Origin of the sequence: Mycobacterium asiaticum (assembly GCF_001673315.1) — a bacterium.
Taxonomy (GTDB): domain Bacteria; phylum Actinomycetota; class Actinomycetes; order Mycobacteriales; family Mycobacteriaceae; genus Mycobacterium; species Mycobacterium asiaticum_B.
In genome coordinates, this window is sequence record NZ_LZLQ01000091.1 from 1 (window position 1) to 40,386 (window position 40,386).

The window sequence follows — 40,386 nt, forward strand, 5'->3', positions numbered from 1 at the left end:
AGCATGGGTACCATGACCGAGCCGTTAGGCGAGCCACTGAGTACCAGTCTGATTGAGCGCTACCTGTGTTCCCGGGGGCGGCGGTACTTCCGCGGCCGGCACGACGGTGAGTTCTTCTTCGTACTCGACACCAATCGCCGTCTGCACGTCCACCTCGAGATCCCGCTGCTGCAGCCAGACGTGTTCACCATCCACGTGTCGCCCGCATGCTTCTTCCCAGCAGACGACCATGCCCGCTTGTCGCGGTTCGCCGAGATGTGGAACGAACAAAGCGACGACGTCACCGCGATCGTGCATGGCTCGTCCGACCCGCGACGCATCGGCGTCGCCGCCGAACAGTCACGCTGGATCGAGGCGCGTATCACCTTTGCCGAATTCGCGACGTTCACCGACCGAGTCACCGCCGCGGCGAGCGAACTCTTCAACCAATTGACCGTTGCCGCGGACCTGCCGTCACCGCCGTTGCTTCGCGACGCCGGCTAGCGGCTAGTTCAAGCGTCCCGCCAAGACCTGGTCCGGCCGCGGTTCCCCGAGCCTGGCACGAATAGCGCCCCACGGGTCGGCGTATTGACCGGGGGTATTCCGGTAAGCGGCACGTCGCTTGAGTAACCGTCGGGCAAGCGGTGCGACCAACCCCATGGGATAACGTCGCCAACCCGCCGCGGCCCGCATCTCCGCAAGCATGTCGGGCCAGGTGTGGTGCTGGAACGACAGCACCTGTTGAGCATGGCCGGTGTCCATCCAGTCGGTGACGAACCAATCCTCGTCGCTTTCGGGATCTCCGGGGCGGCCACCGGGCAGGACGTCGACAAGACCCCGGGTGGCGGCCAGGGCGGCGCCGACCTCCCCCTGCCGAAGGCGGTGTGACTCGTCGCCGGCGACCAGGAAGGTCTCGCCCGCGACGTCGTTCGCGGAAGCGCTGGTGGCCGCGGCGAATGCGGCAGCAACGTCGCGCACGTCGACACTGTGCATGCGCCCGTCGGTGGGCAGGGCGCTTTCGAAGAACAATGCGTCAAAGGTGAAGGGCATGGCGCCCGGGTCGACACTCATCACCCCGCCCAACCGCAAGATCACCCACCCCAGAGCGGAACTCCGGACGTGGTATTCCGCCTCGGCCTTGTGCGCTCCGTACAGGTCAGAGGGCGCCACCGGAGTGTCCTCGGTAAGTAATCCGGGGTGGCGGTGCGGATTGCGGGCACCGTGTACGGCATTGCTCGAGGCTTGAATGAACCGTGGCGGACGAAGGCAGGATTCGGCGGCACGAAGGAGTGACTCCGTCGCGTCCACATTCACCCGACGCGCCAGTTCGGCCTGCCCGTAGATGACCGGCGGGATCACCGCCGCCAGGTGGATGATCACCGTCGGTGCTGTCTCCGCCACCAAGCTCGCGACCGCGTCCGCATCGGTCAGGTTCACCCAGCGCGCTTCGACGCCGGTAGGTAGTGCGCTGGCCGCCTTGCGCTGCGCCGCAGTGCCCAGATCGGTCGCTACGACGTAATGCCCGTCGGCCACCAGCCGACGTACGGTCTGTGATCCAACGAGCCCGAAACCCCCTGTAACCAATACTTTTTCACTCATCGATGTCTCCCTGCACTCGCTTCGTGTGCGGTATGCCACAGTTAGGATAATGACATTCTCTTATTTTGAGAGTAGCATATCCTCTACGGATGTAGAGAGGCCCGAATGGGTAATCCTCATCACAAGCGGGCACACAGACATCGGAGAAGCCATGAAAGCTGCAACCAGCAACAACTCGGAAGTCGCCAAATGGGACCCCGGGTTCACCAAGCAAGTAATCGACACCGTGGCGCCCACCATCAAGCTGTGGCACCGCGCCGAGGTCCGGAACCTGGACAAGATCCCGGCGGCCGGCGGCGCCCTGGTGGTGTCCAACCATTCCGGTGGCATGTTCACCCCGGACGTATTCATCTTCTCGCCGGCCTATTACGAGGCGTTCGGCTACGACCGACCGGTCTACACGCTCGGCCACGACGGTCTGTTCCTCGGGCCGCTCGACGGCTGGCTGCGGCGCCTCGGGGTGATCGAGGCGAGCCGGGAAAATGCCGCCGCGGCGTTGCACTCCGGCGCGCTTGTGTTGGTGTTTCCGGGCGGGGACTATGACTCCTACCGACCTACGCTTGGTGCGAACACCATCGACTTCAACGGACGCACTGGTTACGTTCGGACGGCCATCGAGGCCGGAGTTCCCATTGTTCCGACGGTGTCGATCGGCGCTCAGGAAACCCAGCTGTTCCTCACCCGCGGCAACTGGTTGGCCCGACGGCTGGGACTGAGCAAGGCGCGCATGGACATCCTGCCGATCAGTTTCGGTTTCCCGTTCGGCCTGAGCGTGCTGTTCCCGCCCAACCTGCCGCTACCGGCCAAGGTGGTGACCGAGGTACTCGAGCCGATCGACGTAATCGCCGAGTTCGGTGAGGATCCCGACATCGCCGAGGTAGACGCCCATGTCCGCGCGGTCATGCAGGAGGCGCTCGACCGCCTGGCCGCGCAGCGCCGACTGCCCATTCTGGGCTGAAAGCGGGTGCCGCATGAAAAGACTCAACGGCATGGACGCGATGCTGCTCTACAGCGAGACGCCGAATCTGCACACCCACACTTTGAAAGTGGCTGTCATGGACGCGTCCGGCCTCGACTTCGGGTTCGAGAACTTCCGGGCGCATCTGCGCCGCAAGCTGCGAGTGCTGGAACCGTTGCGCTACCGCCTCCTTGATGTCCCCGGCCGCCTCCATCACCCGATGTGGCTGGAAGGCTCCGATGTCGATCTGGACTACCACCTTCGACGGGTTCAGATCCCGGCACCGGGCGGTCGCCGAGAGCTGGACCAAGTCATCGGTGAGATTGCTTCCACGCCGCTGGATCGCAGCCGACCGCTGTGGGAGTTTCACTTCGCCGAGGGATTGGCCGGCAACCGGTTCGCCGTTATCGGCAAAGTGCACCACTCATTGGCTGACGGAGTCGCATCGGCGAACCTGTTGGCGCGTGCGATGGACCTGACCGATGCGACCGCGGGTGACGCCGCCCGCCCTACAACGACTTTCACTGGGCTGGTGCGAATTGCAGTGCGCGACCACATGCGGCAGCTCGCCGAACTGCCCCGACTCATCAAGGACGCCGCGGTGGGGATGGCCAGGGTGCATCGGCGCGCCGCGGAACGGGGGCGTCATCCTGACTTGGCCGCCCAATTCGACGCTCCCCCAACCTTCCTCAATCACCGGGTGTCCCCGGTGCGGCGGTTCGCTAGCGCCGCACTGTCTTTGGCCCAGGTCAAAGCGACCGCAGCCGAGTTGGACGTGACGATCAACGATCTCATCCTGGCGATAGCCGCTGGCGGGTTACGGACGTTGCTACTCGACTACGACGGGGTTGCCGATCGGCCGATCATCGCATCGGTGCCGACTGCCACGGACAAGTCCGACCGCGTCTCGGGCAACGAAATCAGCGGGCTGATGGTGTCGCTGCCGGTCCACATCGCCGATCCCGTGGAAAGGGTGCGACTGGTTGCGCTGGCCACCCGTATCGCCAAAGAAGACCACGAGATGATGGGCGCGCGCCTCTACGGCCGCCTGATGAACTATCTACCGGCTGCGCTCGCACCCGCGGCATTCCGCTGGTTGGGCCGGCAGTCGTCGAACCGGATGATGAATGTGGCGGTGTCCAGCGTGATGGGGCCGCGTAGCCGTGGCCACCTCGGCGGCGCGCCGGTCAGCGAAATCTATTCCACCGGCGTGCTCTCGCCGGGCGCACCGGTCAACATCACCGTGTGGAGTTACGCAGACCAGCTGGGCATCGCGGTACTCACCGATGACCAGACGTTCACGGATGCGCACGACGCGACCGACGCCCTCAGCGCGGCATTCGACGAATTACGAAGCACCGCAGCACAGTACGCGACGCTTTCGGCGTGAGCCAGCTGGGCTCAGGCGGTCAGCACCGCGTCCAGTGCCGAGTAGAACAGACCCAGCCCGTCGTCGGACGGGCCGGTCAACGGTTCGATGGCGTGTTCGGGATGGGGCATCAGCCCGACGACACGGCCGTTGGCCGAGCTGATACCGGCGATGTCGTGCAGCGAGCCGTTGATGTTGTCGTGGTAACGGAAAACCACGCGGCCGTCACCTTCCAGTTGCTCGATCACCTGCTTGGGGGCCACGTAGCGACCCTCGCCGGACTTCAGCGGTATCAACAGGTCGGCATCGGAGTCGAAGCGCGAAGTCCACGCCGTTGAGGTCGACGACACGCGCAACCAGACATCGCGGCAGATGAAGTGCAGCCCAGCGTTGCGGGTCAGTGCACCGGGCAGCAGACCGGCCTCGCAGAGCACCTGGAAGCCGTTACAGATACCCAGTACCGGCATGCCGCGGTTCGCGGCCGCGACCACTTCTCCCATCACCGGAGCAAACCTGGCGATCGCACCCGCGCGCAGATAATCGCCGTAGGAGAAGCCGCCCGGCACGACTACGGCGTCGACGCCCTTCAAGTCGCTGTCCGCATGCCACAGGCTGACCGCTTCGGCGCCGACCTGACGCGCCGCGCGGGCGGCATCCACATCGTCAAGAGTTCCGGGAAAGGTGATGACGCCGATGCGAGCGGTCACCGCGGCTCCCTGCTGATCGTCCAATCTTCGATGACGGTGTTCGCTAAGAGCGATTCCGCAATCTCGGCCAGCGCGGCGTCGTCGACGGAGTCGTCGACCTCCAATTCGAACCGCTTGCCTTGGCGGACGTCGGTTATTCCGGAATGTCCCAACCGTCCCAGGGCACCGACGATCGCCTGACCCTGCGGGTCGAGGATCTCGGCTTTGGGCATCACATGCACGACCACCCGGGCCACCGCACTCCTCCTCAAATTGGTCGACCCCGCCCGGCGACGCGAGCGCGGGCAACAGGTCGGCGCCAACTCTACCGGCGATCGACGGCCGTGGGAGTTAGCGGGACGAGTCGGCAACCAGGATCAGCCCGTCCCCACCGAGGGCGGCGATGCGACGGTGCGCCGGGCCGTCGGGATCGAGCGCGGCCTGGCTGAGCGGCGTCCAGGCGTTGAGCACCAGACGCGTGTCCGCTCGCGGGGACTCGGCGCGCGCCGCGCGTGCCGCATCGAAGAACTCGTCGATCCGGGGATTGTCGAGGTGCACGTTCAGCGCGTCGCAGCGCCGCCCGGCGACCCTGGCCAATGCGGTGCTGTTGACACCCAGCAACACCGGTGGCGGTGGCGACGGTAACGGGAAACCGGCCCATTTCGGGTCCCGATCCGGGCGCCACTGGGCATCACACAGGTCGAGCACGTCGATCAGGTGTTGGTGTCGCGTCCGCACCGAGGCACTGAGCGGGATGCCCACCAAGTCGTGTTCCCGGGACCATGGGCTGGCGGGCGACGCGCCCGCACCGAGTCCGAACACGAAGCGTCCGCCGCTGAGTTCTTGCAGCGAAGCGGCCGCGGCCACCGTCACCCCCGCGGGACGGTTGGCCGCGTTCACCACCAGGGTGCCGATACCGATCGTCGACGTGACCGCGGAGAGCGCGCCGGCCAGCGTGAAGCATTCCAGCATCCGGGTGCCCGAGAGCATCGCACCGGAAAGGTGGTCGAACACCCACGCCCTGTTGAAGCCGTCGCCCTCGGCTCGCAACACCTTGTCGCGTAGCTCCGGCCACGGGTGGGTGGCCGCGCTGAACAGCACGTCAACGCTGATCATGGCGTCTCATCACTCGAAAGATCTTGTGCCAGTGCGCTATCACGGGCATGAGGCGATGTATGCGTCGCACAGTGGCGCGGTCATGGCATCCAGCACGGCGGCGTCGGAAATCACCGGCCAGGCCACCTGCGGCGCTCCCGCCGACCACAGTGTGAGCTCGCTGATGGTACTGCTCGCAACGTGGGCCACCAGGTAGGTGTGCACGATGACCGGCCCGCTGATGACGGCGGCCATGCGGGTCGGTTCGTCGTCGGTGATCGAGGGCGACTGGGCGGGGGCACCCAGTTGACAGGCTCGTAGCGCGGCCACGGCGGCGGCGAACACCGACCCGGCCAGTGCGCCGCCACGGGCGGTGTCCCCACGCCAGTGCAGGATTTGGGCTTGGACCTGCCACTGCCCGTCCGGGCGCGCCACCACCGCACGGGCGGCCACCGAAAAATCGCGGCTGTCCTGCGAAAACGTGGGAGTGGCGCACACCTGCTCGAACTTGAACTGCGGCGTCGTTCCGGTCACTGCGCCGCTAGCACTAGAGAGGTCTGGCCACCGGTACACCCCGTTCAGCGGGACCGAGGTCCGCTGGATCCACGCGCTGTTGGGAATCTGGTCGCACACCGGGGGGCAGGTCTCCGGTTCCGCCCGCGCCGGGGTCGGTGCGATCAGCGCGATCGCGAAAGTACCGGCGACCATCATGGTCACCACAAACACCCGCAGCTGGACGGCCCCCATCAGGGCACAATCGTAGACATGCAATTGACGCATTTCGGGCATTCATGTCTCCTCGCCGAGTTCGGCGAGACCAAGATCCTCTTCGACCCCGGCAGCTTCGCCCACGGTTTCGAGGGGATCACCGGTCTGTCCGCGATCCTGGTGACCCATCAGCACCCAGACCACGTCGACGTATCCCGATTGCCGGCCCTGCTGGAGGGCAACCCGAAGGCTGCGCTGTACGCCGACGCAGAGACCACCGCCCAGCTGGGTGAACCGTGCCGGGTGGTGCATGTCGGCGACGAACTGTCTGTCGGGTCGGTGACCATCCGCGCCGTCGGCGGACGGCACGCCGTGATACACCCGGAAATCCCTGTGATAGAGAACATTTCGTATCTGGTTGGCGACGGTGAACACCAGGCCAGACTGATGCACCCCGGTGATGCGCTGTTCGTTCCCGACGAGCCGGTAGACGTGTTGGCCACGCCCGCTGCGGCCCCGTGGATGAAGATCTCCGAGGCAGTCGACTATCTGCGCGCGGTGGCTCCGGAGCGGGCGGTGCCCATCCACCAGGGGATCGTGGCTCCCGACGCGCGCGGCATCTATTACAGCCGGCTCAGCGAGATGACGACCGCCGACTTTCAGGTGCTGCCCGAGGAGGACGGGGTCACTTTCTAAACACGGCTCCCTCGCGAGCAGACGCAGAATCGTCCAATTCTGGATCCAAACGTGCGATTTTGCGTCTGCTCGGCTGCTTCATCTAGGTGATATCGGAGGCGGCGCCGCGGCCTGCGGCCCTGCCGGAGAAGATGCAGCCGCCGAGAAAGGTACCTTCCAAGGCCCGGTAACCATGCATGCCACCACCGCCGAAGCCGGCTACCTCCCCGGCCGCGTACAGGCCGGTGATCGGCGTCCCGTCGGCCTTGAGTACGCGTGAGTCCAGGTCGGTCTCGATGCCGCCCAACGTCTTTCGGGTCAGGATATGCAACTTGACCGCGATCAGCGGCCCCGCCTTCGGGTCCACCAGCCGATGCGGCGCCACCACGCGGCCCAGCCGGTCGCCTCGGTAGCGGCGGGCTGCTCGAATGGCAGTGATCTGACCGTCTTTGGTGAATTTGTTAGCGACCTCGCGATCCCGAGCCAGCACCGCCGCTGCGACGGTCTCGTAGTCCAGGGGTGCCACACCGGGAAGTCCGTTCATCGCGTCTACCAGCTCAGCCACGGAATTGCCGGTGACGAAATCCACCCCTCGGTCGACGAACGCTTGCACCGGTCCCGGCGGGCCCGAGCTGGCGCGCGCCCGAATCAGTTGACGCAGACTCTGCCCGGTCAGGTCAGGATTCTGCTCCTGGCCGGAAAGCGCGAACTCCTTCTCAATGATCTTGGCGTTCAACACGAACCAGGTGTAGTCATAGCCGGTGGTCACGATGTGTTCCAACGTCCCCAGGGTGTCGAACCCGGGATAGAGCGGAACGGGCAATCGGTTGCCGGCTCCGTCCAGCCACAGCGACGAGGGACCGGGGATGATCCGGATGCCGTGGCGCGGCCAGATCGGGTCGTAATTGGTGATGCCTTCGGTGTAATGCCACATCCGGTCCGGGTTGATCACTCGCGCGCCGACCTTCTGTGCGACACCGATCATCCGGCCATCGACATGGGCCGGCACGCCACTGAGCAATTGCTTCGGAGCGCGGCCCATCCGCCGCGGCCAGTTCTTGCGCACCAGATCGTGGTTGCCGCCGATGCCACCGCTGGTCACGATCACCGCGGAGGCGCGAAATTCGAACTTGCCGACACTCTTTCGCGACGAAGGCGCGCCCCGCGGCTCGTCGGATCGTTCCAGGACTGTGCCCCGTACGCCGGTCACGGCATCGCCCTCGACAATCAGCCTGTCGACCTGATGCCGATGCGCGAACCGCACGTTGGGCCGGTTGCGGAGTTGCCGGGCGAAGATCTCCACGAGGGCAGGTCCGGTCCCCCAGGTGACGTGGAACCGCGGCACCGAATTCCCGTGGCCCTGAGCGTCGTAACCGCCTCGTTCCGCCCAGCCGACAACCGGGAAGATCTTCAGGCCGCGGGCCCGCAACCAACTGCGTTTCTCATTGGCGGCGAAGTCGACATAAGCGTGCGCCCACTGCTCGGGCCAGTAGTCCTCCGGCCGATCGAACGCCGCCGTCCCGAGCCAATCTTGCAAGGCGAGTTCGTGGCTGTCGCGGACGCCTAACCGACGCTGCTCGGGGCTGTTCACGAAGAACAGTCCGCCGAACGACCAGAACGCTTGCCCGCCGACGTTGGCGCTGTTCTCCTGATCCACGATGAGCACGCGCAAACCCCGGTCCACCAGTTCGCAAGCTGCAACAAGACCCGACAGGCCGGCCCCAACAATGATGACGTCGTGGAATTTGTCGAGACCCGGACTCGCATCGCTCATGCCGGACCACGCTAGTGCCACCCCTGCGGTGACGATCCCCGGGCGTTAAGCGGCGTCGAGTATCGCTTTGCTGGACCGCCAGTTGTACACGGCGGGTGCACACTGCTGCAGCAATGCCAGGTCGACGGCGTCGAGCATGGCTTGCCGCGGCCCGGACTTGCGCAGATGACGGGCGGCCACCGCGATACGGACCACCCCGTGGCGGCGGGCGATGCGGTCGGCGGACATAACCACCATCCGGCACCACCAGGGCTCGGCCAGGAATCCTTCGCCGATGCCCAGTACCCGGGCCCGCACCGTGGTGTTGCGGACCAGATCGGTCACCCCGTAGGTATCGGCCAGGAGCCGAAAGCCGTTGCGGGGCAGCGTCTTGACCACCCCGGGTGAGACCAGCCAACCCGGCGCCGCGAAGAGGCGGGTACGCAGGCCCAGGTGCTCGAGTACCCGGTCGGCGGCCATCAGGCGCAGGTTTGCCTCGTGCGCGTGCAGGGTCGCGAATTCGCCCCGCCGCTTCTTCGTCGCCGCCTCGTCATAGCCGTGCAACACCAGCGCGTCGCCGCCGCGTCGCCGCTCGGTGAGCCAGTCGACGGTCTGCGGGTCGCGGTCGAGCCGGTAGCCGTTGCCCAGCCGCGGTGCCACCAGTAGCGAGACCGGGACCGAACGGGCATCCATCTGCGCGCAGAAATCATTTACCTCGGGCAGGGTGTGCTCACCGATACCGGAGACAGACACGATCAACTTTCCAGACACGTTTCCAGACACGTTTGTAGTTTGCCGATCGCAGATGTCTGGACGGTGACGGACACGCGGACGGCAGACGTCCAGCAGCGGTCCCAGTGTCACTGGCCAGAGGCTTGTGTAGATATGCTCAGCAACGCCATGGAGAAGGCATTTCCCGTTTCGACCAACGAAGCGTCACCCACCGCCGTTACCGAGCAGTCGAGCCCGCCTGACTATCCGGACAAGCTGGATGCCGCCACGTTGCGCATTGCCGGGGTGTGCATTCTCGCCTCGTTCATGATGGCGCTGGACACCACGGTGGTCAGTGTCGCGCAGCGAACCTTCATTGCCGAGTTCGAGTCGACGCAGGCGGTGGTGGGTTGGACGATGACCGGCTACACGCTTGCGCTGGCCACCGTCATCCCGATAGCGGGCTGGGCGGCAGACCGGTTTGGCACCAAACGGCTGTGGATGGGCTCGGTGGTGGCATTCATGGCCGGTTCGCTGTTGTGTGCTCTGGCGCCAAACATTCTGCTGTTGAACGTCTTTCGCGCCGTTCAAGGTATGTGCGGCGGCATGCTGATGCCGATGGGATTCATGATCCTGACCCGGGTGGCGGGCCCGAAGCGGCTGGGCCGCCTGATGTCCGTGCTGGGCATTCCGATGCTGCTCGGCCCGATCGGCGGACCAATCCTGGGTGGCTGGCTGATCAGCTCATTCAGCTGGCCGTGGATCTTCTTGATCAACCTGCCGTTCGGGCTGTGCGCATTCCTCCTCGCGCTGGCGATATTCCCCCGGGACCAACCCACCCCGTCGGAGACCTTCGATGCCGTCGGGGTGCTGCTGCTCTCACCAGGCCTGGCGATCTTTCTGTTCGGGGTGTCGTCGATACCGGGCGAGGGCACCCTGGCCGATCGCGACGTCGTGCTTCCGGTGATCATCGGCCTCGGATTCATCTCTGCGTTCGTGGTGCATGCCCTGCATCGGGCGGATCATCCGCTCATCGATCTGCGACTCTTTAAGAATCCGGTGGTCACGCACGCCAATGTGACCGCATTTCTGTTTGCGGTCGCATTCTTCGGTTCGGTGCTGCTGCTCCCGAGTTACCTGCAGCAGGTCTGGCACCAGACGCCGATGCAATCCGGGGTGCACCTGATTCCCCAAGGACTCGGCGCCATGCTGACCATGCCGTTTGCCGGTCGCTTCATGGACCGAAAGGGCCCCGGGAAGTGTGTGCTGTTTGGCATCACGCTCATCGCGCTGGGGTTGGGGATCTTCACCCTCGGGGTCGCCCGACAGTCCGGTTACCTACCGATGTTGCTGGTAGGCCTGGCCATCATGGGGATGGGCACCGGTTGCACGATGATGCCGCTCTCGGGAGCATCGGTTCAGACACTGGCTCCGCACGAGATTGCCAGGGGCTCGACGTTGATCAGTGTGAACCTGCAAGTCGGCGGCTCGATTGGGACTGCACTCATGTCGATGGTGCTGACCAGCCAGTTCAACCGGAGCGAGAACATCGTCGCCGCGAACCAACTGGCACGGCTCGATCAGGAAGCCGCCCGGCGCGGCGTGCCTCTGGACCCCTCGGCCGTACCGCAGCGGACGCGCGACCCTGGGTTTGCCGTCAATCTGCTACACGACCTGTCACACGCCTACACCCTGATTCTGGCGATCGCCGTCGTGGTGGTGGCTGCGACGCTCATTCCGGCGGCGTTCCTGCCGAAGACGCCGCCGGCTTAGTTCTCGAAGAGCATCGTCGCGATCCGCCGGACAGCGTCCATCGGGTCGGCCGACTGCACGTCGGCGTTCACCGCATCGTTGAGCCATAGGGTTGAAAAGCCATGTACCAGTGACCAAGCCGCCAAGGCCGCGCCCGACGGGTCCGCCTGTGCTCGCGGGTCATGCAACGTCGCCACCCCGCGGAACAGCTCGGTAGCTGCCGCCGCCTCGGCAGCGGCGAGGTCGGCGTCGGTCGCGTCGACCAACGATTTGTTGAACATCACCTGGTAGTGGCCGGGATTATCGAGAGCGAACCTTACGTAGGCCAGCGCCGCGTCGGAGAACTGCGGGCGTGCGTCCTGAAGAACCGCGGCCAACCGCCGAAAGCCCTGTGCTGCAAGCGCGGTGAAGAGGCCTCTCCGATCGGTGAAATGGTGCGCGGGCGCGGCGTGTGACACCCCTGCGTCCCGGGCCAGCTCACGAAGCGAGACCCGGTCCGCGCCGCGCTCAGCGACCAGCCGCGCGGCTTCGTTCAGGATCGCATCGCGCAAAGCGCCGTGGTGATAGCTGGGCCGACCCATGGCGCCACCCTACAACCCAAACTTGACACTGGCTAGATTCCGGCTTTAAAGTCACACGAGATCTTGTCACTGTCAAGTTTGTGGAGGACGCCATGGCTCCCCTGATCACCCTGATACTCGGTATCGGCCTTTCCCGGCTCGCCGGCCGGTGCGGCATCGACTACGTGAGCGACTGGCCGAGCGCGGTCGCCGTCGGATTGGCGGGCATGTTCGCTCTCACCGGGATAGCGCACTTCGCGCCGCCGCTACGGCGCGATCTGATCGCGATCGTTCCACCCCGGCTGCCCGCGCCGGATCTGCTGGTCACCCTCAGCGGGGTGCTGGAACTGATGGGCGCCGCGGCCCTGCTGTTCCCCAGCACCCGGGCCGCGGCGGCACTTTCTCTGCTGGTGCTGATGCTGGCGATGTTCCCGGCCAACGTCTACGCCGCGCGGATGCCCAATCCGCCGAAATCGATGACGACGCGATTGTCCACGCGCAGCGTCGAGGAAGCCATCTTCCTGGCCGCGGCCGCCGTGGTCGCCGTCGGTGCTTGACGACGGCTACGAACGAGGGCTACGAACAACCGGGGCGAGACTTGACCGCGCTAATCTTGCCCGGCGCCAGCGGTGTCCAGCAGCCATGAGTACTGGAAGGCGGTTTCCTTCCAGCGCTCGTAGCGGCCGCTGATCCCGCCGTGACCGGCGTTCATCTGGGTCTTCAGCAACACCGGATTACCGTCAGTGTTCGCGTGCCGCAACGCTGCAACCCACTTCGCCGGTTCGACGTAATAGACCCGAGCGTCGTTCAAAGACGTCATCGCCAAGATGGCCGGGTACTTCCGGTCAGCGACGTTCTCATACGGCGAATAAGACTTCATGTAAGCGTAGACATCACTGTCGCTCAACGGGTTTCCCCACTCGTCCCATTCGGTGACGGTCAATGGCAAGGTCGGGTCGAGGATGGTGGTCAACGGGTCGACGAACGGCACCTGTGCCAGTATTCCGGCGAACAGCTCCGGTGCCATGTTGGCCACCGCGCCCACCAGCAGGCCGCCGGCGCTGCCGCCGAGAGCGACCAGATGTTCTGGTCGGGTCAGCCCGGTGTCGATGAGATGCCTTGCGACCGCGATGAAGTCGGTGAAGGAGTTCTTCTTCTCCAACAGCTTGCCGTGCTCGTACCACAGACGGCCCATCTCGCCGCCACCGCGGACATGGGCGGTGACGAACACCATGCCACGGTCCAGCAGTGACAACCGCGCAATTGAGAACCGCGGATCTTCACAGATCTCATAGGCGCCGTATCCGTACACCAGCACCGGAGCGGGGAAGTCAATACCTGCCTTGTGCACGATCGAAATCGGCACCCGGGCACCGTCTTCCGCCTGCGCCCAATCGCGGCGCTCGACATAGTCCTCGCGCCGGTAGCCGCCGAGCACCGGCTGCTCTTTCAAGAGGGTGCGCTCCCCCGTCACCAGATCGAGGTCGTAGACCCGCACCGGAGTGACGAACGATCCCGCGCCCACCCGCAGTTTGACTGGGTCCCAGTTCGGGTTGGCACCCAGCCCCGCGGACATCAGCTCAGTGTCGAACGTGATTTCTTCCGGCTCGCCATACTCGCCATCAGAACTCAACGGCCACAATTGAATCCGCGGCAACGCCTCGCGTCGATAGCTGACTACCAGGTGATTGGCAAAGGCATCCACGCCGTCCAGCCGGACGTCGTCGCGAGGCGGGATAAGCACCCGCTGTTGCGTGGGCGTGCCGACCGGAGCTTCCACCAGCGTGAAGTTCACCGCTCCGTCGTTGTGCAGGATCAGGAATCGGTCCTGCCCGGCGTGCACCGCATGCTCCACCGAGTATTCGACACCTTCCCGGCGGGGCAGCACCACAGTGAACTCGGCGTCGGAGTCGGTGGCGTCAGCGTAACGGACTTCCGAAGTGATCGATGATCCCGCCCCGATCAGCACGTAGGCGTCGCTGCGGGTGCGTCCCACCCCGAGCCAGAAGCGTTCGTCCGGTTCGTGATACACCCGCTCGGACGATCCGCCCGAGCCCAGTCGATAACGCCAGACCGTATCCGGACGCCACGCTTCGTCCACGGTGATGTAATAGACGGTGCGGTTGTCGGCCGCCCAGGTCGCGCCCGCGCCAATGCCGGCGATCTCGTCTGGATACCGTTCTCCGGTGCGTAAGTCCTTGAATCGCAGTGTGTATCGCTCGTCACCCACTACATCGACGGAGTATGCCAACAGATTCGCGTCGAGACTGACGGCGGCGGCGCCCAACGCGAAGAAGTCGTGGCCTTCGGCTTCGACGTTCTCGTCGAGCAAAACCTGTTCACCGGGAATCTCGGTGTGTTCGGCGAAGCGAGGCGGGTTCCAGTCGCCGGGATCGGCAACCGGACAACGGCACATTACCCCGTACTGCTTCCCCTCGAAGGTACGGACGTAATACCACCAGTCGCCGCGCCGGGTCGGCACTGACAGGTCGGTCTCTTTCGTGCGAGCCTTGATTTCGTCGAAGATCTTCTGACGCAACGGTTCCAGATGCGCCGTCAGCTGGTCGGAGTAGTCGTTCTCGGCCTCAAGGTAGGCGATGACTTCGGGGTTGTCCTTCTGCCGCAACCACTCGTAGGGGTCGATGAACACGTCGCCATGGTGCTCCCGTCGGGTATCCACCCGCTTGGCCTCCGGCGGCACGAGGTTGTCGGTCATGCTCGCGGGCCGATCCAGTCGTCGAAACTCAGACCCGAGATCCACTCGTAGGCATCGATGTAACGCCCGCGCGTGGCATCAACGATGTCGTCGGGCAACGGCGGCGGCGATTGACTGCCGTGGCGGTCCCAGCCCGAAGCCGGGCTGGTGAGCCAGTTGCGCACGAACTGCTTGTCAAAGCTCGTCTGCACCACACCGGGCCGGTATTCGTCGGCCGGCCAATACCGCGAGGAGTCCGGCGTGAAGATCTCGTCAGCCAGCACCAGCTGCCCGTCGCGGTCGGTACCAAACTCAAACTTGGTGTCGGCGATGATGATTCCCTTCCTCAGGGCGTGGTCGGCGGCCTGCACATAGATCTGCAAGGTGTGCTCGCGCAACTGGTCGGCACGCTCTTCGCCGACCATCTCCGTCACCCGGTCGAACGAGATGTTCTCGTCGTGGTCGCCCAGTTCGGCTTTGGTGGCCGGGGTGAACAGCGGTGTCTCGAACTTGCTGGCTTCGACCAACCCAGGCGGCAACGCAATGCCGCAGACTTTTCCGGTCGCCTGATAGTCCAGCAGTCCCGACCCGGTCAAATACCCACGGGCCACGCATTCCACGGGAAGCATGTCCAGTTGCTGCACCACCAGCGCGCGACCAAGCACTTCCTCCGGGATACGGGGATCGTCGGGTGGTCCGGCCAGGTGGTTGGGAGCGTCCACGAGACCGAAGAAGAACACGCTCATCGCGGTCAGAATGCGGCCCTTATCCGGGATCGTGCTGTCCAGGATGTAGTCGTACGCCGAGATCCGGTCGCTGGCGACCAGCAGCAGGTGGCTGTCGTCGACGCGGTATATCTCGCGAACTTTGCCGCTGGCCACATGCTGGTAATCGGACAATGCGGGTCGCATCGCGTCAGCCTATCGGGCAAGCCAACACCATTTCGCTGCCAGCTGTGCTGGTATCGGTATATGACCCGGTTCTTGCCTTACTCGACCCGACCCGTCCGCCTGTTCGGCCAACTGATGAGCGACATCACCATCTCGCTGTGGACGGTGATCTGGGTGTTCGTCGGTCTGGCGGTGCACGACGCTATCGCGACAATTGCTGAGGCCGGACGGCAAGTGGAAGAAGGCTCGAAAGGGGTGGCGGGCAACTTGGCGTCGGCGGGGCGGAGCGCCGACAACATTCCGTTGCTGGGTGACGCGCTCAGCAAGCCGCTGACCGCAGCCAGCGACGCGGCGCTGGACATCGCCGGCGCCGGGCACAATCTAGACACCACGGCTAGCTGGCTGGCGTGGGTGCTGGCGCTGGCAGTCGCACTGCCGCCGATCCTTGCGGTGACCGTGCCCTGGTTGTACCTGCGGCTGCGGTTCTTCCGGCGCAAGCTGACCGTGACCGCGTTGGCCGGCACCGCGGCCGGCCAACAACTACTGGCGCTGCGGGCCCTGGCCAACCGGTCGCCGGCGAAACTCGCGGCCGTCAGCGCCGATCCGGTGGGCGGATGGCGCTACGAGGACCCCCACGTGATTCGGGCGCTGGCCGCCTTGGAACTGCGCGCGGCCGGCATCAGGCTGCGCGCGGCGGAAGCCTAGCTACGGGCGACGAATTCGCGTCGCAGCCACAACAACCCGGCAGCAGCTACCATCACCCAGGCTGTCGAGGCGATCCAGAAGAAGACCAGAGAAACCGTGCCCAGCACTGGCCGGCCGAGTTCGGCGGCGGTGGCCGCCGTCGCCACGGCGTACATGCCCAGCGGGAAGACCATGGCCCACCACACGCCGGCGAAGCGCAGCAGCGCAGGCCGACGCTGGATCCGTCGCAACCCGAAAAAAATCAGCAACGGTATCCAGCAGGTGGCCAACACCCAGGTCAGCACCGTCACGGTGCGCACCGTCGGAGCCAGCCACCCGGACGCCAAGGCGTGGATGTTGTCACCCGCGAGCGTGGCAATAGCCAAGCCGCCCATCAGAATCCACGCATCCGGTTCTATTCCGTCTTGGTCCTGCCGCTGGTGGACCGCCCGCCACAGGATCAGTCCGGTCATCAGCCCGTAGATACCCAAGCCGATCACCCACACCGGTACCGCGACCATGAACCAGCTGCGCGCAACGGTATGCCGCGACACCTCGGTGGCCACGATCGCCATACCGCAGGTGCCGACACTGCCCAGTTCCCATGCGCCGTGCGCGCGGTCCCGCAGCACCGTCCAACTGTTCGCCGCCATATTCCGTGCGGTGAGAATGGCCAGCAGCAGCCAGGAAACCAGCGCCGTCACACCCAGCGTCAGCACCACCCCATGGACATTCGCCAGTCGGCTGTCCAGCACCGCGCACGAGGCAACAAAGGTGAACAGCCGCAGGGTCACGTCGGGATCCCTGAGATCCCAGGCTGGTCTGGTCACCGCAACCAGCAGCACCAGCACCACGAGGCCCACGGTGGCCAGCACGCCGAGGGTTTCGCTCAGCCTGGTGTAGTGATGCCGCTGCGCGGCAACCGACAGGATTCCGGTCGTCATCACGACGGCGAAGACATCCGGCGACGGCGCGATACGGCCGAGCTGAACAGCCACTAACCCGCGTGGAGTTCCACGACCAGGTGCCGGATTCCGGTGTGGCGGTTGCTGCGTGTCCATTCCACAGGCTCCACCAGTCGCACAGTGCCGAACCGCGACAGCAGCTCCTCGTACAACACCCGCAGCTCCAGCCGGGCCAGGTTTGCGCCGAGGCAGTAGTGCACACCCTGACCGAAGCCCAAGTGCGGATTAGGCTTTCGAGTGATGTCGAAAGCGCCTGCGTGGTCGAACACATTCTCGTCGCGGTTGGCTGAACCTTCCCAGATCTGTACTTTCTGTCCTGCTTCGATTTTTAGTCCACCGAGCGTGACATCGCGGGTCGCCGTGCGCCGCTTGGACGGCGACGGCGAGGTCCACCGGATGATTTCCTCGACCGCCGTCGGCAGCATATCGAGATCGCTGCGCAGCGTACGCATTTGGTCAGGATGATCGGCGAGCGCCAGGAGTCCGCCTCCGACGGCATTGCGTGTGGTCTCCGCGCCGGCACTGAAGAGCAGGCTGAAGAACAGGTACACCTCGAGATCAGACAGTGCCGCCCCGTCGGCCTCGTCGAGCATTGCGTTGGCGACGACCGACAACATGTCGTCGGTCGGCTCGGCGCGTTTGGCCGCGATCAGTTCCTGCCCGTAGTTGTACATCCGCGACCCGGCCTCTTCGACGGACAACTGCGACAGCTGCGATAATGTGGCTTTGCGGGAACCGCCGAAATCGAACTGCGGCTCGATAGCCTCGAACAGCCAATGCCGTTCGGACTCAGGCACTCCCAGCAGAATGCAGATCATCTGCATAGGCAGTTCGGCGGCGACGTCGACCAGGAAGTCGAACGGCTCACCGGGCACCACGTCATCCAGTAGCCGGCGCGCCCGAGACCTCAGGTCGTCCTCGACACGACGGATCATCCGGGGCGTCAGACCGGAGCTCACCAACCGCCGGATCTGGGAATGTCGCGGATCATCCATCATGTTGAGCACCTGACCGGCGATGGCCAGGTCCTGCAGCAAGGTGCCACCGAAGGGTCGATCACCACCGGTCACTGACGAATACGTCACCGGATCACGAAGCACCTCAAGGGTTTCCGGATACGTCGCTACCGACCAGAACCCTTCGCCGTCGGGAGTGTTGTCGGTAGGTTCGTGCCAGAATACGGGCGCCTCACGCCGATGAACGGCGAACAGTTCATGCGGGAAGCCGTCGGCGAAATTGTCCAGGTCGGTGAAGTCGATCCCGGCCAAAGCGCCGGCGAGCGTCACAGAATCGCCCCCGGCGTGTATTTGGCCGCGGCTGGGTAGCGGCTCACCAACTCGTTCACCAGACCGGCGACCTCGTCGACCTGGTCGCCGGCCGCGCCGGTGAATGCTTTCTTGTCCGCCAGTGCGGCATCGAGGGCCGCCCGGTCCAGGGGCAGGCGCGGATCGGCGGCCAACCGCTCCAGCAGGTCCGGCTCGGCGCCGCGCTCCCGCATGGCCAGCGCCGTGGCCACCGCGTGCTCGCGGATCACGTGGTGCGCAGACTCGCGGCCCATCCCCGCGCGCACCGCCGCGATCAACACCTTGGTGGTGGCCAGGAACGGCAGATAGCGGCTGAGTTCACGCTGGATCACCGCCGGGTAGGCGCCGAATTCGTCAAGCACCGTCAGGAACGTCTCGATCTGCCCATCGATGGCAAAGAAGCTGTCCGGCAATGCAACCCGTCGCACCACGGAGCAGAACACATCGCCCTCGTTCCACTGGGCACCGGCCAACTCGGCAGCCATCGAGGCATAGCCGCGCAGCACCACCTGCAGTCCATTTACCCGCTCACAACTGCGAGTGTTCATCTTGTGCGGCATCGCCGACGAGCCGACCTGCCCTGCCGCGAATCCTTCGGTGACCAGCTCGTGCCCGGCCATCAAGCGGATAGTGTGCGCCAGCGATGACGGTCCCGCCCCCAATTGCACCAGCGCCGAGACAACGTCGTGGTCCAGGGAACGCGGATACACCTGCCCGACGCTGTTCAAAACGTTTGCAAAGCCCAGAAATTCGGCGACGCGGCGTTCCAGCTGAGCCAGCTTGGCCGCATCCCCGTCCAGCAGGTCCAGCATGTCCTGGGCCGTTCCCATCGGACCCTTGATGCCCCGTAACGGGTAGCGGTCGATCAGCTCCCGGAGCCTGGTCAACGCGATCAAGGTCTCCTGCGCGGCCGAGGCGAACCGCTTGCCCAATGTGGTCGCCTGCGCCGCGACATTGTGACTGCGCCCAGCCATCACCAGATCCCGGTAGCTGACCGCCCGCTCGGCCAGCCGTGCCGCCACCGCCACCCCGTGCGAGAAGACCAGCTCCAGGGATTGCCGGATCTGCAGCTGCTCCACATTCTCGGTCAAGTCGCGGCTCGTCATCCCCTTGTGCACCTGCTCGTGGCCGGCGAGCGCGTTGAATTCCTCGATGCGCGCCTTGACGTCGTGGCGCAACACTCGTTCCCGGGCCGCGATGGAGGCCAGGTCCACGTGGTCGAGGACACGTTCGTAATCGGCGATCGCTGCGGCGGGAACATCGATACCGAGTTGCGCCTGCGCTCGCAGCACCGCCAGCCACAGCCGTCGCTCGGCGGCTACTTTGGCCTCGGGCGACCAGATGGCAGCCATCTCGGCGCTCGCATAGCGGGCGGCCAATACGTTCGGAATGCTCACTTGGCCATCACGAACACACAGCTTAGGCGTTGGCGTCGCGGCTACAGCTCTTCGGCGAGCGGCATCATCGGCACGCCGTCGTTATCTGCCGACGTGCTCACGATCCGCACCGCCGGCAGATCGACCGGGGCCAGCACATCGATCAGGTCGATCACAGTTGCCAGCGCGGCCGCCCGCGGGTCACGCCCCTCGACCAGGGCGGAGACTACCGAACCGTCGACGGCGCAAATCAGGGTGCACACCAGCTCGATCTGGACCGACCGTCCTGATCTCTCGATGGCCTCGGCGACCGCTTCCGCCCGCTGACGCAAGCTGCGCCGCATGCTCTCCCGCAGCGCGGGGAGCCGGGTACAGGCGATGTGCCGCTCATAACGCGAAATCAGCTGCTCCGCGAGCCCGGGCCCGGATACGTCCCCGACCAGCAGATCCACCAATACCTCGGCGGTGGTCTCAGGCCCCCGACGCCGCCGGGACAGTGCGTTGACCCGCGCTCGCAGCTGGGCCACCTCGATCATCCCGATGTGTTCGACCGCTCGAGCGATCAAGTCATCGAGCGAAGAGAAGTAATAGGTGGTTGACGCCAGTGGCAGGCCGGCCCGCCGGGCCACCGCCCGGTGGCGCACCGCTTCGAACCCGCCCTCACCGAGCAGCTCGGCGGCCGCGCTTACGAGCGCATACCGCCTACGTTCCCCTTTGGGAGTAACTGCTGCCGTCACGCCCACCCATGCTGCCAGTCAAAGTGGTACGGCGTTGCCATTTTCGTGAAACGAGCGTGGCATGATGACCGGCATGCCAGAAATCAGCCGTCGCGCCGTTCTGGGCCTCGGCGCCGCCGCGACATGCGGTGCAGTCGGCGCTTATGCCATCGACGTGCTGTTTCCCGCCCACCCCTCGCAGGCGGCGCCGACGCCATGGACTGGGACAAACGTTCCGTTGGCGCCGGCACGGCCGCTCGATCCGGTTCCGCCCGCGCAGGCCGCCCCGACGATGGTGACGGGCTCCTTTGCGTCCGCCGCGCGCGGTGGGATCTCGACCAACTGGGCGATCGCGCGACCGCCGGGCCAGACCAAAGCGCTGCGCCCCGTGATCGCCCTGCACGGCAAGGGCAACGACGCGTCCAGCGTGATGGCCGGCGGCGTCGAACAGGGTTTGGCGCAGGCCGTCAATGCCGGATTGCCGCCTTTCGCGGTGGTAGCCGTTGACGGCGGCGGCAGCTACTGGCACAAGCGGGCCTCTGGAGAGGACTCCGGGGCGATGGTCCTCAACGAGCTGATGCCGATCATGGACAGCCACGGTCTGGACACCTCACGGGTCGCTTTCCTGGGCTGGTCGATGGGCGGGTACGGCGCGTTGCTCCTCGGCGGCCGGCTCGGGGCCGGACGCACCGCGGCCATCTGCGCGGTGAGCCCCGCGCTGTGGACGTCCCCGGGTGCCGCCGCCCCGGGTGCGTTCGACGGGGCCGACGACTACGCGGCCAACTCGGTCTGGGGAATGCCCGCCCTGGCATCCATCCCGATCAGGATCGACTGCGGCGACAGCGACCCGTTCTACTCCGCCACCAAGCAATTCATCGCCCAACTGCCCAACCCGCCGGCGGGCGGCTTTTCGCCGGGCGGTCACAACGGCGAATTCTGGAGCTCCCAGTTGCCGGCCGAATTGACCTGGATCGCGCCACTGCTGACGGCGTGATGCGAGGGGCGTCGCTAGCATCCCAAGCTGCGGACGGCGGGATTTGAGCGGTGGCGCTAGCGGCCGAAGCTGCGCTGACGGCGGGGTGCGAGCGGTGGCGCTAGCGGCCGAAACTGCGCTGACGGTATCGATACTGCGGTCAGTGCGTGTCGAGGGGTGGATGGGACGCCGCCATTGCAGTCCGAATCCCGTCATCGCAGTCTGGACCCCGTCATCGCAGTCCGGATCCCGTCATCGCAGTCCGGATGCCGTCATCGCAGTCTGGACGCCGTCATCGCAGTCTGGACGCCGCCATTGCAGGCTCGGCGCTACGCTCGCGGTCGTGAGCGCTACGTTCGGCTGGGACTTTCCGTATGCCTGGCCGCGCACACCCATCCTGGCCGCAAACGCGGTGTGCACGTCCCAGCCGCTGGCCGCTCAGGCCGGGCTGCAGATGCTCGCCGACGGAGGTAACGCCGTCGACGCCGCCATTGCCACCGCGATCACTCTCACGGTGGTCGAACCGGTGTCCAATGGCATCGGATCGGACGCTTTCGCGATCATCTGGGACGGGCAACAACTGCACGGCCTCAACGCATCCGGCCGCTCGCCCGCGGGGTGGACACCGCAATACTTCGGCGACACCGGCGTTCCCGCGTTCGGTTGGAACTCCGTGACCGTGCCTGGTGCGGTGTCGGCCTGGTCCGAACTGCACCAAAGGTTCGGCCGGTTACCGTTCGAACGACTCTTCGCGCCCGCGATCACCTACGGTCGCAACGGTTTTCTGGTCTCTCCGCGAGTGGCCACCCAATGGGCTGCTCAAGCTCCGGTCTTTGCGAACCAACCGGGATTCGCCGAGACGTTTCTTCCTGGCGGGCGGTCGCCGAGACCCGGTGAGCTGTGCGTCTTGCCCGACCACGCCGCCAGTCTGGAACAGATCGCGGCCACCGGAGGCGAGGTCTTCTACCGCGGTGAGTTGGCCGAAAAGCTCGAGGCGCATGCCCTCGCCAACGGCGGCGTGCTGCGGGCCGAAGATCTCGCCGACCACCGAGCCGACTGGGTCGGCACCATCAGCGCTAACTACCGTGGCTATACCGTCCACGAGATTCCGCCCAACGGCCAGGGCATCGTGGCGCTGATCGCGCTAGGGATCCTCGAGCACTTCGACATGTCCTCCTGGCCAGTCGATTCCGCCGACAGCGTGCACGTGCAGGTCGAGGCGCTGAAGTTGGCTTTCGCTGACGCGCAGGCTCACCTGGGCGATATCGAGCACATGACCGTCAAAACCGAGCACTTGTTGGACCGGGCCTATCTGAAGCAGCGCGCGGCGCTGATCGATATACGACAGGCACGTCCGGTATCAGCCGGAACACCCCGGGGCGGCACGGTTTATCTGACAGCCGCCGACGCGTCGGGCCTGATGGTGTCGATGATTCAGTCCAATTACATGGGCTTCGGCTCGGGCGTGGTGGTGCCGGGCACCGGTATCGCAATGCAGAACCGCGGTGCCGATTTCGTTGTGACGCCGGAACATCCGAACCGGGTCGGTCCCAGAAAGCGGCCCCGGCACACGATCATCCCGGGCTTCGTGACCAAGGGCGGTGCCCCGGTGATGAGTTTTGGTGTGATGGGCGGGCCTATGCAACCACAGGGCCACGTACAGGTGCTGGTGCGCATAGCCGACTACGGCCAGAATCCGCAGGCGGCATGCGATGGTCCGCGGTTCCGCTGGGTGCACGGCATGCAGGTCAGTTGCGAAAAGGGATTTCCGCCAGCCACGCTCGAGGGGTTGCGTGAGCGGGGACACGAGTTGCTCACCGTGGACGATTACAACGCGTTCGGGAGTTGCCAGGCGATTTGGCGGCTCGAAGACGGTTACCTCGCGGTGAGCGATCCGCGCCGCGACGGGCAGGCCGCGGCGTTCTAGATGGTGATCTTCCCCTCGGCCGCGCGTTGCCCGATATCGGTGCGGAAGTGCCCGCCGGGCAACCGGATTGAACTCAGGATCTCATAAGCGCGCTGGCGGGCTTCGGCCAAATCCGACCCGGTGCCCACCACCGACACCACTCGGCCGCCGGAGGAGACAATCGCGCCGTCGTCACGTCGCGCGGTCCCAGCGTGCAAGACCCCTTCGGTCTCTGATCCGGTGATGACATCTCCGACCCGCGGGCGCCCGGGGTAGTTTTCGGCGGCCAGCACCACGGTGACCGCAGCACCGTCTCGCCATTGCAATTGATCGAATTCGGCGAGCGCGCCGGTGCCGGCGGCGTACAGCAACTGCCCGATGGGCGACTCCAACAGCGCGAGCACCGCCTGAGTCTCGGGATCACCGAAGCGACAATTGAATTCGACCACCGCCGGCCCATTCGACGTGATCGCCAGACCGGCATAGAGCAGCCCACAGAACGGGCTACCCCGCTGAACCAGCTCGGCGGCAACGGGTTCGACGATCCGACTCACGATGCCCTGATAAATGTCGTCGGGCAGCCACGGCACCGGGGCGTAAGCACCCATACCGCCGGTGTTGGGACCTGCGTCCCCGTCGCCGACCCGCTTGAAATCCTGCGCGGCGAGCAGCGGGACCACGGTAGAGCCGTCGACCACGCAGAATAAGGAGACTTCAGGCCCGTCAAGGAAGGATTCCAGCAGCACGGGGTGTCCCGATTCGAGCAGCCCTGCGGCATGCGAGCGGGCGGCATCGCGGTCCGCTGTCACCACCACCCCCTTGCCGGCTGCCAGTGAGTCGTCCTTGACCACCCAAGCCGGGTCCCCGGCCGGAGGGCCGAAACGCTCGAGGGCCGCGTCCAAATGGGCCGGATTGTCGACGATTTCGCTGGTTGCGGTCCGGACTCCGGCCGCGGCCATGACGTCCTTGGCGAATGCTTTGGACCCTTCGATGCGTGCGGCGTCCTTACCCGGACCGAAGCACACGAAACCGGCACCGCGCAGCGCGTCTGCCACTCCGAGCACCAGCGGCACTTCCGGACCGATGACCACCAGGTCGGCCTCGACCTTGCGCGCCAGGGCGATGACTTCGTCAGCGGAGGTGATGTCGACTTGGTACTGGTCGGCCAGGCGGCCGGTACCGGCGTTGCCGGGGGCCACGATCAAGCCGGTCACCTGCGGATCCCTGCTGAGCGCCAGCAGCAGGGCATGCTCACGGGCACCGGAGCCGATCACCAGGACGCGCACGACACGTCAGACTAGCCGTCCCGCGGTCGGCGGGTTACTTGCCCCTGTGCATGTTGACGGCGCCCTCGACGTTGGCCTTCTTGTCCTCGTCAGCGCCTTTGGCCGCGGCCTTCCGGCGCCTGGCCACGACGGTGTCCACCGCGCCGTTGAGCGCGGAGCCCAACGGGAAGCCGAGATAGTGGGTCAAAAAGACGGCCATCTCCTTTAGCTCGGTCTCGGAGAGTTCGCCGTTGAGCAGCGCGGCGTTGATCTGGATCTCGGCCAGATCCCGATTGCCGATCGCGGTCACCGCCGTCAGCGTCATGATTCGCTTGTCGCGCATCGACAAGCCCGGCCGGGTCCAGATGCTGCCGAACAGGTGATCGACGGTGAGGTCGAAGAATGCGTCGCCTTCGATGTTGGGCATCTCCCAGCCGTAGACCTCGTTCATCTTCTCAAGGCCCTTGCGCCGCTGCTCATCCATCAGGAGTCCTTTTGTTCGGAGTCTTCGTGTGGAATACCCAGGTACGCCGCGAAATGTTCACGCGCCAGCTGTGCCAGCGGGAGGTCGACCGACAGCGACTCGGCCAGCGCCAGAGCCAAACTCAGGTCTTTCTCCCCGAGAGCTCGGGTGTGCTGGAAAGGTCCGTACAAAAAGTGGTCGGGGGCGAGGTCCTTCGCGTCGCTGCGGTACATGATCGCCCCGGGCCCGCCGGTCAGCGCGTCGGTGTGGCGGACCACCTTGCCCAAGTCGTTGAGGTCCAACCCGGAAGCATCAGCGAGCCGCTGCGCCTCCCCCACCGCGGCGTACCCGACGAAGGTCAGCATGTTGCGGGCCAGCTTCATCCGGGTGCCCGCGCCGGGCCGGCCGGCATGGACCACCAACGAAGCCCATTGCGAGAAGGGCTCTTTCAGGCTGGTGAACACTTCGTCCTCGGCACCGACCATCACAGCAAGCTCACCCTTGGCGGCCGCACCTGCCCCGCCGCTGACCGGGGCGTCGGCGATGTGAATGCCCTGTGGCTTGAGCTGATCGGACAGTTCCACGGCGGTGCCGTCGCTGATCGTGGAGTGAATCACGATGATGGTGCCTGGCTTGGCGCGGGAGGCCAGGCCACCCTCGCCGGTGATGACGTCACGCACCTGCGCATCGTCGAAGACGGTGATCTGGATTATGTCCGCCTCACCAACCTCGGCGACACTGGCGGCCGCGGTGGCACCCCCTTCGACAAAGGGGGCCAGAGCCTCGGTGCGCACATCGAACACCGTTAACCCGCCGGGCCAATCGAGGAGCCGCTTCGCCATGGGCGCACCCTGGTTGCCCAGCCCGATGTATCCGAGTTTCGGACTCATGCGCCACTCCTCCTCATCGCTTCGCTCTGCATCGTCGCCGGCGCGGACTCATGCGCCACTCCTCCTCATCGCTTCGCTCTGCATCGTCGCCGGCGCGGTCTCATGCGCCACTCCTCCTCATCGCTTCGCTCTGCATCGTCGCCGGCGCGGACTCATGCGCGGAAAATCTGTCCGCCGTCGACATTGAAGATCTGCCCGGTGATCCACGACGCCTCGTCGCTGAGCAGGAACAGACACATGCCAACCAGATCCTGGGGAGTGCCCAACCGCGACAGGGGCAGTCCTTTGACGATGTCGTCCACAATCTCTTTCGGAGTGGTGGTGCGGTTGGCCTCGGTGTCAATGGGACCGGGTGCGATGGCGTTGATCCGGATGTTCTGGCCGCCGAGTTCCCGCGAAAGTTGTTGCGTCAGACCGTTGATACCCACCTTGGCCAGACCGTAGTAATTGGCGTACAGGTACGCGGCGGTGGAGGACTGGTTGACGATTGCGCCGCCGCCGCGTTTGGCCATCTTCTTGTACACCGCGCGGGTGCACCACAACGCCCCGTCGAGATTCACACTCATGAACCGTTTGTAGTACTCGGGGTCCACCGTGAGCAGAAAGTCGATCTTCATGCCGCCGAAGATCGCGGCATTGTTGACGAGGTAGTCGATGGCACCGAACTCGGCCAGCGTCCGATCGGCCATCGCCTTGGCCGACATCGGATCCGACACGTCGACCGGAACACTGATAGCGGTGCCCCCGTCCGCGGTGATCTGCTTGGCCACCCCTTCGGCCGCCTCGGCGTTGATGTCGGCCACCACCACCGCTGCGCCCTCCCGGGCCAGCGCTTCGGCATAAGCTTGGCCAATGCCGCCACCGGATCCGGTGACGATCGCAACCTTGTCCTCGAATCGTGCCACGCTGCGCGCTCCCTCAGTTAGCTGCTGTCGCAATAAGTTTCGTCTCGAGGTACTCCTCGAAACCGGCCAGGCCCATCTCGCGGCCGTTGCCGGACTGCTTGTAACCGCCGAACGGCGCGTCGGCCGAATACCAGACGCCGCCGTTGACGTTGATGGTGCCGGCCCGGATGCGCGATGCGACCGCCGCGGCCCGGTCCGGGTCGGCGCCGTAGACCGTGCCGGACAAGCCATAAGGAGAATCGTTGGCAATGCGTATCGCATCCTCGTCGCCGTCGTGGGCGATGACCGCGAGTACCGGCCCGAAGATTTCCTCGCGAGCGACCTTGGCGTCGTTGCCCAGGCCCGCGATCACCGTCGGTTCGATGAAGAAGCCGACGTCCCTGCCCTCCGGACGGCCACCACCGCACGCGAAGGTGCCGCCCTCGGCGATCGCCGAATCGAGGTAACCCTGAACCCGATCCCGCTGCCGCGCCGAAATCAACGGACCACAGATGGTTCTGGGGTCGTTGGGATCGCCGGCTTTGATGCCCGACATGGTCGCAACCGCGATCGCCACAGCTTCGTCGTAGCGGTCCCGCGGCACCACCAGTCGGGTGGTGATGGCACATCCCTGCCCGGCGTGCATGCATACCGAGAACCCCGCCACGCCGACCGCACCACCGAGGTCGGCGTCATCCAGGACGACGAACGCGGACTTGCCGCCCAACTCCAGGAAGACCTTTTTGATGGTGGCCGCACCGTCGCTCATCACGCTGCGCCCGGTGGCAGTCGATCCGGTGAACGAAACCATGTCCACCCGTGGGTCTTTGGCCAAAAGAGCGCCCACACTGTGGTCGCTGGACGTCACGATGTTCACCACCCCCGGCGGGATGTCGGTGTGCTCGGCAATCAGTTCCCCGAGCACGGCCGCACACCACGGCGTATCGGGAGCGGGCTTCAACACGACGGTGTTGCCCGCCGCCAGTGCCGGGCCCAGTTTCGCCAGGTTGATCTGATGGGGGAAGTTCCAGGGCGTGATGGCGCCGACGACACCGACAGCTTCCCGGGCGATAGTGCGCTTGGTGGGAATGCCCATCGGCGCCGCCTGACCGAGATCCTGGTTCCACTCATAGGACTCGGCGGTGTCGGCAGCGAACGACAGATCGTTGACCGGGCCCTCCAACTGGGCCATGGCAGTCAGCATTCGGGGTGCGCCGACCTCGGTGATGGTGATCTCGCGCAGCTCTTCAATGTGCTCCTGCATGGCGGCACGGAGTTGGCGCACGCACCGGACCCGCAGTTCGGTGTTGCGCGACCAGTCCGTGTCGTCGAAAGCCCGCCGCGCGGCTTCGATGGCGCGTTCCATGTCCGAGGCATCGGCGTCCGCAGCGACGCCGAGCACCTCCTCGGTCGCCGGGTTGACCGTCGGGAAGGTGCCTGCCCGGCCGTCCGTCAACTTGCCGTCGATGAATAGGGCGCTAACGCCGTCGGCCAACAACGCCATTTCCAGCTCCAATCAGGTGGACAGCTGTCCGATATTGCTGGATCGAACCATAGCCTTCCGCCCATCGGCGGTGCAAGAGCCCAACCCGCCAACCCGCTGCCGAGCACTCGATATTTCCTCGTTAACGTGCTTATTCACCAACGGGACTTGCCTGACACGGCGGCCATACTCTAGCTTGGACATGTGTCCAGCGATGCACTGGTTACGGTGAATTCCGAGACGGAGCCCTCCCCCGCGCCCTCCCCCCCACAGCCGTCGCGCAACCGCCGCCAGGAAGAAACGTTCCGCAAGGTGCTCGCCGCCGGCATGGAGACATTGCGCGAGCACTCGTACGGCGACCTGACCGTCCGGATGGTGGCGGCTCGCGCCAAGGTGGCCCCCGCCACCGCGTACACCTACTTCTCGTCGAAGAACCATCTGATCGCCGAGGTGTACCTCGACCTGGTGCGGCAGGTGCCGTATTTCACCGACGTCAACGAACCCATGCCTAGCCGCGTGCATCGGGCGCTGCGGCATCTGGCATTGGTGGTAGCCGACGAACCGGAAGTTGGCGCGGCATGCACGGCGGCCCTGCTCGGAGGTGGGCCGGATCCCGCGGTGCGCGCGGTCCGCGAGCGAATCGGCGCCGAAATTCACCGCCGCATCGCCTCGGCCATCGGGCCCGGCGCGCAACCCGGTTGTGCAGCGGCGCTGCAGATGGCGTTCTTCGGGGCGCTCGTGCAAGCCGGTAGCGGCGAGTTGACCTATCACGAGATCGCCGACCGATTGGCCGATGTGGCGAGTCTGATCCTGTCCGGCGCTGAGCAGAGAGCCCGCGGTGACGAATGACCGTCCACGTCGGAGATCCCGAATTGATCCTGGATCCCTATAGTTACGACTTCCACGAAGACCCGTACCCGTACTACCGGCGGTTGCGGGACGAGGCGCCGTTGTACCGCAATGAGGCACTGGGGTTTTGGGCGGTGTCCCGGCACAGCGATGTGCACCAGGGTTTCCGTAACAGCACCACACTGTCCAACCGTGACGGCGTCTCGTTGGATCCGGTGTCCCGCGGTCCGCACGCGGCAAAGACGATGTCGTTCCTGGCGATGGACGACCCCGCGCATTTGCGGCTGCGCACCCTGGTGTCAAAAGGGTTCACCCCGCGCCGGATTCGTGAACTCGAGCCGCGGGTGACCGAACTCGCCGTGCAACACCTCGACGTCATGCTGCAGGCCGGCGACGGAACGGTCGACTATGTCGCCGAATTCGCCGGCAAGCTGCCGATGGACGTGATCTCTGAACTCATGGGTGTCCCCGTCGCCGACCGCGATCGCATCCGGGCGATGGCCGATGGGGTGATGCACCGCGAGGACGGGGTCAACGATGTGCCGGCATCCGCGATCGAAGCGTCGATCAACCTCATCGTCTACTACCAGGGAATGATTGAGGAGCGGCGCAAGAAGCTGACCGATGACCTGACATCGGCGTTGCTGGAAGCCGAGATCGACGGCGACCGGCTCACCGACGAGGAAGTCCTCGGATTCATGTTCCTGATGGTGATCGCCGGCAACGAGACCACCACTAAACTACTTGCAAATGCCGCCTTTTGGGGCCATCGCAATCCCGATCAGCTGACCCCGCTCTACGCAGACCTGTCCCGGATCCCGCTGTGGGTCGAGGAGACCCTGCGGTATGACACGTCCAGTCAGATCCTGGCCCGCACCGTCTCCGGCCCGCTCGAACTCTACGACACCACAATTCCCGAAGGTGACGTGCTGTTGCTGCTGCCTGGCTCTGCGCATCGTGACGAGCGGGTGTTCGACAACCCCGACGATTACGTCATCGGACGGGAGATCGGTTCCAAGTTACTTAGTTTCGGCAGCGGCGCCCACTTCTGCTTGGGCGCCCACCTGGCGCGGATGGAAGCACGGGTGGCGCTGACCGAACTGTTCAAGCGAATCCGCGGATATGAAGTGGACGAGGCCAACGCCGTCCGCGTCCACTCCAGCAATGTCCGCGGGTTCGCCCACCTACCGATCACCGTGGAGGCCAGGTAAATGCCCCGCTTCGACCCCCTGCCCGAACGGCGCCCCGCAATCGTGGCGGGTGCTTCGTCCGGTATCGGTGAGGCCACCGCTATCAGCCTTGCAGCGCGGGGCTTTCCGGTCGCCCTCGGGGCCCGCCGTGTCGCGAAACTCGACGACATTGTCGGAAAGATCAACGCCGACGGTGGCGAGGCGGTCGGCTTCCATCTCGACGTGACCGATCCGAACTCAGTGAAATCCTTTGTTGCACAATCGGTTGACGCTCTCGGCGAGATCGAGGTGCTGGTTGCCGGCGCAGGTGACACATATTTCGGCAAGCTCGCAGAAATCACCACCGACGAGTTCGAATCACAGCTACAGATCCACCTGGTCGGTGCCAACCGGCTTGCCGCGGCGGTGTTGCCGGGCATGCTGGATCGACAGCGCGGCGACCTCATCTTCGTGGGATCGGATGTGGCGCTGCGCCAGCGGCCGCACATGGGTGCATACGGAGCCGCCAAGGCGGCGCTGGTGGCAATGGTCACCAACTTCCAGATGGAACTCGAGGGCACCGGTGTCCGGGCCTCGATCGTGCACCCCGGTCCGACGAAGACCTCGATGGGTTGGAGTCTGCCTGCCGAAAAGATCGGTCCCGCTCTGGAGGATTGGGCGAAGTGGGGTCAGGCCCGACACGACTACTTTCTGCGCGCAGCGGACCTGGCGCGGGCCATCACATTCGTCGCCGAGACACCGCGCGGTGGGTTCATCGCAAACATGGAGCTCCAGCCCGAGGCTCCGCTGGCAACGGTCAAAGAGCGTCAGCAGCTGAAAGTCGATGAGAAAGCGTTGAATTCAGAATGACAACAGCGACGGTGCCCCGGGTTTCCGGCGGCGAGGAAGAACACGGCCACCTCGAAGAGTTCCGCACCGACCCGATCGGGTTGATGCAGCGGGTGCGTGACGAGTGCGGCGACGTCGGGTGGTTCCAACTCGCCGACAAGCACGTCATCTTGCTCTCTGGTGCCGGTGCCAACGAATTCTTCTTCCGTTCTGCCGATGAGGATCTCGACCAGGCCGCGGCCTACCCGTTCATGGCCCCGATATTCGGCAAGGGCGTGGTATTCGACGCCAGCCCGGAACGGCGCAAAGAGATGCTGCACAACTCGGCGTTGCGCGGTGAGCACATGAAGGGCCATGCCGCGACCATCGAAGGCGAAGTGAAGCGCATGGTCGCCGATTGGGGCGACGAAGGCGAAATCGATCTGCTGGACTTCTTCGCCGAGCTGACCATCTACACCTCGACGGCCTGTTTGATCGGACTGAAGTTCCGCAATCAGCTGGATTCCCGATTCGCGCACTACTATCACGAACTCGAGCGCGGCACTGATCCGCTGTGTTACGTCGACCCGTACCTGCCGATCGAAAGTTTCCAGCGGCGCGATCAGGCCCGTAAGGATCTGGTGGCGCTGGTCCAGGAGATCATGCACCAGCGGGTCGCCAACCCGCCCGAGGACAAGCGCGATCGCGACATGCTCGACGTGCTGGTCTCGATCAAGGACGAAGAGGGCAATCCGCGGTTCTCCGCCGACGAGGTCACCGGAATGTTCATCTCACTGATGTTCGCCGGGCATCACACCAGTTCCGGCACTTCGGCGTGGACATTGATCGAGCTGATCCGTCACCCCGAGGTCTACGCGGAAGTGCTCGCCGAACTCGAAGAGCTGTACGCCGATGGGCAGGAGGTGAGTTTCCATGCGCTGCGCCAGATTCCGAAGCTGGACAACGTGGTCAAAGAAACGCTCCGACTGCACCCTCCGTTGATCATCCTGATGCGCGTCGCGCAGGGCGAGTTCGAGGTCGAGGGCTTCCCAATTCACAACGGCGACTTCGTCGCCGCATCCCCGGCGATCTCCAACCGCATCCCGGAGGACTTTCCCGACCCCGATGCTTTCAACCCCGACCGCTACAACAAGCCCGAGCAGGCCGACATCGCCAACCGGTGGACCTGGATCCCGTTCGGTGCGGGTCGGCACCGTTGCGTCGGTGCCGCCTTCGCGACTATGCAGATCAAGGCGATCTTCTCGGTCCTGTTGCGGGAGTACGAATTCGAGATGGCCCAGCCGGCGGACAGCTATCGCAACGACCACTCGAAGATGGTGGTGCAGCTGGCCAGACCGGCCAAGGTCCGGTACCGCAAGCGCAACGTGTGAGGGTCAGGACTGATGGGATTTCGCATCGAGGTTGACATGGACCTGTGCCAGGGTCACGCCATGTGCGAACTGGAGGCACCGGACTACTTTCGCGTGCCCAAGCGGGGCAAGGTCGAGATCCTCGACCCCGAACCGCCCGAAGACGCCCGCGACGAGGTTGAGCGCGCGGTCGAAATGTGCCCCACTCAAGCACTATTGATCAAAGAGAAAGAAGACTGAAGACAATGGCGTCTTTCGAACGTGCAGAACTCGAGGCATGGGTGCAGTCCTGGCTGCAGGCCAACAAAGACTGCGAGAAAGCCGGCGATTGGAAGCCGCTGGCCGACTTTTACGCCCCCGAAGCCACCTATGGATGGAACATCGGCCCTAAAGAAGACGTGATGTGCGTGGGGATAGACGAGATCCGCGACGTTGCGCTGGGCTTGGAGATGGAGGGGCTGGAAAATTGGCAGTACCCGTACCAGAAGGTCCTGATCGACGACCAGCAGGGTGAAATCGTCGGCTTCTGGAAGCAGGTCGTGCTCGACGGTGACGGCGGTCGGCAGGAGATCTACGGCATCGGCGGCAGCTGGTTCCGGCTCAACACCGACAAGCTCATCGAGTGGCAGCGTGATTTCTTCGATTTCGGCCACGTACAAAAGCTCTACCTGGACCTGATGAAGTCCGGGAAGCTGTCGGCGGGCATGCAGAAAAGGATCGAACGCAGCCTGGCCGGGGAGAAATTGCCGGGCTACTACCCACTGGGTCAGGCGCCGGTGCCGATCTGGTGAGCGGCCCCCGGATGTCAGCCCAGCACCCAACCAAGCATTTGATTTGTTGGACCCGCTATGCTGACGAAACAGGAGTGCCTGTGGCACTCGTCACCACCGCTGCCCGGCAGGAAGTCAGGCACTCTCAATTCAAAGGCGAAATGGGGTCAGGTCCATCGTGAAGACAAAAGGCGCACTGATCTGGGAATTCAACCAGCCGTGGTCCATCGAGGACATCGAGATCGGCGACCCGCAAGCGCATGAGGTCAAGATCCAGATGGAAGCGGCGGGCATGTGCCACTCCGACCATCACCTGGTCACCGGCGGCATCCCGATGGCTGGGTTCCCGGTGCTCGGTGGTCACGAGGGCGCGGGCATCGTCACCGAGGTCGGCCCCGGCGTGGAAGACATCGCCCCCGGTGACCACGTCGTGCTGTCGTTCATCCCGTCCTGTGGCCAGTGTCCGACCTGTCAAGCGGGCATGCGCAACCTCTGCGACCTGGGAGCCGGACTGCTCGGCGGCGCCGCGGTGAGCGACGGAACCTTCCGGATCAAGGCCCGCGGCCAAGACGTCTTCCCGATGACGCTGTTGGGGACGTTCTCGCCGTACATGGTCGTGCACCGCAGCTCCGTGGTGAAGATCGACCCGTCGGTGCCCTTCGAGGTGGCCGCGCTGGTCGGCTGCGGCGTCACCACCGGCTATGGCTCCGCCGTCCGCACCGCCGACATCCGCCCAGGCCAAGACGTGGCCATCGTCGGTGTCGGTGGCGTCGGAATGGCGGCCCTGCAGGGCGCCGCCGCGGCGGGAGCCCGCTACATCTTCGCCATCGACCCGGTTGAATGGAAGCGAGACCAGGCGCTGAAGTTCGGCGCCACGCACGTCTACCCCGACATCAACGCCGCCCTGATGGGCATTGCCGAGGTGACCTACGGGCTGATGGCCCACAAGGTGATCGTGACCGTCGGAGAACTACACGGGTCCGACATCGACAACTACCTGAACATCACCGCCAAGGGCGGCACCTGCGTGGCTACCGCCATCGGAAGCCTGCTGGACACCAACGTGACGCTGAACCTCGCGATGTTGACCCTCATGCAGAAGAACCTGCAGGGCACCATTTTTGGTGGCGGCAACCCGCAGTACGACATTCCGCAGCTGCTGGCGATGTACAAGGCCGGCAAGCTGAACCTGGACGACATGGTCACCACCCAGTACCGCCTGGAGCAGATCAACGAGGGATACCAGGACATGTTGGACGGCAAGAACATTCGCGGCGTCATCCGCTACACGGACGCAGACCGGTAGGCCGGCGCGCTGCGGAAGGGCCGCCCGCACGGCGCGCCTGCCACTGCTTCGCCGCCGACGGCTGCGCCCCGGGTGCCGTTTAGAGAAGGAGTGAACGCAATGACTCAAACCGTCGAATCACCGGCGTTGGCCGCCTCGCAGGCGTCCTGGCGGTGCGTGCAAGCGCACGATCGCGAGGGGTGGCTGGCGCTGATGGCCGACGATGTCGTGGTCGAGGACCCGATCGGCAAGTCGGTCACCAATCCCGACGGCGCCGGAGTGAAGGGCAAAGAGGGGGTCGCCACCTTCTACGACACCAACATCGCCGCCAACAACCTGACCATCGCCTGCGAGGAGACCTTCCCGTCCAGTTCGCCGAACGAGATCGCTCATATCCTGGTGCTGGACAGCAAGTTCGAGGGCGGCCTCACCAGTAGCGTCCGTGGGGTGTTCACCTACCGCGTGGACGACGAGGGCCTGATCACCAACATGCGGGGCTACTGGAACCTCGAGATGATGAAGTTCGGACAGCAGGAGTGACGGACCCAGCGGGCGCAACCTAGCCGATGCGTCCGATACCGGTGATGTTGCCCTGCATGATCTTGTTGCCCATCAGGACCATCGACGACGTCTGAATCGGGTCGCTCAGGATGGTTGCGGACTTGAGTTGTTGGTACAGCAGTTGCCCGTTGCTCGGGTCGATCACGCTGAAGGCGAACAGGTCCGCCGGTGTCGTCTGATCGAGTCCGATACGGGTGATCGTGTAGATGAGGCCGTCGCCGGTGGATAGATGCGGCAGGGCCGCGCTGCGGACCTTGCTCTCCCATACCGTGTGACAGCCAGGACCCGGATTATTCATGTCCACCCTGGTCATGCCGCCCACGAACGGCGCCGTCGGCGGGACCGCTGGTCCCGCGTTGGGCGGAACGGCCGGGTAGGGGTAGCCGTAGGTGCTGGCGATGAACATCGAATTGCCCACGCCGATCGGCGAGTTCTCGCTGCCGGGTCCGCCGAGAGTCAAAACCGTCTGCTGACAAAGCAAAGCGCCCGTTCCGGATTGGTAGACCAGCGTGTGCACCTGAGGGTCGGCGTTGTCCACGATGGTCAGATAGTCCGCACCGGTCGGGCCGAAATACGTTGGAGTGGAACCGGTCCCCCAACTCAATTGCCCCGGCTTGCGGGCGGGCCCGCGATCATAATTCTGGCCCCACAGCACCTGCGGGTTCCCGGCACCGTTGAGGTTGATCTCGTAGAGAGCGAAGGTGGTCGCTACCGCGACGCGGTTCTGCGGCGACACCGAAATGCTGTTGGCCACTTGCTGTCCGGCGGGTAGTTGCAGACTGGCGACACCACCGCCGGCTTTGGCCACACCCACCACACCGTTGCCGGTCGCAAACCAGACGTTGCCTAGATAGTCGGGGACGACCCCCACCGAGTTGTCGCCGGGCGGTATCACGCTGGACAAGTCAACGGAGTCGGTGACGACCAGGTGCCACCGGCCCCGCTCATCGCGGGTGTGAGCGATGCGCAGCAGATGATTGGTGCCGTCGATAAGCACCATCTGGTTGTTGTTGTCCAGATAGGCATAGACACCGCCGAGCAGACCGCCCTTGGCGATATCCATGGATGCCAACGGAAGAATCTGGGGCACGATGCCGCCGGGGTCGATCAGATGCAGGACCGGAGCCTGCGCGGTGATTGTGGTGCACAGTGCCAGCACCAGACCGTCGGTGCCCTGGGTGATCGTCGGGCAAGCGGCCAGCAACGGGAACGCCAGAATCGGGACCAGGCGGGCACCCGGACCGGGCAGTGGGCCCGCGTCCGCCGAACCCGCATCGTTATGCATGGACGCGATGCCGTTGGGCGCCATATACGGGTTGGGTGGTGCCAGCGGCCCGAACGCGTCAGCGGCGTGAGCGGGATTGACCGCGGGTAGGAGGGAAACAGCGCAGGTGGTCAGCACTGCCAGCAATGCCTTGGGACATAGCGCCAACGTGCCCTCCAGTGAATTGGGTCACATCGGAGTGTGGCGACCGTTAGGAACGACATGGCAACGGTCCGTTAACGGTTCAGCGTCAGCGTCTGGCGTCCTTGTCGCATGTAGGTGCTGGCGCGAGACCTTGCTCACTTGTGCCGCACCGCCGAACCTATGCTTGAGCCATGGCGTCGATCTTCACCAAGATCATCAACCGTGAACTCCCCGGCCGATTCGTCTACGAGGACGACGACGTGGTCGCGTTCCTGACGATCGAGCCGATGACGCAAGGCCACACTTTGGTGGTGCCGCGCGAGGAGATCGACCAGTGGCAGGGCGTGGACGCCGAGGCCTTCGGGCGGGTGATGTCGGTGAGCCAGCTGATCGGCAGGGCGGTGTGCAAGGCGTTCCAGGCCGAGCGCGCCGGACTGATCATTGCCGGCCTAGAGGTGCCGCATCTGCACGTCCACGTATTTCCCACCCGCAGCCTGGCCGACTTCGGCTTCGCCAATGTCGACCGCAACCCGTCGGCGGAATCGCTGGACGATGCGCAGGCCAGGATCAAGGCTGCGCTGGAAGAGCTGGGCTGAACCGTCGCGCGGCTTTCGCACGCCGACCTTCGCACGCCGAGAACGAGCCCCGATAGATTTGCCCGCTTATGCGCGACAAACCCGCAAACTCCTAGCCCACTAAGCCCGCTTAGCCCAGTTAGCCCGCTTCGGCCCACTTCTCCCGCTCAGCGCACTTGGCCCACTTCGGCAGGCACGTCGCTGACCCGTGGCAGCGTGACACGAAAACGACAACCCTCGCCGGGCCCCGTTGACACCGTGACGTGGCCCCCGTGCGCTTTCACCAACGAGTCGACGATCGACAGCCCGAGTCCGGTGCCCCCACTGGACCGCGCCCGAGACGCGTCGGTGCGATAGAAACGCTCGAAGATGCGCTCGGCATCCTCCTGGCTCATGCCGGGGCCCTTGTCGGCGACCTCGAGCACCGCGTCGTCACCGTCGGTGCCGACCCGCACCGCAATGTCGGCGCTGGTCGGGGTGTGCTGAATCGCGTTGGCGACAAGGTTGCCCAGCACCTGGCGCAGACGTGGCTCGTCGCCGAGCACCTCCGGGGTGCCGGGCCCGTCGAACACTTCCATGTTGATGGCGCGGTCGGGGTCGATCGCGCGGCCGTCGTGCACGGCGTCGCTGGCCAGCGCCAGCAGATCCACCCGCCGGTGTTCCAGCGGCCGTTGCACATCCAAGCGGGCCAGCATCAGCAGGTCGTCGACCAACAGGCCCATTCGGCTGGCTTCGCTCTCGATACGCGACAGCAGCATGGAAACGTCGCGCGCGGCGCCCTGCCGGTACAACTCCGCGAACCCGCGGATGGTGGTCAACGGGGTACGCAGTTCGTGACTGGCGTCGGTGATGAACCGTCGCATCCGCTCCTCAGAACCCCGGGCCGTTTCCGCCGACGACTCCGAGGCGGCCAGCGCCTCCTGGAGCCGGGACAGCATTCCGTTGAGCGCCAACGAAAGTCGGCCCACCTCGGTGCGGGGGTCACGTTCGGTGACACGTCGATCCAGGTGGCCGGCTGCGATCGCGGCAGCAGTCTGTTCGACTTCGGTCAACGGTTGCAAGCTGCGCTGCACCACCGCAAAGCCGACAATACCGACCACTACCAATACCGCTGCCCCGATACCGGCCTGCAGCAGCATCAACGACCGCACAGTGTGGTCGACGTCGGACAGGTCGATCGCGACCGTGGCTAGGCCACCGTGCGGTCCGTGCACGGTCACCGCACGCCACTCGATATCGGAGCCGCGCACCGATGACAGCGTCGTTGGGTTCGGACCCACATCGTTGTCGGCCGGAAGGGCAGGCTCGGCATTGCGGTCGTTGATGGCCGTCGTGGTGTGCCCGTCGGGACTGACCGCCCGCACATAGAACTTCGATGGTGGCCGCGCGGGGTCGGGCCCTTCGCTGTTGGGTGTCGCGTGTTTCCAGGGAGCCTGCGCCCAGCTGCGGGTTGCGTCCATCAGGGTGGAGTCGATCCGGCTGACCAGGCTGTGCCGCAGGATCGAGGTGACCGCCACTCCCGAGGCCAACAGACCACACATCACCAGCGCGAGGGTGGCCGCCACCAGGCCTACCCGCAGCGGCACACCCCGTCGATACCGGTTGGCCATTTCGCTTCGGTTCAGCGCGGTTCGCGCAACACGTAACCCACGCCGCGCAGCGTGTGCAGCAAGCGTTTCTCCCCGGTGTCGATCTTGCGGCGCAGGTAGGACACGTAGGACTCGACGACGTTGACGTCACCGCCGAAGTCGTACCGCCACACGTGGTCGAGAATCTTCGGCTTGCTCAGCACGGTGCCGGCGTTGATCACGAAGTAGCGCAACAACGTGAACTCGGTGGGAGACAACGACACCGGCTGCCCGGCCTTCCACACTTCGTGCGTTTCCTCGTCAAGTTCGATGTCGGCGAACGAAAGTCGCGAATTGCGTGGTTCGTTGCTGTTGCCCTTGCCGGCGCGTCGCAGGATCACCCGCAACCGGGCCACCACCTCTTCGAGGCTGAACGGCTTGGTGACGTAATCGTCGCCACCTAGGGTGAGCCCGGCGATCTTGTCCTGCAACGAGTCTCGGGCCGTCAGGAACAGCGCGGGCGCATCGATGCCGTCGGCGCGCATCCGACGCAACACTCCGAAGCCGTCCATTCCGGGCATCATCACGTCGAGGATCACCGCGTCCGGCCGGGATTCGCGGGCCCGGTCCAATGCCTGGGCGCCATTGGCTGCGGTGAAAACCTCGAATCCCTGGAACTTCAGGCTTACTGAGAGCAATTCGACAATGTTGGCTTCGTCATCGACGACGAGGATGCGGGCCTCGGGTTTGGTCGTCTCGGCCGTAGCGCTCCCTGTCATGAGGTCAGCACCTCCACCCGAACTTGTGTGTTAGCTCTGCAATCATTGAAAACTTCCTGAGAGGTCGTTGCAAGTCAACTGTTAGCAGTGTGCCAGGAATCGACGAAATTGCCTGGACCCGCGGGCGAATTTGGGCCCTGACGTGAATAGACTCACAGAATGAACCTGGGCAAAGCCATTGTTGAGCTTGCGACCGCGCCGGCGCGCACCGGCCTTGCCGCCGCGGAGGCCAGCCTGAATCTCGCCGGCGCGGCGGTCGGTCTGGCCAAACAAGCGCTCGGTGACACCGGTGGTCCGCGGGGATCCAACGCCATGGCGAACATGTTGGGGATTGACGACGCCCTGGCGCGGGCCAATCGATTGGCCCGGCTGCTGGACGACGACATGCCGCTCGGGCGGGCGGTGGCACCCAACGGCCCGATGGACCGGATGCTGCGCCCCGGCGGCGTGGTCGATCTGTTGACGTCCGAGGGCGGCTTGATCGATCGGTTGACCGCGGAGGGCGGCGGGCTGCATCGCGCACTGCAACCGGGCGGATTGGCCGATCAGTTGCTGGGTGCCGACGGGATGATCGAGCGGGTGCTCGCCGAGGACGGGCTGGCCGACAAACTGTTGTCCGAGGGCGGCATGATCGACAAGTTGACCGCCAAGAACGGTCCGCTTGAGCAGCTGGCCGACGTCGCCGACACCCTGGCCCGGCTGGCGCCCGGCATGGAGGCACTCGAGCCGGCCATCGCCACCCTGCAGGAAGCGGTGATCTCGCTGACCATGGTGGTCAACCCACTGAGCAACATCGCCGATCGGATCCCGCTGCCCGGCCGGCGGGTGCGCTCGACGTCCCGGCCGGTGCGGTCCCAGCGCATCGTCGACGGCGGCCAGTAACCG

Annotated in this window: 40 protein-coding genes and 1 pseudogene; 19 read left to right on the top strand and 22 right to left on the bottom strand. The window is 65.1% G+C overall.

Annotation, left to right across the window (positions count from 1 at the left end; all coding sequences use genetic code 11):
- The first annotated feature begins 3 nt into the window (after positions 1-3).
- The gene (locus A5636_RS14045; RefSeq protein WP_253900592.1) at positions 4-483 is read left to right on the top strand and encodes a YbjN domain-containing protein; all 480 of its coding nucleotides are present in this window, start codon (positions 4-6) and stop codon (positions 481-483) included.
- A 3-nt stretch (positions 484-486) separates the two neighbouring features.
- On the opposite strand, the gene A5636_RS14050 is transcribed toward A5636_RS14045, so the two are convergent.
- On the bottom strand, positions 487-1,578 hold the full coding sequence (locus A5636_RS14050; RefSeq protein ID WP_065159254.1) for an NAD-dependent epimerase/dehydratase family protein: 1,092 nt from the start codon (positions 1,576-1,578) through the stop codon (positions 487-489).
- 151 nt (positions 1,579-1,729) lie between these two features.
- Between A5636_RS14050 and A5636_RS14055 the strand changes: the two genes are divergently transcribed.
- Positions 1,730-2,536, top strand: a complete 807-nt coding sequence (locus A5636_RS14055; protein ID WP_065159255.1) for a lysophospholipid acyltransferase family protein — start codon at positions 1,730-1,732, stop codon at positions 2,534-2,536.
- Between the two features lie 13 nt (positions 2,537-2,549).
- Positions 2,550-3,926: a WS/DGAT/MGAT family O-acyltransferase gene (locus A5636_RS14060; RefSeq protein WP_155763814.1), complete on the top strand. Its 1,377-nt coding sequence runs from the start codon at positions 2,550-2,552 to the stop codon at positions 3,924-3,926.
- 11 nt (positions 3,927-3,937) lie between these two features.
- Here A5636_RS14060 and purQ read toward each other — a convergent pair whose 3' ends face one another.
- From purQ to A5636_RS14080, 4 genes are all read right to left on the bottom strand, one after another.
- A complete protein-coding gene (purQ, locus tag A5636_RS14065; protein ID WP_065159256.1) occupies positions 3,938-4,612 on the bottom strand; it encodes a phosphoribosylformylglycinamidine synthase subunit PurQ in 675 nt (224 codons plus the stop codon).
- On the bottom strand, positions 4,609-4,848 hold the full coding sequence (purS, locus tag A5636_RS14070) for a phosphoribosylformylglycinamidine synthase subunit PurS (RefSeq protein ID WP_065159257.1): 240 nt from the start codon (positions 4,846-4,848) through the stop codon (positions 4,609-4,611). The genes purQ and purS overlap by 4 nt, the downstream gene beginning before the upstream one ends.
- A 94-nt stretch (positions 4,849-4,942) precedes the next feature.
- Positions 4,943-5,707 (bottom strand): LLM class flavin-dependent oxidoreductase, encoded by a 765-nt coding sequence (locus tag A5636_RS14075; protein ID WP_065159258.1) that lies wholly within the window; start codon positions 5,705-5,707, stop codon positions 4,943-4,945.
- 39 nt (positions 5,708-5,746) lie between these two features.
- Complete coding sequence (locus tag A5636_RS14080) at positions 5,747-6,475, bottom strand: ATPase (RefSeq protein WP_172827236.1); 729 nt, start codon at positions 6,473-6,475, stop codon at positions 5,747-5,749.
- Between A5636_RS14080 and A5636_RS14085 the strand changes: the two genes are divergently transcribed.
- A complete protein-coding gene (locus tag A5636_RS14085) occupies positions 6,452-7,090 on the top strand; it encodes an MBL fold metallo-hydrolase (RefSeq protein WP_065159260.1) in 639 nt (212 codons plus the stop codon). The two genes, A5636_RS14080 and A5636_RS14085, sit on opposite strands and share 24 nt — an antisense overlap.
- An 82-nt stretch (positions 7,091-7,172) precedes the next feature.
- Here the strand turns inward: A5636_RS14085 and A5636_RS14090 are convergent, their stop codons facing one another.
- Complete coding sequence (locus A5636_RS14090; protein WP_065159261.1) at positions 7,173-8,843, bottom strand: FAD-binding dehydrogenase; 1,671 nt, start codon at positions 8,841-8,843, stop codon at positions 7,173-7,175.
- Between the two features lie 45 nt (positions 8,844-8,888).
- Positions 8,889-9,593 (bottom strand): DUF2334 domain-containing protein, encoded by a 705-nt coding sequence (locus A5636_RS14095; RefSeq protein WP_065159262.1) that lies wholly within the window; start codon positions 9,591-9,593, stop codon positions 8,889-8,891.
- Between the two features lie 114 nt (positions 9,594-9,707).
- Between A5636_RS14095 and A5636_RS14100 the strand changes: the two genes are divergently transcribed.
- Positions 9,708-11,306, top strand: a complete 1,599-nt coding sequence (locus tag A5636_RS14100) for a DHA2 family efflux MFS transporter permease subunit (RefSeq protein ID WP_065159263.1) — start codon at positions 9,708-9,710, stop codon at positions 11,304-11,306.
- On the opposite strand, the gene A5636_RS14105 is transcribed toward A5636_RS14100, so the two are convergent.
- A complete protein-coding gene (locus A5636_RS14105) occupies positions 11,303-11,866 on the bottom strand; it encodes a TetR/AcrR family transcriptional regulator (protein ID WP_065159264.1) in 564 nt (187 codons plus the stop codon). The two genes, A5636_RS14100 and A5636_RS14105, sit on opposite strands and share 4 nt — an antisense overlap.
- Positions 11,867-11,958: 92 nt before the next feature.
- Between A5636_RS14105 and A5636_RS14110 the strand changes: the two genes are divergently transcribed.
- Positions 11,959-12,402, top strand: coding sequence for a DoxX family protein (locus A5636_RS14110; protein WP_065159291.1), 444 nt, complete (start codon positions 11,959-11,961; stop codon positions 12,400-12,402).
- Between the two features lie 50 nt (positions 12,403-12,452).
- Here A5636_RS14110 and A5636_RS14115 read toward each other — a convergent pair whose 3' ends face one another.
- Both A5636_RS14115 and A5636_RS14120 read right to left on the bottom strand, forming a co-directional pair.
- Positions 12,453-14,561: a S9 family peptidase gene (locus tag A5636_RS14115; RefSeq protein ID WP_065159265.1), complete on the bottom strand. Its 2,109-nt coding sequence runs from the start codon at positions 14,559-14,561 to the stop codon at positions 12,453-12,455.
- Positions 14,558-15,451 (bottom strand): phosphoribosylaminoimidazolesuccinocarboxamide synthase, encoded by an 894-nt coding sequence (locus A5636_RS14120; protein WP_065159266.1) that lies wholly within the window; start codon positions 15,449-15,451, stop codon positions 14,558-14,560. The genes A5636_RS14115 and A5636_RS14120 overlap by 4 nt, the downstream gene beginning before the upstream one ends.
- A 60-nt stretch (positions 15,452-15,511) precedes the next feature.
- Between A5636_RS14120 and A5636_RS14125 the strand changes: the two genes are divergently transcribed.
- Complete coding sequence (locus A5636_RS14125; protein WP_065159267.1) at positions 15,512-16,135, top strand: hypothetical protein; 624 nt, start codon at positions 15,512-15,514, stop codon at positions 16,133-16,135.
- On the opposite strand, the gene A5636_RS14130 is transcribed toward A5636_RS14125, so the two are convergent.
- The 4 genes and pseudogenes from A5636_RS14130 to A5636_RS14145 all read right to left on the bottom strand — a co-directional run.
- Positions 16,132-17,112: a tellurite resistance/C4-dicarboxylate transporter family protein gene (locus tag A5636_RS14130; protein ID WP_065159268.1), complete on the bottom strand. Its 981-nt coding sequence runs from the start codon at positions 17,110-17,112 to the stop codon at positions 16,132-16,134. The two genes, A5636_RS14125 and A5636_RS14130, sit on opposite strands and share 4 nt — an antisense overlap.
- Positions 17,112-18,365 carry a cytochrome P450 gene (locus tag A5636_RS14135; protein ID WP_065159269.1) on the bottom strand — a complete coding sequence of 418 codons (1,254 nt, stop codon included), beginning with the start codon at positions 18,363-18,365 and terminating at the stop codon, positions 17,112-17,114. The genes A5636_RS14130 and A5636_RS14135 overlap by 1 nt, the downstream gene beginning before the upstream one ends.
- Positions 18,362-19,780, bottom strand: coding sequence for an adenylosuccinate lyase (gene purB, locus A5636_RS14140; RefSeq protein WP_065159270.1), 1,419 nt, complete (start codon positions 19,778-19,780; stop codon positions 18,362-18,364). The genes A5636_RS14135 and purB overlap by 4 nt, the downstream gene beginning before the upstream one ends.
- 119 nt (positions 19,781-19,899) lie before the next feature.
- Positions 19,900-20,502 (bottom strand): annotated as a pseudogene (locus A5636_RS14145) (TetR/AcrR family transcriptional regulator); the annotation flags it as partial.
- Between the two features lie 55 nt (positions 20,503-20,557).
- On the opposite strand from A5636_RS14145, the gene A5636_RS14150 reads away from it, so the two are divergent.
- Together A5636_RS14150 and ggt are read left to right on the top strand one after the other, a co-directional pair.
- Positions 20,558-21,469 (top strand): alpha/beta hydrolase-fold protein, encoded by a 912-nt coding sequence (locus A5636_RS14150; protein WP_065159271.1) that lies wholly within the window; start codon positions 20,558-20,560, stop codon positions 21,467-21,469.
- 322 nt (positions 21,470-21,791) lie between these two features.
- Positions 21,792-23,375 carry a gamma-glutamyltransferase gene (gene ggt, locus A5636_RS14155; protein ID WP_065159272.1) on the top strand — a complete coding sequence of 528 codons (1,584 nt, stop codon included), beginning with the start codon at positions 21,792-21,794 and terminating at the stop codon, positions 23,373-23,375.
- Here the strand turns inward: ggt and purD are convergent.
- From purD to A5636_RS14180, 5 genes are all read right to left on the bottom strand, one after another.
- The gene (gene purD / locus A5636_RS14160; protein WP_065159273.1) at positions 23,372-24,640 is read right to left on the bottom strand and encodes a phosphoribosylamine--glycine ligase; all 1,269 of its coding nucleotides are present in this window, start codon (positions 24,638-24,640) and stop codon (positions 23,372-23,374) included. The two genes, ggt and purD, sit on opposite strands and share 4 nt — an antisense overlap.
- Positions 24,641-24,674: 34 nt before the next feature.
- A complete protein-coding gene (locus A5636_RS14165) occupies positions 24,675-25,103 on the bottom strand; it encodes a carboxymuconolactone decarboxylase family protein (protein WP_065159274.1) in 429 nt (142 codons plus the stop codon).
- Positions 25,103-25,972, bottom strand: a complete 870-nt coding sequence (locus A5636_RS14170) for an NAD(P)-dependent oxidoreductase (protein ID WP_065159275.1) — start codon at positions 25,970-25,972, stop codon at positions 25,103-25,105. Before A5636_RS14170 ends, A5636_RS14165 begins: the two co-directional genes overlap by 1 nt.
- 152 nt (positions 25,973-26,124) lie before the next feature.
- Positions 26,125-26,877 (bottom strand): SDR family oxidoreductase, encoded by a 753-nt coding sequence (locus A5636_RS14175; RefSeq protein ID WP_065159276.1) that lies wholly within the window; start codon positions 26,875-26,877, stop codon positions 26,125-26,127.
- Positions 26,878-26,890: 13 nt separating this feature from the next.
- On the bottom strand, positions 26,891-28,360 hold the full coding sequence (locus tag A5636_RS14180; RefSeq protein WP_065159293.1) for an aldehyde dehydrogenase: 1,470 nt from the start codon (positions 28,358-28,360) through the stop codon (positions 26,891-26,893).
- Between the two features lie 183 nt (positions 28,361-28,543).
- On the opposite strand from A5636_RS14180, the gene A5636_RS14185 reads away from it, so the two are divergent.
- From A5636_RS14185 to A5636_RS14220, 8 genes are all read left to right on the top strand, one after another.
- Positions 28,544-29,188 carry a TetR/AcrR family transcriptional regulator gene (locus A5636_RS14185; RefSeq protein WP_065159277.1) on the top strand — a complete coding sequence of 215 codons (645 nt, stop codon included), beginning with the start codon at positions 28,544-28,546 and terminating at the stop codon, positions 29,186-29,188.
- Positions 29,185-30,399 carry a cytochrome P450 gene (locus A5636_RS14190; RefSeq protein WP_065159278.1) on the top strand — a complete coding sequence of 405 codons (1,215 nt, stop codon included), beginning with the start codon at positions 29,185-29,187 and terminating at the stop codon, positions 30,397-30,399. Before A5636_RS14185 ends, A5636_RS14190 begins: the two co-directional genes overlap by 4 nt.
- Positions 30,400-31,227: an SDR family oxidoreductase gene (locus tag A5636_RS14195; RefSeq protein ID WP_065159279.1), complete on the top strand. Its 828-nt coding sequence runs from the start codon at positions 30,400-30,402 to the stop codon at positions 31,225-31,227. It begins immediately after the preceding gene.
- Positions 31,224-32,576 (top strand): cytochrome P450, encoded by a 1,353-nt coding sequence (locus tag A5636_RS14200; protein WP_065159280.1) that lies wholly within the window; start codon positions 31,224-31,226, stop codon positions 32,574-32,576. Before A5636_RS14195 ends, A5636_RS14200 begins: the two co-directional genes overlap by 4 nt.
- Before the next feature lie 12 nt (positions 32,577-32,588).
- On the top strand, positions 32,589-32,795 hold the full coding sequence (locus A5636_RS14205) for a ferredoxin (RefSeq protein ID WP_155763817.1): 207 nt from the start codon (positions 32,589-32,591) through the stop codon (positions 32,793-32,795).
- A gap of 5 nt (positions 32,796-32,800) precedes the next feature.
- A complete protein-coding gene (locus A5636_RS14210; protein ID WP_065159282.1) occupies positions 32,801-33,346 on the top strand; it encodes a hypothetical protein in 546 nt (181 codons plus the stop codon).
- Between the two features lie 157 nt (positions 33,347-33,503).
- Positions 33,504-34,631, top strand: a complete 1,128-nt coding sequence (locus A5636_RS14215) for an NDMA-dependent alcohol dehydrogenase (protein WP_065159283.1) — start codon at positions 33,504-33,506, stop codon at positions 34,629-34,631.
- 99 nt (positions 34,632-34,730) lie between these two features.
- Entirely contained in the window at positions 34,731-35,150 is a 420-nt protein-coding gene (locus A5636_RS14220; protein ID WP_065159294.1) for a ketosteroid isomerase family protein, read from the top strand.
- Positions 35,151-35,169: 19 nt separating this feature from the next.
- Here A5636_RS14220 and A5636_RS14225 read toward each other — a convergent pair whose 3' ends face one another.
- The gene (locus tag A5636_RS14225; protein WP_065159284.1) at positions 35,170-36,603 is read right to left on the bottom strand and encodes a hypothetical protein; all 1,434 of its coding nucleotides are present in this window, start codon (positions 36,601-36,603) and stop codon (positions 35,170-35,172) included.
- A 167-nt stretch (positions 36,604-36,770) separates the two neighbouring features.
- Between A5636_RS14225 and A5636_RS14230 the strand changes: the two genes are divergently transcribed.
- Positions 36,771-37,175 (top strand): HIT family protein, encoded by a 405-nt coding sequence (locus tag A5636_RS14230; RefSeq protein WP_065159285.1) that lies wholly within the window; start codon positions 36,771-36,773, stop codon positions 37,173-37,175.
- Between the two features lie 146 nt (positions 37,176-37,321).
- Here the strand turns inward: A5636_RS14230 and A5636_RS14235 are convergent, their stop codons facing one another.
- Together A5636_RS14235 and A5636_RS14240 are read right to left on the bottom strand one after the other, a co-directional pair.
- The gene (locus A5636_RS14235) at positions 37,322-38,764 is read right to left on the bottom strand and encodes a sensor histidine kinase (protein ID WP_065159286.1); all 1,443 of its coding nucleotides are present in this window, start codon (positions 38,762-38,764) and stop codon (positions 37,322-37,324) included.
- Between the two features lie 11 nt (positions 38,765-38,775).
- Positions 38,776-39,501, bottom strand: a complete 726-nt coding sequence (locus A5636_RS14240) for a response regulator transcription factor (RefSeq protein WP_065159287.1) — start codon at positions 39,499-39,501, stop codon at positions 38,776-38,778.
- A gap of 159 nt (positions 39,502-39,660) precedes the next feature.
- On the opposite strand from A5636_RS14240, the gene A5636_RS14245 reads away from it, so the two are divergent.
- Positions 39,661-40,383 (top strand): hypothetical protein, encoded by a 723-nt coding sequence (locus tag A5636_RS14245; protein WP_065159288.1) that lies wholly within the window; start codon positions 39,661-39,663, stop codon positions 40,381-40,383.
- The last annotated feature ends 3 nt before the right edge of the window (positions 40,384-40,386 follow it).

Bases quoted from the DNA above. Each gene is read 5' to 3' on its own strand.
- A5636_RS14045 (WP_253900592.1), top strand. From the start codon at position 4: ATGGGTACCATGACCGAGCCGTTAGGCGAGCCACTGAGTACCAGTCTG.
- A5636_RS14050 (WP_065159254.1), bottom strand. From the start codon at position 1,578: ATGAGTGAAAAAGTATTGGTTACAGGGGGTTTCGGGCTCGTTGGATCA.
- A5636_RS14055 (WP_065159255.1), top strand. From the start codon at position 1,730: ATGAAAGCTGCAACCAGCAACAACTCGGAAGTCGCCAAATGGGACCCC.
- A5636_RS14060 (WP_155763814.1), top strand. From the start codon at position 2,550: ATGAAAAGACTCAACGGCATGGACGCGATGCTGCTCTACAGCGAGACG.
- A5636_RS14075 (WP_065159258.1), bottom strand. From the start codon at position 5,707: ATGATCAGCGTTGACGTGCTGTTCAGCGCGGCCACCCACCCGTGGCCG.
- A5636_RS14085 (WP_065159260.1), top strand. From the start codon at position 6,452: ATGCAATTGACGCATTTCGGGCATTCATGTCTCCTCGCCGAGTTCGGC.
- A5636_RS14080 (WP_172827236.1), bottom strand. From the start codon at position 6,475: ATGCCCGAAATGCGTCAATTGCATGTCTACGATTGTGCCCTGATGGGG.
- A5636_RS14090 (WP_065159261.1), bottom strand. From the start codon at position 8,843: ATGAGCGATGCGAGTCCGGGTCTCGACAAATTCCACGACGTCATCATT.
- A5636_RS14100 (WP_065159263.1), top strand. From the start codon at position 9,708: ATGCTCAGCAACGCCATGGAGAAGGCATTTCCCGTTTCGACCAACGAA.
- A5636_RS14105 (WP_065159264.1), bottom strand. From the start codon at position 11,866: ATGGGTCGGCCCAGCTATCACCACGGCGCTTTGCGCGATGCGATCCTG.
- A5636_RS14110 (WP_065159291.1), top strand. From the start codon at position 11,959: ATGGCTCCCCTGATCACCCTGATACTCGGTATCGGCCTTTCCCGGCTC.
- A5636_RS14115 (WP_065159265.1), bottom strand. From the start codon at position 14,561: ATGACCGACAACCTCGTGCCGCCGGAGGCCAAGCGGGTGGATACCCGA.
- A5636_RS14120 (WP_065159266.1), bottom strand. From the start codon at position 15,451: ATGCGACCCGCATTGTCCGATTACCAGCATGTGGCCAGCGGCAAAGTT.
- A5636_RS14125 (WP_065159267.1), top strand. From the start codon at position 15,512: ATGACCCGGTTCTTGCCTTACTCGACCCGACCCGTCCGCCTGTTCGGC.
- A5636_RS14150 (WP_065159271.1), top strand. From the start codon at position 20,558: ATGATGACCGGCATGCCAGAAATCAGCCGTCGCGCCGTTCTGGGCCTC.
- A5636_RS14165 (WP_065159274.1), bottom strand. From the start codon at position 25,103: ATGGATGAGCAGCGGCGCAAGGGCCTTGAGAAGATGAACGAGGTCTAC.
- A5636_RS14170 (WP_065159275.1), bottom strand. From the start codon at position 25,972: ATGAGTCCGAAACTCGGATACATCGGGCTGGGCAACCAGGGTGCGCCC.
- A5636_RS14180 (WP_065159293.1), bottom strand. From the start codon at position 28,360: ATGGCGTTGTTGGCCGACGGCGTTAGCGCCCTATTCATCGACGGCAAG.
- A5636_RS14190 (WP_065159278.1), top strand. From the start codon at position 29,185: ATGACCGTCCACGTCGGAGATCCCGAATTGATCCTGGATCCCTATAGT.
- A5636_RS14195 (WP_065159279.1), top strand. From the start codon at position 30,400: ATGCCCCGCTTCGACCCCCTGCCCGAACGGCGCCCCGCAATCGTGGCG.
- A5636_RS14200 (WP_065159280.1), top strand. From the start codon at position 31,224: ATGACAACAGCGACGGTGCCCCGGGTTTCCGGCGGCGAGGAAGAACAC.
- A5636_RS14205 (WP_155763817.1), top strand. From the start codon at position 32,589: ATGGGATTTCGCATCGAGGTTGACATGGACCTGTGCCAGGGTCACGCC.
- A5636_RS14210 (WP_065159282.1), top strand. From the start codon at position 32,801: ATGGCGTCTTTCGAACGTGCAGAACTCGAGGCATGGGTGCAGTCCTGG.
- A5636_RS14220 (WP_065159294.1), top strand. From the start codon at position 34,731: ATGACTCAAACCGTCGAATCACCGGCGTTGGCCGCCTCGCAGGCGTCC.
- A5636_RS14230 (WP_065159285.1), top strand. From the start codon at position 36,771: ATGGCGTCGATCTTCACCAAGATCATCAACCGTGAACTCCCCGGCCGA.
- A5636_RS14235 (WP_065159286.1), bottom strand. From the start codon at position 38,764: ATGGCCAACCGGTATCGACGGGGTGTGCCGCTGCGGGTAGGCCTGGTG.
- A5636_RS14240 (WP_065159287.1), bottom strand. From the start codon at position 39,501: ATGACAGGGAGCGCTACGGCCGAGACGACCAAACCCGAGGCCCGCATC.
- A5636_RS14245 (WP_065159288.1), top strand. From the start codon at position 39,661: ATGAACCTGGGCAAAGCCATTGTTGAGCTTGCGACCGCGCCGGCGCGC.